43 protein-coding genes are annotated in these 44,705 nt (G+C 59.5%); 23 read left to right on the forward strand and 20 right to left on the reverse strand.

The window, feature by feature from the left end; genetic code table 11:
* Positions 1 to 154: 154 nt before the first annotated feature.
* The 3 genes from ABRP87_RS08165 to ABRP87_RS08175 form a co-directional block, all read right to left on the reverse strand.
* On the reverse strand, positions 155 to 787 hold the full coding sequence (locus ABRP87_RS08165) for an MOSC domain-containing protein (protein WP_349868299.1): 633 nt from the start codon (positions 785 to 787) through the stop codon (positions 155 to 157).
* A 1-nt stretch (position 788) separates the two neighbouring features.
* On the reverse strand, positions 789 to 3,374 hold the full coding sequence (locus ABRP87_RS08170; protein ID WP_349868300.1) for a hypothetical protein: 2,586 nt from the start codon (positions 3,372 to 3,374) through the stop codon (positions 789 to 791).
* A gap of 111 nt (positions 3,375 to 3,485) precedes the next feature.
* Positions 3,486 to 5,069 carry an alkaline phosphatase gene (locus tag ABRP87_RS08175; RefSeq protein ID WP_349868301.1) on the reverse strand — a complete coding sequence of 528 codons (1,584 nt, stop codon included), beginning with the start codon at positions 5,067 to 5,069 and terminating at the stop codon, positions 3,486 to 3,488.
* A 297-nt stretch (positions 5,070 to 5,366) separates the two neighbouring features.
* Here ABRP87_RS08175 and leuS point away from each other — a divergent pair, with 297 nt between their 5' ends.
* The 5 genes from leuS to ABRP87_RS08200 all read left to right on the forward strand — a co-directional run bounded on the left by leuS (position 5,367) and on the right by ABRP87_RS08200 (position 11,214).
* Positions 5,367 to 8,213 (forward strand): leucine--tRNA ligase, encoded by a 2,847-nt coding sequence (leuS, locus tag ABRP87_RS08180; RefSeq protein WP_349868302.1) that lies wholly within the window; start codon positions 5,367 to 5,369, stop codon positions 8,211 to 8,213.
* A 3-nt stretch (positions 8,214 to 8,216) separates the two neighbouring features.
* A complete protein-coding gene (locus ABRP87_RS08185; protein ID WP_349868303.1) occupies positions 8,217 to 8,951 on the forward strand; it encodes a metal-dependent transcriptional regulator in 735 nt (244 codons plus the stop codon).
* A gap of 135 nt (positions 8,952 to 9,086) precedes the next feature.
* Entirely contained in the window at positions 9,087 to 9,560 is a 474-nt protein-coding gene (gene nrdI / locus ABRP87_RS08190; RefSeq protein ID WP_349837874.1) for a class Ib ribonucleoside-diphosphate reductase assembly flavoprotein NrdI, read from the forward strand.
* Positions 9,561 to 9,599: 39 nt separating this feature from the next.
* The gene (nrdF, locus tag ABRP87_RS08195) at positions 9,600 to 10,613 is read left to right on the forward strand and encodes a class 1b ribonucleoside-diphosphate reductase subunit beta (RefSeq protein ID WP_349837875.1); all 1,014 of its coding nucleotides are present in this window, start codon (positions 9,600 to 9,602) and stop codon (positions 10,611 to 10,613) included.
* Positions 10,614 to 10,647: 34 nt separating this feature from the next.
* Positions 10,648 to 11,214 (forward strand): NADPH-dependent FMN reductase, encoded by a 567-nt coding sequence (locus ABRP87_RS08200; RefSeq protein ID WP_349868304.1) that lies wholly within the window; start codon positions 10,648 to 10,650, stop codon positions 11,212 to 11,214.
* Between the two features lie 28 nt (positions 11,215 to 11,242).
* Here ABRP87_RS08200 and ABRP87_RS08205 read toward each other — a convergent pair whose 3' ends face one another.
* Entirely contained in the window at positions 11,243 to 11,881 is a 639-nt protein-coding gene (locus ABRP87_RS08205; RefSeq protein ID WP_349868305.1) for a hypothetical protein, read from the reverse strand.
* A gap of 309 nt (positions 11,882 to 12,190) precedes the next feature.
* On the opposite strand from ABRP87_RS08205, the gene ABRP87_RS08210 reads away from it, so the two are divergent.
* Positions 12,191 to 12,637, forward strand: a complete 447-nt coding sequence (locus ABRP87_RS08210; protein ID WP_349868306.1) for a MarR family winged helix-turn-helix transcriptional regulator — start codon at positions 12,191 to 12,193, stop codon at positions 12,635 to 12,637.
* A gap of 89 nt (positions 12,638 to 12,726) precedes the next feature.
* Here the strand turns inward: ABRP87_RS08210 and ABRP87_RS08215 are convergent, their stop codons facing one another.
* From ABRP87_RS08215 to ABRP87_RS08230, 4 genes are read right to left on the reverse strand one after another with little or no spacing between them, the layout of a single operon-like run.
* Positions 12,727 to 13,701 (reverse strand): MDR family oxidoreductase, encoded by a 975-nt coding sequence (locus ABRP87_RS08215; protein ID WP_349837879.1) that lies wholly within the window; start codon positions 13,699 to 13,701, stop codon positions 12,727 to 12,729.
* Between the two features lie 35 nt (positions 13,702 to 13,736).
* Complete coding sequence (locus ABRP87_RS08220; RefSeq protein ID WP_349868307.1) at positions 13,737 to 14,720, reverse strand: NAD(P)-binding domain-containing protein; 984 nt, start codon at positions 14,718 to 14,720, stop codon at positions 13,737 to 13,739.
* Positions 14,720 to 15,337, reverse strand: coding sequence for a response regulator (locus ABRP87_RS08225; protein ID WP_349852917.1), 618 nt, complete (start codon positions 15,335 to 15,337; stop codon positions 14,720 to 14,722). Before ABRP87_RS08225 ends, ABRP87_RS08220 begins: the two co-directional genes overlap by 1 nt.
* Complete coding sequence (locus tag ABRP87_RS08230) at positions 15,330 to 16,427, reverse strand: sensor histidine kinase (protein WP_349868322.1); 1,098 nt, start codon at positions 16,425 to 16,427, stop codon at positions 15,330 to 15,332. Before ABRP87_RS08230 ends, ABRP87_RS08225 begins: the two co-directional genes overlap by 8 nt.
* 153 nt (positions 16,428 to 16,580) lie before the next feature.
* Between ABRP87_RS08230 and ABRP87_RS08235 the strand changes: the two genes are divergently transcribed.
* Together ABRP87_RS08235 and ABRP87_RS08240 are read left to right on the forward strand one after the other, a co-directional pair.
* Entirely contained in the window at positions 16,581 to 17,564 is a 984-nt protein-coding gene (locus tag ABRP87_RS08235; protein ID WP_349837881.1) for an ABC transporter permease, read from the forward strand.
* 1 nt (position 17,565) lies between these two features.
* A complete protein-coding gene (locus ABRP87_RS08240; RefSeq protein WP_349868308.1) occupies positions 17,566 to 18,201 on the forward strand; it encodes an ABC transporter ATP-binding protein in 636 nt (211 codons plus the stop codon).
* Here the strand turns inward: ABRP87_RS08240 and ABRP87_RS08245 are convergent.
* Both ABRP87_RS08245 and ABRP87_RS08250 read right to left on the reverse strand, forming a co-directional pair.
* The gene (locus tag ABRP87_RS08245; protein ID WP_349868309.1) at positions 18,188 to 19,780 is read right to left on the reverse strand and encodes a bifunctional ADP-dependent NAD(P)H-hydrate dehydratase/NAD(P)H-hydrate epimerase; all 1,593 of its coding nucleotides are present in this window, start codon (positions 19,778 to 19,780) and stop codon (positions 18,188 to 18,190) included. The genes ABRP87_RS08240 and ABRP87_RS08245 overlap by 14 nt on opposite strands.
* Positions 19,781 to 19,797: 17 nt before the next feature.
* Positions 19,798 to 20,613 carry an Fpg/Nei family DNA glycosylase gene (locus tag ABRP87_RS08250; RefSeq protein ID WP_349868310.1) on the reverse strand — a complete coding sequence of 272 codons (816 nt, stop codon included), beginning with the start codon at positions 20,611 to 20,613 and terminating at the stop codon, positions 19,798 to 19,800.
* A 118-nt stretch (positions 20,614 to 20,731) separates the two neighbouring features.
* Between ABRP87_RS08250 and ABRP87_RS08255 the strand changes: the two genes are divergently transcribed.
* Both ABRP87_RS08255 and trhO read left to right on the forward strand, forming a co-directional pair.
* On the forward strand, positions 20,732 to 22,228 hold the full coding sequence (locus ABRP87_RS08255) for a DUF1846 domain-containing protein (RefSeq protein ID WP_023027989.1): 1,497 nt from the start codon (positions 20,732 to 20,734) through the stop codon (positions 22,226 to 22,228).
* Between the two features lie 42 nt (positions 22,229 to 22,270).
* Entirely contained in the window at positions 22,271 to 23,212 is a 942-nt protein-coding gene (trhO, locus tag ABRP87_RS08260) for an oxygen-dependent tRNA uridine(34) hydroxylase TrhO (RefSeq protein ID WP_349868311.1), read from the forward strand.
* A 444-nt stretch (positions 23,213 to 23,656) separates the two neighbouring features.
* On the opposite strand, the gene ABRP87_RS08265 is transcribed toward trhO, so the two are convergent.
* The 5 genes from ABRP87_RS08265 to ABRP87_RS08285 form a co-directional block, all read right to left on the reverse strand.
* Entirely contained in the window at positions 23,657 to 24,040 is a 384-nt protein-coding gene (locus ABRP87_RS08265; RefSeq protein WP_349863303.1) for a hypothetical protein, read from the reverse strand.
* Positions 24,041 to 24,339: 299 nt separating this feature from the next.
* Complete coding sequence (locus ABRP87_RS08270; RefSeq protein ID WP_349868312.1) at positions 24,340 to 24,810, reverse strand: hypothetical protein; 471 nt, start codon at positions 24,808 to 24,810, stop codon at positions 24,340 to 24,342.
* Positions 24,811 to 24,820: 10 nt separating this feature from the next.
* Positions 24,821 to 25,792 (reverse strand): universal stress protein, encoded by a 972-nt coding sequence (locus ABRP87_RS08275; protein WP_349863298.1) that lies wholly within the window; start codon positions 25,790 to 25,792, stop codon positions 24,821 to 24,823.
* Positions 25,793 to 25,886: 94 nt separating this feature from the next.
* Positions 25,887 to 26,381 carry a MarR family winged helix-turn-helix transcriptional regulator gene (locus tag ABRP87_RS08280; RefSeq protein WP_239269609.1) on the reverse strand — a complete coding sequence of 165 codons (495 nt, stop codon included), beginning with the start codon at positions 26,379 to 26,381 and terminating at the stop codon, positions 25,887 to 25,889.
* Between the two features lie 54 nt (positions 26,382 to 26,435).
* Complete coding sequence (locus ABRP87_RS08285) at positions 26,436 to 27,524, reverse strand: inositol-3-phosphate synthase (protein ID WP_349868313.1); 1,089 nt, start codon at positions 27,522 to 27,524, stop codon at positions 26,436 to 26,438.
* A 116-nt stretch (positions 27,525 to 27,640) separates the two neighbouring features.
* Here ABRP87_RS08285 and ABRP87_RS08290 point away from each other — a divergent pair, with 116 nt between their 5' ends.
* From ABRP87_RS08290 to dnaB, 8 genes are all read left to right on the forward strand, one after another.
* Positions 27,641 to 28,015 (forward strand): DUF5318 family protein, encoded by a 375-nt coding sequence (locus tag ABRP87_RS08290; RefSeq protein WP_023024493.1) that lies wholly within the window; start codon positions 27,641 to 27,643, stop codon positions 28,013 to 28,015.
* A 75-nt stretch (positions 28,016 to 28,090) separates the two neighbouring features.
* Complete coding sequence (locus ABRP87_RS08295) at positions 28,091 to 30,349, forward strand: transglycosylase domain-containing protein (RefSeq protein WP_349868314.1); 2,259 nt, start codon at positions 28,091 to 28,093, stop codon at positions 30,347 to 30,349.
* 16 nt (positions 30,350 to 30,365) lie between these two features.
* Positions 30,366 to 31,757, forward strand: coding sequence for a glycosyltransferase family 87 protein (locus tag ABRP87_RS08300; protein ID WP_349868315.1), 1,392 nt, complete (start codon positions 30,366 to 30,368; stop codon positions 31,755 to 31,757).
* Entirely contained in the window at positions 31,754 to 31,942 is a 189-nt protein-coding gene (locus ABRP87_RS08305; RefSeq protein ID WP_349868316.1) for a hypothetical protein, read from the forward strand. Before ABRP87_RS08300 ends, ABRP87_RS08305 begins: the two co-directional genes overlap by 4 nt.
* Before the next feature lie 122 nt (positions 31,943 to 32,064).
* The gene (gene rpsF / locus ABRP87_RS08310) at positions 32,065 to 32,355 is read left to right on the forward strand and encodes a 30S ribosomal protein S6 (RefSeq protein ID WP_023016353.1); all 291 of its coding nucleotides are present in this window, start codon (positions 32,065 to 32,067) and stop codon (positions 32,353 to 32,355) included.
* A 49-nt stretch (positions 32,356 to 32,404) separates the two neighbouring features.
* On the forward strand, positions 32,405 to 32,956 hold the full coding sequence (locus ABRP87_RS08315) for a single-stranded DNA-binding protein (protein WP_349863287.1): 552 nt from the start codon (positions 32,405 to 32,407) through the stop codon (positions 32,954 to 32,956).
* A 48-nt stretch (positions 32,957 to 33,004) separates the two neighbouring features.
* Entirely contained in the window at positions 33,005 to 33,457 is a 453-nt protein-coding gene (rplI, locus tag ABRP87_RS08320; RefSeq protein ID WP_349868317.1) for a 50S ribosomal protein L9, read from the forward strand.
* A 462-nt stretch (positions 33,458 to 33,919) separates the two neighbouring features.
* Positions 33,920 to 35,353 carry a replicative DNA helicase gene (gene dnaB, locus ABRP87_RS08325; RefSeq protein ID WP_349863285.1) on the forward strand — a complete coding sequence of 478 codons (1,434 nt, stop codon included), beginning with the start codon at positions 33,920 to 33,922 and terminating at the stop codon, positions 35,351 to 35,353.
* A 5-nt stretch (positions 35,354 to 35,358) separates the two neighbouring features.
* On the opposite strand, the gene ABRP87_RS08330 is transcribed toward dnaB, so the two are convergent.
* From ABRP87_RS08330 to ABRP87_RS08345, 4 genes are read right to left on the reverse strand one after another with little or no spacing between them, the layout of a single operon-like run.
* Positions 35,359 to 35,823 (reverse strand): VanZ family protein, encoded by a 465-nt coding sequence (locus ABRP87_RS08330; RefSeq protein ID WP_284630582.1) that lies wholly within the window; start codon positions 35,821 to 35,823, stop codon positions 35,359 to 35,361.
* Between the two features lie 28 nt (positions 35,824 to 35,851).
* Entirely contained in the window at positions 35,852 to 37,153 is a 1,302-nt protein-coding gene (locus ABRP87_RS08335; protein WP_349868318.1) for an MFS transporter, read from the reverse strand.
* A 3-nt stretch (positions 37,154 to 37,156) separates the two neighbouring features.
* Positions 37,157 to 39,352, reverse strand: a complete 2,196-nt coding sequence (locus ABRP87_RS08340) for a heavy metal translocating P-type ATPase (protein ID WP_349868319.1) — start codon at positions 39,350 to 39,352, stop codon at positions 37,157 to 37,159.
* A gap of 9 nt (positions 39,353 to 39,361) precedes the next feature.
* Positions 39,362 to 39,562: a heavy-metal-associated domain-containing protein gene (locus ABRP87_RS08345; protein ID WP_023024475.1), complete on the reverse strand. Its 201-nt coding sequence runs from the start codon at positions 39,560 to 39,562 to the stop codon at positions 39,362 to 39,364.
* Between the two features lie 119 nt (positions 39,563 to 39,681).
* Between ABRP87_RS08345 and trxA the strand changes: the two genes are divergently transcribed.
* Both trxA and ABRP87_RS08355 read left to right on the forward strand, forming a co-directional pair.
* Entirely contained in the window at positions 39,682 to 40,053 is a 372-nt protein-coding gene (gene trxA, locus ABRP87_RS08350) for a thioredoxin (RefSeq protein ID WP_023024472.1), read from the forward strand.
* 91 nt (positions 40,054 to 40,144) lie between these two features.
* Complete coding sequence (locus tag ABRP87_RS08355) at positions 40,145 to 40,882, forward strand: PspA/IM30 family protein (protein ID WP_239269619.1); 738 nt, start codon at positions 40,145 to 40,147, stop codon at positions 40,880 to 40,882.
* On the opposite strand, the gene ABRP87_RS08360 is transcribed toward ABRP87_RS08355, so the two are convergent.
* Positions 40,879 to 42,054 carry an NYN domain-containing protein gene (locus ABRP87_RS08360; RefSeq protein ID WP_239269620.1) on the reverse strand — a complete coding sequence of 392 codons (1,176 nt, stop codon included), beginning with the start codon at positions 42,052 to 42,054 and terminating at the stop codon, positions 40,879 to 40,881. The two genes, ABRP87_RS08355 and ABRP87_RS08360, sit on opposite strands and share 4 nt — an antisense overlap.
* Before the next feature lie 208 nt (positions 42,055 to 42,262).
* Here ABRP87_RS08360 and ABRP87_RS08365 point away from each other — a divergent pair, with 208 nt between their 5' ends.
* The 3 genes from ABRP87_RS08365 to ABRP87_RS08375 are packed head-to-tail and all read left to right on the forward strand — an operon-like array spanning position 42,263 to position 44,414.
* A complete protein-coding gene (locus ABRP87_RS08365) occupies positions 42,263 to 42,637 on the forward strand; it encodes a GntR family transcriptional regulator (RefSeq protein WP_239269621.1) in 375 nt (124 codons plus the stop codon).
* Positions 42,634 to 43,437, forward strand: coding sequence for an ATP-binding cassette domain-containing protein (locus ABRP87_RS08370; protein ID WP_349868320.1), 804 nt, complete (start codon positions 42,634 to 42,636; stop codon positions 43,435 to 43,437). Before ABRP87_RS08365 ends, ABRP87_RS08370 begins: the two co-directional genes overlap by 4 nt.
* Positions 43,434 to 44,414, forward strand: a complete 981-nt coding sequence (locus tag ABRP87_RS08375; protein WP_349868321.1) for a hypothetical protein — start codon at positions 43,434 to 43,436, stop codon at positions 44,412 to 44,414. Before ABRP87_RS08370 ends, ABRP87_RS08375 begins: the two co-directional genes overlap by 4 nt.
* Positions 44,415 to 44,705 lie beyond the last annotated feature (291 nt).

Here is a 44,705-nt window from a genome sequence, read left to right on the forward strand (position 1 = left end):
AAGTGAAATAATCCTAATACCAGCACGCCAGACCGGCTAAACATATAACTTCACCAACACATCCTGTCGTTTAGGCCAAGGCGAAGGCGCCCGTCGTCAGCGCCACAGAGGGCACGCAGCCGGCTTAAAGGCGCAATGAATTTTGGCTCCGGGTTTATACCCGGAGCTTTTTTGCGTGCTGGGGCGGCAAGCACTTGGCATCGACCACGCGCCGGGCCAGCGCCCGGTCCCCCATCTTGGCCGCAAACGCCATGCGCATGGTGATATCGTGCTCGGGGGCGGGGCCGCAGGTTATGGCATCCCCCGCAGAAATGCGCCCGGGCGAGATGACGCGGAAGTACACGCCGCAATCACCGCGCGCGGTCCACCGCTTGAGCCAGCCCTTCTCCTGCACCCAGCCGGAAAAGGTAGCGCACGGCTGGCGGGGTATGGAGACCTCGAGCGTGGTCGTACCGATGTGGAGGCGTTGATTGATAAGCAGCGCGGAGAGATCAATACCGCGCGTGGTGAGGTTCTCCCCGAAAGACCCTGAAGCCAGCGTGCGGCTCAGCGAATCCTCCCAATAATCCAGTTCCTCGCGGGCATAGGCATAAACGGCTTTGTCACTTCCACCGTGGTGATCGCTATCGCCGATAGAATCACCGCGCACGCCAGAACCATCGCCGTAATTGGGTCCGGGAGCGGAGATATCGATAAAGGATTGCGGGCGCTTGTCGATGCCCGAAAACTCATGCCTCCCGCTCGGATCCGGCCTGCGCACGGCGACGTTGGTGGAAATAACCTGCATATCAGTCACTGTAGTCGCGGGTAAGTGCCTCCGCAGTGAGAATATCCCGGTAAAACAGCTCCGGGGCCAGCGAAACCGCCTCCGCGAGCTGCGGGAGGGCGTTATCCAGCGCGGAGGCCACGGCTGGATCGGTGAGCTTCCCATTGGCCACCCCGCGCGCGGTGATGGCAAAAACATAGGAAATAAACGGCATCCAGGCAGAGCCGCCAAAATCCGTGTTTCCTTCCCCAAAGGCGTCCAAGGCGAGCAGGGTGTGCAATACCGACTTATCAACGCCCAATTGCTGCAGCGTCACCCGCAATTGCAGCGCGGTTGTGCGCAGATTGGACATGGTCCCCAGACGGGTCAGCGCCAAGTCGTTATCGAAGCACTCGCGCAGCGCGGCGATGCGGTGGGCGTCATCGCACAGCTGCGCGCTGTCAGTAGCGGGCGTTGGGGCCTCGCCGGTGGCGCTCATGAGCAGCATAGGGCGGGTGACATCGTCTACTCCCGTGGTGGCCGTCCGCCACAGCGAGGGGGAGCCGGACTGTTCGACGTGGGCCTGGTTGGCATCGGCAAGCGCGGCGAGCACGGAAGACGGATCCGTGGCCTCTTCCCCATCGCTGCTAAAGGAACGGGTAATCAGGCCCGTGCGCACCAACGCGCGCATTCGCTGGCCGCGCTCGAAATCCACCTGCATGAGCGCATCGAGGCTGGCGCGCGGATCGGCCTCGATGTCCTTGATAACGCCCTCGAAGGTCTCCTTGGCCTTGGGGGCAAGGCGGCGCAGGGCGGCATAGGTCTCCCACGTGCCGGCGGTATTCTCGCTCTCGCCATCGTGGAAGATGATGAGCGAGCTTGCCGGCGGGTACTGCGGGGCGGCGAGATCGCTGGCCGGTTCATCCTCGCGGAAGTCCACGATGAGATCGCCCGCCTCGTGCAATTCCTCCGGCAGCTCGAAGCCCTCCTCCACCGGCTCCAAGGGCAGAGGCTCGCTGGCGGGGTTGCCAAGCGGCCACGCCCACGCCAAAAGCTCCACCTCCTCTTCGTGGGTTTGCTCGGGCATTAAAATGCCGTCTTCGATGGTGGCGCGGGCGACCAGCGGCGCCTTGCGCACCGTGGCGATGGCGGCATAGATCAGATCGCTTGCCGCGGTTGCCTCGTATTCCATCACGCGTCGGTCCATGCTGCGTTTCAGATGCGCCGCGCGCTCCTTATCCGGCAGGCCTTCCAGGTACTCCTCGTAGGACAGCGTGGACCACAGGAGGTAGAGCTCCAGCGAGGACTTCTTGGTCAGCGCGGCCTTAAGGGCGCGATTCGGCACGGAGAGCGTGTTTGTCGCCTCCGTCGAGCCATTGGCGGTAACGAGATCCCGGATCTTCTGGTTCTTATCAATGACCACGAATTTCGCCAGCGGCAGCGGCTCCGGCGAGTGCACCGTAAAAAGCGCATCCGCATCCAGCTGATCCGCCAGGATGACCTGCTTGTCCATATAATCCACGGGCTCGGCCGCGGTGCGCTTCACGCGCGTTCGGATGGTTGCCGGAATGACCTCAAAGGTCAGCTCGTAGCCGGCCTCGCTGCTGATGGTTTCCTCGCGCACCGATTCGTCTTCGCCAAATACGCGTTGGCCCTTTTCCATGTGAATGGGCTTATCGGGAGACGAGGCCAGGGCATAGCTAAACGGCGAGAGGTTACCCAGCGCATCGATGAAGCGGAAGTTGGTGCCGCGGGGCCCCTCGTTCTTGGAGCGCATGTGAAGGGTTTCGGCAAAGTTGAGATAGTGGACATCGACAAGCTCTTCGCCCTTAAACAGGCTAAAGCGATACCGGCCCACCCAGGGGTCCTCGAAGACGTCGCCCGGTAGGACCTCATGGATTCCCTCCGGCAGCTCATCTTCTAAGATTTCTTCCTCTTCCCCGCCGATGGGGACATAGGTCAGCTGCAGGTGCAGTGGGGTATTGACCAAGAGGCGCGGCGATTTCGTGTACACCAGCTCGCCGTCCAGCCCGCGCGCGTTGGGCAGGGACTTGACCGCCATATCCCAGGAAAAATCCGCGCCTTCCGCGACGGTGATGGTGGCCTTGTCCTGGCGCGGCACAGCAATGGAGAAGGAATATTCTGCCGCTAGCTCAAAGATGGACCAGCCTTCCCACGCGCCATGCGGGCGCGGCTGGTTATCCGGGGCAGGTGTTAGCTGCGTGCCGGTCGGTGCGATGAAGGTGTACGCGCCCTGCGGGATGGGCTGCGTGCTATCGACGGGGCGGTGCGCGGAATCGAGCAGCAGGCCGCCATTGGCAATACCCGCAAACTCCAGGGTCTGCTCCGCAAACGTTACGGCAAGGTGGGTAAAGGGCTGTGGCATGGAAACCCACAGGCCAGGTTCCTCACCGGCGACGTAGTAAAACTTGCGGGTGACCTCCGTGCCATCCAATAGCTGCGTGGTCACGGTCCATTGCGGGTCTTCTGGTTCATAGGCCGCGCTCACGGCTGGCAGGTAAAGCTCTAAAGTATCGGTATCCGGCGAGAGGCGAAGATGCGGGACCCCCTGAAAAACCGCCGCGTCTAGAAAAGATGATAGCTGGCTACGAAACTTCTCCTGGCTCATTTACACCAGCCTAGATCATTTTTGAAAAGATGTGGATTCTGCAGGCAGAGACCAAAAAGGCTTTCATCACCGCCGGTGATGAAAGCCTTCGCGCGTGATTAATCGCGTGGATTAGTGGAAGAAGTTACGCCACGCATTCGGGTTGATGGTGATGATGCCCAGCTTTTGCGCCAAGAAGGCAATGGCCCCGATGGCCAGCGAGGCGATACCGGCGCCCGCGATGCCGGCGAGGAGCCCGCTCTTGGAAGAGCCGTTATCGGTATCAGCGTCGTTACCGGGCTGATCGGATGCAGAATCGTCTGCCTGGTCGTTGCCGCCCTGGTCATCGTGCTTTACCCACCATTCATTCAAGGTGAGCTTGGCCAAGGTGGTGTTATCGATGTAGTCACCGCGTACAGGATCGGTGTGGGTGGCCTTCGCACGAAGGGCCTCCGAGCCAGCACCCTTGAAGAAGAATGGGACGACCTGGTTGGTGTGCTGCGTGGAGTACCACTGGTGGCCAGAGGGCAGGGTGTTGTTACCGCCACCGTTCATGGAGTTGAACTTGCCCTCAGAGCGCTCATTGGCACCGGAGAGGTATCCCGTTTCGTGGTCAGCGGTAACCACCAACAGGGTCTCGTCCCAGGAGGAGTTTTCTTCTACCCAGTCGATAGCGGCATCGACGGACTTATTAAAGTCCTGTACCTCTTCGATATCGCGGGCAGATTCGTTGCCGTGGCCGCTCCAGTCGATGGCACCGCCTTCGATCATGACGTGAAAACCCTCGTCATTTTGGCCCAGCGCGTTGAGGGCGCCGGTGGTCATGGTGGGAAGGTCGACGAGATCGTTAAACGGAATGTCATAGGGCACTGTGGACTCGCCGGAGCGCCCCTGCTGCAAAGTAGAGGCCACAGGCGCCAGGCCGAAGTACTTCTCCCCTGCTGCGACATCGCCTTGGGCCAAGGCCTCAAATTGCTCCTTGGTTTCGGCGTAGTTCCAGTCGGACTCGCCGGAAGACAGCTTGTTGTAGACCTCTTCAGATAGGTACTTGTACTTGGCCTCATCCTTCTTCTTATTGTCATCGTCGTAGAACGGGTGGCCGGCACCCATGATGACATCGAGATCAGAATTGAACATCTCATCCGCAATCTCCAGGTAGTTATTGCGGGAAATGTTGTGCGCGGCCCAGGAAGCCGGGGTGGCGTGGCTAAACGGCACGGAGGAGACCACACCGGCGGACTTTCCGGCCTTCTTGGCGCGCTCGGAGGTGTTTTCCTGCTCGTGACCGTAATCGTTCACGCCCAGCTTGCCGTTATCGGTCTTCACGCCGGTGGACATGGCGGTGCCGGCGGCAGAGGAATCGGTGTATCCCTTATCCACGTACTCATGGCTAGCCCACGCCTTTTGTGGGTCATAGGAAGAGTTATTTGGGTAAGTGGTCATGGACAGGCGGTTGAAGTCTTCGAAGCGCTGCACGGATGCGCCGTCGAGTTCTTCTGGGCCTTCGGCGCTAAATGCGCCATCGACCAGGCATTTGGACTGGCCGGTTTCGTAGAGGTTATTAAATGCCACGTGGCCGTAGCCCATGCCATCACCAATCATGTAGATGATGTTCTTTGGGCCCTGGGATTCGGCGGCGGTGGCTGGGGCAATTGCGCCAGCGGTAGCCACGGTTGCGGCTACGGCAGCGGTGCCAATGCGGAGAGAGGTACGCATGAATTGTCCTTTGTGGAAGTGAGAGATGAAGAGATGGTGGCCTTGCGAGCAAGAGAGAAATGACCCAAACATGGTTGGGTGCAAAGCCTTGAATTGAAGATAAAAGCGTGATTTAACCATGAAAGGAACTGGGCGTTAATAGCTCCTAAACACCGCCGGAACATCTCGTGGCGGGCCTTAGTCCTTGCCCCACTCCCCCTTCGTCACCGCCAGAGTGCCAGCCCGGTGCCGGATTAGTGAAGCAAAACCCACCTCTGCCTACCCCGCGCCGGGCTGGGGCTATTACACTGTGTGTTTATGATTAAACCGAGCGATTCCACGTCGTACCGCTACACCCCTGAGCTGGCGAACCAAATCGAAAAGACTTGGCAGCAGTATTGGAAGGACCACGAGACCTTTAACGCGCCCAACCCGGTCGGTTCGCTAGCCACGGGTGCGGGCGAGCTGCCCAAGGAAAAGCTCAACGTGCAGGACATGTTCCCCTACCCTTCCGGTGCGGGCCTGCACGTGGGGCACCCGTTTGGTTATATCGCCACCGATACTTATGCCCGCTATAACCGCATGCTGGGCAAGAACGTGCTGCACACCATGGGCTATGATGCCTTCGGTTTGCCGGCCGAGCAGTACGCCATCCAGACCGGTACGCACCCGCGGACCACCACGATGGCCAATATCGACAATATGCGCCGCCAGCTGGGAATGCTGGGCTTGGGCCACGATCCGCGCCGCTCGGTGGAATCCACGGATCCAGAGTTCTTTAAGTGGACCCAGTGGATCTTCCTGCAGATTTATAACTCCTGGTTCGATGAAGAGCAGCAAAAGGCCCGCCCCATTGCTGAGCTCATCAAGGAATTGGAGGCCAATAAGCGCACCACCAAGGACGGGCGCTACTACGAGGACTTGTCCGCGCAGGAGAAGGCCCAGGCCGTCGATGAGTTCCGCCTGGTCTACCTGTCCAACTCCACGGTGAACTGGTGCCCGGGCTTGGGCACCGTCTTGGCCAACGAGGAGGTCACCGCGGAGGGCAAGTCTGAGCGCGGCAACTTCCCGGTATTCCGCAAGAACCTGTCCCAGTGGATGATGCGCATTACCGCGTATTCGGATCGCCTGCTCGATGATCTGGAGCTGCTGGATTGGCCGGAGAAGGTCAAGTCCATGCAGCGCAACTGGATCGGTCGCTCTCGCGGTGCGGAGGTAACCTTCCCCGCGGAAGGCTACGGCATCGACGTGTTTACCACGCGCCCAGATACGCTCTTTGGCGCGGAATACGTGGTCTTGGCACCGGAACATGAGCTTGTCGATGCCCTCTTGTCCCCCATTCCTTACGACGATGACGTGGATGAGCGCTGGACCTACGGCAACGATGACCCGAAGGAAGCTGTCGAGTCCTACCGCGCGGATATCGCAGCGAAGTCGGACCTGGAGCGCCAGGAAAACAAGGAAAAGACCGGCGTATTCCTGGGCACCTATGCCACCAACCCGGTCTCCGGCAAGCGCATCCCGATCTTCATCGCGGACTACGTACTGACCGGTTACGGTACCGGCGCCATCATGGCCGTTCCCGCGCACGATACGCGTGACTATGAGTTTGCCCAAGCCTTTGGCCTGCCGATTACGGAGGTCGTCTCCGGCGGCAATATCGAGGAAGAAGCCTGGACCGAGGACGGCGCGTTGGTAAACTCCGCCAACGATAAGGGCTTGGACCTCAATGGCCTGAATAAGGCGGAGGCCATCGCCGAGGCCATCGAATGGCTGGAAAAGGACGGCTCCGGCCGCGGCAAGATTCAGTACAAGCTGCGCGACTGGCTCTTCGCCCGCCAGCGCTACTGGGGCGAGCCCTTCCCCATCGTTTACGACAAGGACGGTATGGCTCATCCGCTGCCAGAGTCGATGCTGCCGGTTGAGCTGCCCGAGGTGGAAGACTACAAGCCGGCCTCCTTCGACCCAGAAGACAAGGACTCGGAGCCGCAGCCACCGCTGGCCAAGGTCCGCGACTGGGTAGAGGTAGAGCTGGACTTGGGCGATGGCCCGCAGACCTACTACCGCGATACCAACGTTATGCCCCAATGGGCGGGTTCTTCCTGGTACCAGCTGCGCTATATCGATCCCCGCAATAGTGAGGCATTCTGCGATATCGAAAACGAGCGCTACTGGACCGGCCCGCGCCCAGATGAGCACGGCGAGAACGATCCGGGTGGTGTGGATCTGTACGTCGGCGGCGTCGAGCACGCCGTGCTGCACCTGCTCTACGCCCGCTTCTGGCACAAGGTGCTCTTTGACCTGGGCTTTGTCAGCTCGCAGGAGCCGTATCGCCGCCTGTACAACCAGGGCTACATTCAGGCCTACGCCTATACCGATTCCCGCGGCGTGTATGTCCCTGCCGCGGAGGTAGAGGAAAAGGACGGCAAGTTTTACTACAACGGCGAAGAGGTTAACCAGGAGTACGGCAAGATGGGCAAGTCCCTGAAAAACGCCGTGGCCCCGGACGATATTTGCCGCGACTTTGGCGCCGATACCCTGCGCGTGTACGAGATGTCCATGGGCCCGCTGGATACCTCCCGCCCGTGGGCGACCAAGGACGTCGTCGGTTCGCAGCGCTTCCTGCAGCGCTTGTGGCGCCTAGCCATCAATGAGGACACCGGTGAGTTGGCAACTACCGATGCCGAGCTCACCCAGGATGATCTGAAGCAGCTGCACCGCACCATCGCGGGCGTGCGCGATGATTATGAGAACCTGCGCCTCAACACGGTCGTGGCCAAGCTCATCGAGTACGTCAACTACCTGACCAAGACCTACCGCACCGAAGCGCCGCGCGCGGCTGTAGAGCCCATTGCCCAGCTGGTCTCCCCCATCGCCCCGCACATTGCAGAGGAACTGTGGCAGCGCTTTGGCCACGATGAGACCATCACCTACGAGCCACTCCCCTCCTTTGAGGAGAAATACCTGGTAGATGATGAGATCCAGGTGCCAGTGCAGATCAACGGCAAGGTTAAGTCCCGCATCAACGTCGCGGCCGATGCTGACCAAGACGCCGTATTCGAGGCTGCTTTTGCCGATGCCAAGGTGGCCGACCTTACCTCCGGCAAGAACGTGGTGAAGAAGATCTACGTTCCCGGCCGGATGGTGAACCTGGTGGTTAAGTAACCAATGAGCGTGGACGTCTCGGGCCTCTCGCCGTCCAATCAGGACTACCTCAAGGCCCTGTTTAAGTTGGGCGAATGGCACGACGAGCCCGTGACGGTGAAGATGCTCGCCCAGCACATAGGCGTTAGGCTCTCCAGCGCGTCGGATGCGGTGCGGCGGCTAGAGAAAAAGGGCCTCGTCACCCATACGCCTTATGGTGCCATCGGGCTGAGCACCGAGGGGCGTGCCTTTGCCCTTGCCATGGTGCGGCGGCACCGCCTCATCGAGACCTTCCTGGTGGAATCCCTGCATTACCGCTGGGACCAGGTCCACGCGGAGGCTGAGCAATTAGAGCACTGCGTCTCTGACTTCTTTTTGGAGCGCATAGACGCTGAACTGGGGTTCCCGCACCGCGATCCGCATGGAGACCCTATTCCTAGCGCCACGGGTGACTACCCCGCAGACTACGCCGCGACCCCCGCGTCCGAGCCAGGAGATCTGCGCAAACTCAGCGATTTAGAGCCCGGTGAGGCCGGCGTAGTCGATCGGATCAGTGATGCAGATGCCGATCTGCTGCGCTTTTTTAGCGAGAATAACCTGATCATCGGCGCTGTCGTGAGCGTGCGGGATAGCCAACCTTATTCCGGCGGGATGGCACTGCGCGTAGAGGGCAGCCAGAACGAGAATGCCCAGAACGAATATTCCGCGGCGTTTTCTTTGAGCTCGCACGCAGCCCGCGCCGTGTGGGTGCGCATGTAATTTTCCTGCCCCTTCCCTTCTGAAGGGAAGGGTATTTACGCATGTCAATGGTGGTTAGTTGCGGCGTAGTTAAAAGTACGTTAGATCTGTAGTTGAAGCAGAAAGTGCGCCTCGGCGCAGCCACTAAGGAGCGAGATGACTACAGCCTCGACGCCAGCGTGCGGTACTAAGACCGCCGCTAATCTTGTGTATTTTTCCTCGGTCAGTGAAAATACCCGCCGATTCGTCCACAAACTGGGCTTTCCGGCGGCACGCATTCCATTGCGGCCGAAGCGCGAAGGAATGCTCTATGTCACCGAGCCCTTTGTGCTCATCGTCCCGACCTACGGTGGCGGCAATATCAAGGCGGCGATTCCGGTGCAGGTGCGCCAATTCCTCAACGTTCCGGAAAATCGCGCGCTCCTGCGCGGCGTCATCACCTCTGGAAATACCAATTTTGGTGAGGCGTATTGCTGCGCCGGGCCACAGATAGCCCGAAAGTGCGGGGTGCCTGAGCTCTACCGCTTTGAGCTGCTCGGCACCGACCGCGATGTTGCCCGCGTACGGGAAGGGTTGCAGGACTTCTTTGCGCACCACCTCTACCCCACCGCCCACGCGTCCATTGCCTGACGGCTAGGGCCGCGAAGACAAAGAAAAGAGAAAATACCGATGAAATATCAAGAGCTCATTGAGCGATCCCAAACCCCGCCGCATTTTCGTCACGATGCCTCCACGCCGCTGCGCCCAGTGAACTGGAATCGCATCTGGGATGACAAGGACTTGGAGGTATGGAACCGTCTGACCTCGAATTTCTGGCTGCCGGAGAAGGTCCCGCTTTCCAATGACCGCAATGACTGGTCGCGCATGGACCCAGCCGAACGCGACCTCACCATCCGGGTCTTTACCGGGTTGACGCTACTGGATACCGTGCAGGCTACCGTTGGCGAAATTAGCCAGATTCAAGATGCTCGGACGGAACATGAGGAGGCCGTTTATACCAATATCGCCTTCATGCAGGCGGTGCACGCGCGGAGCTATTCGTCCATCTTTTCCACCCTGGCCAGCACCGAAGAGATCGAAAAATCCTATGCGTGGGCCGTGGATAACCCAGTATTGCAGCAGCGCGCTACCAGTGTGATGGTGCATTACTACGGCGACGACCCACTAAAGCGCAAGGTTGCCTCTACCCTCTTATCCTCGTTGCTGCTGTACGCGGGCTTCTATCTTCCACTGCACTTTAGCGTGCACGGGAAGCTGACCAATACCGCTGACATGATCAGGCTCATCCTGCGGGATAAGGCGGTCCACGGCTACTACTCCGGATACAAGTTCCAGCGAGGACTAGACCACGCCACGGAAGCTCGCCGCGAAGAAATGCGGGAATTTACCTTTGACCTGGTGCGCAAGCTCTATGGCCTGGAGATGCGCTATTCCGGCGAGCTCTATGAACCATACGGGCTTATGGATGATGTTGCTACGTTCGTGCGTTATAACGCCAATAAAGCCCTGATGAATCTGGGCTATCCCAACCTCTTCCCGTACGAGGAATGCCAGGTCAACCCGAAGATCCTTGCGGCACTCACGCCAGGATCGGATGAAAACCACGACTTCTTTTCGGGGTCGGGCTCCTCTTATATCATCGGCAAAGCCGTAGAGACCTCCGATGCCGACTGGGATTTCTAAAACCAACAAGTCTCCACACGAAAGGACACACATCATGAAACTTCTTGTACTCGTCGGCAGCCTACGGCGGGAAAGCATCGCGAAGAAGATCGCCAACCATGCCATGGAACTGGTCCCTGAGCACGTAGAGTGCCAGCGCTATGACCTGCGCACACTCCCGCTTTATGATTTCGACTACGACGATCCTGGCGTGGAGGATAAACCCACGCCGGAAGAGTACACCGATTTCCGTAAAGCAATTAAGGAAGCGCATGCCATTTTGTTCGTGACCAGCGAGAATAACCGGACCATCCCGGCGTGTTTAAAAAATGCCATCGATATTGGGTCCAAGCCCAATTCCGATGTCGCCTGGAAAAATAAGCCAGCTGGCATCATCAGCCACTCCGTTGGCCGCATGGGTGGTTATTCTTCCCACAAGAATGTGCGCCTAGCCCTGTCCTACTTCGATATGCCGATGCCCGGTCAGCCCGAGGTATTCTTGGGCAATTCTCCCCAGCTCATCGGCGAGGATGGAAAGATCGAGCCAACCAGCACGATTGATTTCGTGCGGGACTACCTCGAGCGTCTTTTAGCGCTGGTACCTGCAGCTCCGCAACACTAGGAGCTACCTCTTCCTAGCAGCGAGGCGGTTAATCCCAGTATTCCGTGGCGCATAGCGAGATGCCGTGCGCCCGGATTCCCTGGCCTGCTTCAATTGGAGCATCAACAATGAGCGGGAGCCCGTCGATTTCGCATACCCAGAACTCCCCTCCCCCAAACTCATTGGTCTTTTTCTCGACATTGTTCACGGTGCCCGCTACCTCGACCTGCGGATTGAGAAGGCTGGGCTTGTAGTTTTGATAAAACCGTTCCGTGGCTGGGGATCGCAGCGAAAACTCCGCCGGTTCCGTTAATTCATAGTCCAGCGCAACGACTGCGGGCCGCACTCGGCCGCGCAGTTTTTCGCCGCCCACGGGGTTTCCGGTGGGAAGCGTGAAGGGGGCATCGCTAAGCACCGCCCATCGGAGATCTTCCATTTCTAAGATGCCAATAAAAGGCATGGCGCGATATAGCGTTGCCTCCGCGTCTTCTCCACCCCGGAACGACGGCAAAACGGTCCACTCTCCCTCGTACTCCATCGCCGTGACGGCGATGCCGGAGGGATCCGCGTAGTAGATCACTTGATCAAAAGCAGGTGCATCCCATAAGGTCCGCTTTGCGGGTAGTTCCGCGATGAGTTCCTCGGTGTCCAGGAAATCGAAGCCGCAGGTACTAAAAAGTTTATCCATGCCCGCCATCATAGACAGCCGGCTGCCTGACCGGAGTTGCAGGCGACCAAAAAACGCCGCTGGGTAATTCGCAATACCTAATAATGGATAATATCCAGTACACTATTGAACCCATAAATAGGTTATGAAAAGCGAAGTATATGCGATTAACTTAGCGAAAGTATAGTCTGCATGGATTATTGGTAAACCTGATCCAGTACATCTAAAAACGATAGGGGTTGATGGATCAACCCTGTTCATTAATCCACAGTTGAGTAATCAACTGCGCAGTATATAATGCTATTTAAGTCAAAGCTTAAGGGAGATACTGTGCGCCCAGAAGAAAGTGCAGCGTGGGCGGACTTCGTAGCGATGCAGCGGGCGCTGCACAAGGAGTTAACTCACGAGTTGCAGGTAGCCGCGAATGTAAGTGAGGCCGACTATGCGGTGCTGGCCGTCCTGCAGCGCCGCCGTGGGCAGAGCACCCGGCCGCATGAGTTGGCCGCGGAACTTGGGTGGGAGAAATCGCGCCTGCACCGACAACTGGTCCGGATGGAGGGGCGCAAGTTGGTGACGAGGCGGCACGCGGAGGAGTTAGGACCCCGCGCTATTGCCGTCACAGTGACGAAAGTCGGCGAGGAAGCATTCGCCACAGCACTGGAGAGCCATACCGCGAAGGTGGACGATAAGGTGGTCTCCGTCCTGACCGAAGAGGAGCTGCGGCAGCTGGGGGCCATCTCGAGGAAGATAACGCGGCACTTGGCGGGCGAAACCTAGAATTCAAGTAGGCCAGACGGCACAGGAAAGGCACCCCGCCAGGAGTGACGGGGTGCCTGCCTAGTTGTAGGCCCTAAAGGACGAAGGCCTTAGGAAATCTTCAGCACCGTGCGGCCGTGGTGGTTGCCGTTGATGAGCGATTGCGCTTCCTTTACCGCATCTTCCAGGGGAAGGGTATTGGTCAAGGACTCCAGGATGGACAGGTCCAGGGTGCGGGCGAGGAGCTGCCAAGCATTCTGGCGGTAGTGCAGCGGGGCATCGACGGAGTTCACGCCGGCCAAGTGCACGTTGCGCAGGATGAAGGGCATGACGGTGGCGGGCAGGTCGGGGCCGCTGGCCATACCGGTGGCGGCAACGGTGCCGCCCCACTTGGTACGGGCCAAGACATTGGCTAGTTCCTGGGAGCCGGAGGTGTCCACGGCGCCAGCGTAGATGGCCTTTTGTAGGGGCTTGCCCGGCTCGGTGAATTCGGCGCGGTCAATGATCTCATGTGCGCCGAGCTCGTAGAGGTAGTTGGCGTAATCGTCGGGGCGGCCGGTCATGGCGTGGACCTCGTAGCCGGCATTGCGCAGAAGGTTGACGGCAATGGAGCCGACGCCGCCGGTGGCACCGGTGACGAGAACGGGGCCCTCGGGAAGCCCGCGCAGCGAGTTAACGCACAGCGCCGCGGTGTAGCCGGCGGTACCGACGGCAGCTGCCTGCTCCGCGGTGAAATCTGCAGGTAGGGCAACGGTGGCGCGGGAATTGACGCGCTGCTTCGGGGTGTAGCCGCCGTGGCGGAATTCGCCAAGGCCGTCGCCAAAGGAGGCAACGAGGGTACCCACCGGCAGGCGCTGCACATTGGAATCGGATACGGTGCCGACCACATCAATGCCGGGCACCAGTGGGTTGGTGCGGACGACGCCGGGATCACCGGTGATCGCCATCGCGTCCTTGTAGTTCAGCGAGGAATAAGAGACGTCAACGGTCAGGTCGCCCTCGCCGAGGAATTCTCCATCCTCAAAGGAGGTAGTGACAGATTTGTCTTCGTTACGGGTAACAAGTAGCGTGCTCATGCTCACCATGGTACGTGAATTGTGATGCAAGCATTTTTGGGCGGCTAACGAGCGGGGGAGCAGAGCTTGGCGATGTCCGCAGCGGTCTGCTTGGCAAAAGGGCTCACCCCGGTAATCGTTGCGGAACCGGGGCCCGTCCACGTTCCGTAGCCGACGAGGAAGAGGCCCTCGACGGTGGGGGTGCGGCCATCGAGAAGCGTGCGGAAAGGCCCCAGCGCCGGGCGGAACCCGGTGCACCAGATGAGGTGATCTGCCTTCACCTCATCGAGGCTGGAGAACATGGGGGAGGACTTAAGCAGTCCCTCATCGCGGGCGCGTTTGACGGGAGGAACGACGACGATATCGCCCAAGTTGGTATCCGCGCCGGGATCGGGCTCACCGCGCATCATGGCATTAAGGCGGGCGCGGTTGCGCTGGAAAAGCACGCGGCCGTCAACGTCATCGGGCATCCACCGCGGCGTCTTCGCCGTAAACCAGGTGGTATCTACGCCAGAGAGCACGAGCTCTGCGGCAATCTGGGCCCCGGAATTGCCCGCCCCAACAACGGCGACGGACTCGCCACGGAAGGGATCGGGCCCAGGGTAGACCGCCGAGTGCCATTGCCGCCCGGCAAAGGAACCGGGGTAATAGGGGATAAACGGCGAGGACCACGTGCCGGTAGCCGCCACCACGGTGCGCGCGGTGAGGCGCTCGTCACCGGTGGTGACATGAAAGCGCTCGCCGTCGTGGGTGACCTCCTGGACCCGCACCGGCCGGCGTACGGGCAGGTCATAGCGCTGCTCGTAGCGGGTGAAGTAATCGATGACGTGGCTGGCGGGCGGAAATCCGTCGTGGTGGGGCATCGGCAAGCCGGGCAAGTTGGAAGACGCGCTATTGCTAAAGAGCGTGAGCGACGGCCACGCGTGGCGCCAGGCCGCGCCAGGGGAGGGCTCGGCATCAAGGATCTGGAAGTCGAGTCCCCTCTTGCGCAGGTAATAGCTGGTGGCCAGGCCGGCTTGCCCGCCGCCGATAACGATGCAATCGAGCATTAAATGAGCTTTCTTTCGCGGGCTACGGTCACCGCGGCCGTGCGGGTGTCCACGCCCAGCTTCTGATAGATGTGAATGAGGTGCGTCTTCACCGTGGCCTCAGAGATAAAGAGCTGATTGGCCAGCTCTTTATTGGAGGAGCCGGTCGCAAGGGCGCGGAGGATTTCCAGCTCGCGGGTGGAGAGGGACTGCTCCGGTTGGCCCACGCGCTGGGCCAAGAGGTTGACCACCTCTGGGGCGAGGGTGCGCCGGCGCGCGGCGGTATTAAGCACCGCTTCGTGCAACTCATCCTCGGGCGAATCCTTGAGAAGGTAGCCCATCGCGCCGGCCTCGACCGCGGCCAGGATATCGGCTTGGGTGTCGTAGGTGGTGAGGATGAGCACGGGTGGGCCGCCGGCCTCGGCCAGCTTCTTGGTGGCGGTGATGCCATCGACGCCCGGCATCTGGATATCGCAGACCACGACGTCGACCTCGGGGGCGTCATCGGCAAAGAGCTTGTCCACGTCCGCGCCGTTATCGCCTTCCATGACCACGCGGACATCGGCAAAGGTATTAAGAATCGCGCGCAGCCCGGCGCGGACGACGGGGTGGTCATCGATAAGCATGACGTTAACCATGGGGCTGCTCCTTGAGGGGGATTCTAATGGCAAGGGCGGTGCCGTCGCCGGATTCGAGGCTCAGGGAGCCACCGACGCTCTCCACGCGCTGGGACAATCCTTGCAAGCCAAAGCCGCTATCGCCGCCGTTGCGCGGGGGCTCAACTACACCGTGTCCATTATCCACGACGTCCAGGGTGACTGCATCCTCAAAAAGGCCCAGGGTGACCACCGCACGGGAGGCATGCGCGTGCTTGATCACGTTATTAAGGCCCTCCTGCGCGGCGCGCACGACCACCTGCTTGACATTGCCGGGCACGCTCCCGGTGCCGGAAACGACGAGGTCGAAGGTGGTGTCCTCACCAAGGGCCTCCGTGCGCTGGCGCATCTGGGACAGGATGGAATCCAGCTGGGTCTCCAGGCGCTCATCGGGCCCGGCGAGCTCGCGCACGAAGCGGCGCGCCTCGGCCAGGTTCTCGCCTGCGGTGTCCTCGATGACGGCGAGCTGCTCGTTCTTGGTCTCTAGGTCATCGGTATTCCGGGCGGCGCGCGAAAGCAGCAGGATGGAGCTCAACCCTTGGGCCACGGTGTCATGGATATCCCGGGACAGGCGCTCGCGCTCTTCCAAGCGCCCGGCCTGGTGCTCGCTGGCGGCCAGCTCGGCCTGGGTTTCTTGCAGCTGCTTGGCGATGTCCCTGTGGTGCGCCGCCTCCGCCTGCAACCGGCGCTGGATATAAAACACGCCCGCGGCAAAGGTCGTGCCGATAAGCGGCCCGATGGCCGCGGCGATGGACCAGCCATCCGGATGCAGCCACGCGGGAATGAAGGCGGCCGCCGCCCACAGCACCGTGATGGAGATAAGCCCGGGCCACTTGGGCAAGGCGCGCAGGAAGACGAAGATGAGCGGGAACTCGAGCCACATGAAATCTTGCGCGTGGACCATCAGCCCCAACCAGAGCAGGCACAGCCCGGTGAGCCAGAGCCAGGTGGGAAGCCAGCGCGCGGCCGCGTACACCGCGGCTAGGGCGATGGCCAAAAGGATGGCGCGGGCGTCCAAGCGGTCATCGATATAGGCGCGGGCCACGCCGAAAAGCAGCAGGAACGCGAACATGGCGTATAAGCCCCAGAGCCATAATTTCTGTCCGGAAAACACAATTTCCTACAGTATCTGCCGGAGGGTGGATGAGGGATCAACCAGTTGGTTGACTGGAGGTTCAACTAGGCCGCCGATTACTTCTGACCTGCGCAAAGGGACTATAGAAGTATGTTCTTAGCTATTCGTGAAATCACCGCAGCGCGCGGCCGCTTCGGGCTCATCGGCGGCACCGTGGCGCTTATCACCCTGCTTTTGGTTATGCTCTCCGGCCTGACGGAGGGCCTGTCCAAACAAAATACCTCGGCGCTTGAGGCCGTGGCGCAGGATCACCCCTATGTCAGCTTTTCTACCGAAGAGCCCGCGTATAACGAGTCCGAGATCCATGAGAAGGATCTTTCCGGCGATGCGATTGCCTTGGGCACCGCGCAAACTAAATTGGAGGGCGAGGGCGCGGTAGGCGTGATGGGCTTGCCGGCCGGTACGACCATCCCTAATTCCAACGCCACCATCTCCAAAGATGGCGCCGTCCTGTCTGACACGATTGATGCCTCCGACACCGTGAATATCGGTGGGGTAGACCTTTCCGTAGAGGGCACCGTTGCCGAAACGCAGTTTTCCCACTCGCCGGTGGTATGGGTATCTACCCAGACTTGGCAGAAGGTGAGCCACGCACCAGACGGTGTGGTCGGCACGGTTGCCCTGCACTCCGAAGAGGTCCCCGGCTCGGTCGAGATGTCTGATTCCTTCTCCGGCCTGCCCGCTTATCAGTCCGAGCGCGGTTCGCTGCTGACTATGCAGGGCTTCCTCTATGGCATCTCCGCCCTGGTCACCGTGGCCTTCCTGACGGTGTGGACCCTGCAGCGCACCCGTGATCTCTCCATCCTGCGCGCCCTGGGCGCCTCGGTGCGCTATCTGCTGCGCGACGCCCTGGCCCAAGCCGCGCTGATTTTGGCGGCCGGCACCATCCTCGGCGCGTTCGTCGGCTGGCTGCTCGGCCTGCTGGCCTCCGGCACCGTCCCCTTCGACGTATCCGTGCGCACCATCATCGTTCCCGCGGTCGGCATCTGGATCTTGGGCATGGCCGGTGCCCTGGTTTCCACCCGCCGCGTAGCCAAAGCCAACCCCCTCGATGCATTGGGAGGAAATGCCTAAAATGTCCACCATCCTTGATATTCGCAACGCCACCGTCACCTTCCAGGACGGCACGACGACGACCACCGCGCTTGATAATGCCACCTTTAGCGCCGACTCCGATACCCTCACCGCGATCGTGGGCGAGTCCGGTTCCGGTAAGTCCACGCTGCTCTCCGTCGGCGCCGGGCTCATCACTCCGGACTCCGGCACCGTCGAGGTCAACGGCACGAACTCCATCATCTTCCAGCAGTCCAACCTGTTGTCCTCGCCCAAGGTGCGCGATCAGCTGCTCATCATGGATCACATGGCCGGGCGCAAGCTGCGCAAAAATCGCGCCGCTGAGCTGCTAGAATTCGTCGGCCTTAAGGGAATGGGCAATCGCCGCATCGGCCAGCTTTCCGGCGGCCAGGCCCAGCGCGTCAATATCGCGCGCGCCTTGATGGATGAGCCGAACCTGCTGCTTGCCGATGAACCCACCTCCGCCCTCGACTCCCACCTTTCCCAGGAAATCATCCGCCTGCTGCGCGATATTACCCAGGAGATGCACACCGCCACAGTGCTCGTGACACACGATCGCTCCCTGCTCACCTACGCCGACCACGTGGTCGAGGTCAAAGACGGCCGCGTGAGCAAGCAGGACGTTAACGATGCATAACGAGCAAGCGCGCGATGGATTGCGGCATCGCCGCAGCGATCTGGGAAGCGGAACAAATGCCGAAACCATCGGGGGTATGCGCCGCGATGGAGGCCGCGTGCTGGTGTAGGGCGGCGGCGTGGAGGATCTCCATAATGATGTACTCCGCATCGGCCTTTTCGTGCTCTACCTGCGCGATGGTGGCGCCGAGGATGCCGGATAAAACGTCGCCGGAGCCGGCGGTGGCCGCATAAGAGTGGCCGGCATTCATCCCATAGATGGCCTGGCCGGGCGCGGTTACCGTGGTGATTCGGCCCTTGTGCAGGATAAAACAGTCCAAGTCCTCGGCCAGCTCGCGCTGGCGCGGCCCCACACCCTCGCTGAGATCGAGATCGCGGCTAAGGGTGGCCTCGTAGAGGCGTCGGAACTCGCCGGCGTGCGGGGTAAGAATGATGCGTGGGTGGGAGCGGACGCGATCGCGCAGCTCAGCGCTCTGGGCGAGCAGCGTCAGGGCATCGGCATCCAGGATGGTAGGCAGCTCCCGATCTAAGACGACGCGGAGCTCGCGGTGCGCCGCCTCATCGGTGCCGCGGCCAGGGCCAACCACCCACGCCTGGGCATGCACCTTATCCTCGGCGCTCGGGTGGGGAACCACCTCGGGCAGGTGGGGGACCACGGCATCATTATCTATCACCCGCACCATGGACGGCGTGGCGCGCACCGCGCCGGTAGCCGCTAGGATGCCCGCGCCGGGATAGGCGCTGCTGCCAGCGCAAATGGCGGTGACCCCGCCGGTGTATTTCGTGCTCGAAGCCTGGGGAGTGGGGTCCACGATGGGCCCCGTGCATCCCACGGGCTTGGGGGCGGTGACGTGGCCCAAGTGGGCATCAGCAAGCACGGGCTCCGCAGGCCACTGGAAGGGGAGATCGATGGTGGGCTCGTTGGCAATGTATCCCGCAGGCTCAGCCGTGGCCGTTAGTTCCTCCGCAAAGGAGCGCGGCGCGTTGGGCAGCTGCAGATCGCAGAGCACCACCGTGCCGCATTCCGGGGCGAAGATATGGCCGGCGCGCGCCCAACCGAAGCTCACGGTAATCGTGGCCTCGACGGCATTGTCCGCGGCCACGCCCGTATCGGCGTTGATGCCAGAGGGGATATCCACTGAAAGCACCGGGATATCGTGCTGCTTGGCCGCGCGGTACGCGGCAAGGCCCGCACCGCTAAGCCCGCGGGTGGAGTTGAGGCCGGCGACGGCATCAATGAGTAGGCCGGTAGCCTCCGCGTGCGGTTGATCTGTAATGGTCCCGCCGGCAGCGGTAAAGGCCTGCAGCGCTGGGTCGTGCGCGGCATCGGCGACGAGGATCGCGTCAACGCCATAGCCCTCCTCGGCGAGGAAAGCGCCTGCATAAAGGCCATCGCCACCATTGCCGCCAGGTCCGGCGAGGATGGTGATGCGGCGAGGCGCAGGGGTCGTCAGCATGGATTTCGCCGTGGCGGCAACGCCCCTGGCGGCCAAGCGCATGAGTTCATCATCGTGGCTCTGCTGCGCGAGGAGCGCGGATTCGGCGGAACGAACGGCGGATACACTATAGGCAGGTCGCATGCCCGCCACTATAGGCCTTAAGCAGCGGATTGGCAGGTAGGGCACCAGAAGAGGTTTCGGCCCTCCATTACTTGTTCCGCAATCGGCGTGCCGCAGACATAGCAGGGCAGGCCGGCGCGCCGGTAGACGTAGACTTCGCCGCCGTGATCATCCTTGCGCGGCTCACGCCCCATGGCCTCGGGGGAGTGCTCGGCGCGCACGGTATCGATGCGGCCGTGCTCTACGCCGTAGTTCATGAGCTCTACCAGGTCTTTCCAGATGGCGAAGAATGTTTCACGGGAAACATCCTTGCCTGGGGTGAAGGGGGAGAGGCCGGCGCGGAAGAGGGCCTCCGCGCGGTAGATATTGCCCACTCCGGCATACAGGTGCTGGTCCATCATGAGGGAGCCTATGCTGCGGCGGGATTTGTGCACCTTGGTCCACAGCGCTTCGGGGTCGGCATCGGCGCGGAGCGGATCCTGGCCCACCTTGGTCAGCCGTGCCTGGTAGTCCTCCTCCGTGAGCAGCAGGCAAAATTGGGGCCCGCGCAGCTGCGCGGCCTGCACCCCATTGTCTATGCGTATGCGGATCTGCCCGCGGGTGTCCTCGCGGGGTTCGAAGCTGAGCTTGCCGATGAGCCCCAGGTGAATATAGAGGATATGTGCCGGGTTGGCGGCGGTGAAGTGCACGAAGAGGTGCTTGCCAAAGGCCTCTGCGTGGTCGATTTCTGTACCGTCCAGGATGGCCGCCTCGGTGGCAAACCGGCCTTGCAGGCTGGTCACGCTGAGCGGCATCCCGCGATAGTCAGCGTTGAGTGTGAGGGCTAGGCGGTGGATCACGTGACCTTCTGGCATAGCTTCAGTGTAGTGAAATCGTTGGTCGCCCCCAACTAGGGCGCGTGGCGCCGGGGGATGAAAAAGAGTAAACTCGAAGCGCGGATTGATTTTATTTCTATTGAAGGGTCGATAAATCATGACGCATAAAATCGGTTTTGACCGAGAAAAATACATTGAGCTGCAGTCAAAGCACATCCAGGCCCGCCGCGAAGAAATCGGCGGAAAGCTCTATCTGGAAATGGGCGGCAAGCTTTTCGATGATATGCACGCCTCCCGCGTGCTGCCGGGCTTTACCCCGGATAACAAGATCGCCATGCTGGAGCGCATCAAAGAGGAAATCGAAATCCTCCCGTGCATCAACGCCAAAGACATTGCCCGCCACAAGGTACGCGCTGATTTAGACATCCTGTATGAAGATGACCTCCTGCGCTTGGTGGACGTATTCCGCAGCCGCGGCTTCTTGGTTGAAAACATCGTCATGACCCAGGTGGAAGACGGAAATGCGCAGGCAGAAGCGTTCATCGAAAAGCTCGAGCGCCTCGGCCTTAAGGTAGCCCGCCACCGCGTTATCCCTGGTTATCCCACGAATACGGATCTCATTGTCTCTGAGGATGGCCTTGGCAAGAACGAGTTCGCGGAAACCTCCCGGGACTTGGTCGTAGTCACCGCCCCAGGCCCTGGTTCCGGCAAGCTTGCCACCGCACTATCGCAGGTCTACCACGAGCACCAGCGCGGCAATAACGCTGGTTACGCCAAGTTTGAGACCTTCCCCATCTGGAACCTGCCCCTCGAGCACCCGGTTAACCTGGCCTATGAAGCAGCCACGGTGGATCTCAATGATTCCAATATTATTGACCACTTCCACTTGAGTGCCCACGGCGAATCCACGGTGAACTACAACCGCGACGTTGAGGCCTTCCCGCTGCTGCGGACCCTGCTGGAAAAGCTCACCGGCACCACGCCGTACGAATCGCCCACGGACATGGGCGTGAATATGGCCGGCTACTGCATTACCGATGATGCGGTCTGCCGCGCCGCTGCCCAACAGGAAATCATCCGCCGCTACTTCAAGGCCAAGGTGGAAGAAGCCCGCGCCGGGCTGGGGGATGAGCAGTCTGAGCGCGCCGCCGTCGTCATGGCGAAGGCCGGCATTAAGGTCGATGACCGCCCGGTGGTGGGCCCGGCCCGCAAGCGCGCGGAGGAAACCGATGGACCCGCCTCCGCGATGCAGCTTCACGATGGCACCATCATCACCGGCCGCACCTCGCCGCTGCTGGGCTGCTCCGCGGCGATGCTGCTCAACGCCCTCAAGTACTTGGCCGGCATCGATGACGATACCCACCTGCTCTCGCCGGAATCGATAGAGCCAATCCAAACGCTGAAGACGAAGCACCTGGGCTCTTCCAACCCCCGCCTGCACACCGATGAGGTGCTCATCGCGCTATCCGTATCCGCCGCGAAGGACGAGGATGCCCGCAAGGCGCTGGAACAGATCAAGGAACTCGCCGGCTGCGACGTCCACACCACCACCATCCTGGGCTCGGTGGATGAGGGAATCTTCCGTAACCTCGGCGTGCTCGTGACCTCGGATCCGGTCTTCGCCCGCAAGAAGGCGCTCTACCAAAAGCGCTAAGGAATTGGGGATCTTGCCGGTAGCGCGCCTAAGATTATGGGCGTGACTATCGGCAAAGTTCTCCTGTATTACTGCTTTACCCCCATCGAGGATCCCACCGCCGTCATGCTGTGGCAGCGCACCCTGTGCGAGTCCTTGGGCTTGAAGGGGCGCATCCTGATTTCGGAACACGGCATCAATGGCACCGTCGGTGGCGACATGGATGCCTGCAAGCGCTACGTGCGCCAAACCCGTGAATACCCGGGCTTTAAGCGCATGCAGTTCAAGTGGTCCGATGGCGGCGCCGAGGACTTCCCGCGGCTATCGGTCAAGGTGCGCGATGAAATCGTGGCCTTTGGCGCGCCGGGCGAGCTGAAGGTGGATGAAAATGGTGTCGTCGGCGGCGGCACGCACCTCAAGCCGGAAGAGGTCAACAAGCTGGTAGAAGAGCGCGGCGATGAAGTCGTATTCTTCGATGGCCGCAATGCTATGGAAGCAGAGATTGGCAAGTTCAAAAATGCCGTCGTGCCGGATGTGCGCACCACCCATGACTTCATCGAGGAACTGGAATCCGGCAAATATGACTGGATGAAGGACAAGCCTGTTGTCTCCTATTGCACCGGCGGCATCCGGTGCGAGGTCCTTTCCTCCCTGATGAAAAATCGCGGCTTCAACGAGATCTACCAAATCGACGGCGGCATCGTGCGCTACGGCGAGAAGTACGGCAATGATGGGCTGTGGGAAGGCTCCATGTACGTCTTTGACAAACGCATGCACCAGGAGTTTGGCCAAGGACTAGAGGACCCAGGCTTTATCCAATTGGGCCACTGCGTGCACTGCGACAAGGGTACTAATACCTTCCACAACTGCATTAATGAGGATACGTGCCGCCAACAGGTGCTCATCTGTGATGACTGCATCCAGCATGTGGAAACCCAGCATTGTGGGCGACCGGATTGCGCCGAGGTAGCTGCGAATCTCGTCGATCAAAATTCGAAGTCTTGATTATGGATTGTTAGAAGTTGCCGAAAAAGGCCCAGCCTACTGGATTGACGTGGTCTACAACCGTCGACGCAGGCACTGAAGCACTCGGGATGGTCAGCCTCGTCTACTTCAAGAATGACATCACCCAAACCAGACACGAACCCGTAAGTATCTGAGTACTGCGGTGTCAGCTTCCATCCTTACATCGGGGTCCGTTGTCGCTTCAGCACAAGAATCAACACCTTCTCGTACTCCCGTGCGATCTGTTGATTCAGTTCAGAAACTTCCTAACGCGACCTCTATTGATTAGGTTCAGATTGAGTCAGGACAGGGTTCCGCTGAGGCTGACGAGCAGGGAAAATTAAACTTGCCATCAAGGCGGGTCTCGAAGAACTTAAGCGGATCAACAAGGATTGGTATGACGAGGTCATTTCAAAGAGTAAAGAAGGAAAGGCTGCTGCGGGCTCAGACGTTTCGATATCTTGCGAAATCTATTCCCATTCCTACAGGTATCAGCAGGAGCGGGGTAAATTTCACCAGTTGACCGGTATTCTCAATGTTGGCGTGGTCAAGGTATATATGGAGGCCAATAAAGCCAGCTACAGCCAGAATCATTCCTAGGAGGGTGAATAGGTAAAACTGTCGTTGAGAACTATCTGGATAGAGCGTATGGGCGTATTCTCTGGCCGGGCCAAACTCATCTTCGGCTCGGACACCCTTCTCATGGATTACCTCTTTGACGGATGACAGGGCTTGGTCGAGCTCTAGCCCATTGATGTTGAGTAGGCGTAACTCTCTGGCGAGATTATCCAAGTATCTTGCATTTGCATCCTTAGACGTTGTATTCATTTAACCTTCTTCCATGGGTTTGACAGTTTTGGAGCTCTTCTAGTCCATTTCTGAATAGAAGCTCACCTTCGCCACTGATGTAATACTCCTTTTTGGCAGCTCCAGAACTGGGAAATACCCATTTGGATGAGACGGCTCCTAACTTTGCTAGCCGGTCGCGAACTTCGTACCCGTGATGCGCGCCTTATTGTGCACCGGCACGAGGCTTACCACGGGTTACAGATACACCATACTAGCGGACGCAACCGCGCGCCTGGTTACCTCCGCGATAAGGTGGGTGCGATATTCTATGCGGAAGCCTAGTTCACCAGAAAAAGCTGAATATCGCTGATGGCCCAAATCATGAAGTTGAAGGCCACCACCCAAAAGATCGCCATCCAGCTGCGCCAGCGCAGGTAGCGGCGCAGCTTGCGCACCATAATGATCGCGCAGCCAATCATGCCCAGCAGTGGGATGATCATGGTGGAGATGGCAAAGAAGTTTCTTTGGCCCTCGGTACATAGCCAGCTTGCGGTGCCGTCCTCGCACAGGGGGCCGCCGGTAAGGCGCGAAAAGAGCGCGACGCCGAAGCCATATAGCGCGGAGATGATCAGCACGGACACCATGTACCAGACGGCTTGGCGTGTGGAGCGCCGGTTGGCGGCGGCTACCTCGACGGGATCGGGCTCGTCTGCCAAATCATCGAAGCTTTGCGGCTCGGGCCGGCGCAGGTTGGCATAATCGGCGTCGGTCGTCAGGTCGGTTTCGGGGTGCTCTGGGCGCGAGCTCATACATCAAAGCTTAGTCGGTCGCGGGGTGAATGAGTACCGGTACGCGAATATGAGGGAGCAACTCGGTTGCGTTAGAACCCAAAAAGACCCGCGCGATGGGGCCTTGTGGGGTAGAGGCCATCAACATTAGATCGCCCTTTTTCCACTTGAGTGAATCAACGGCACCGGACCACCCGGCCCCGGAACCGATCTCAGAGGAGACCTCGAGCTCCGGGTAAGCATCTTGGATGCGGTCGCGAGCCCGGTCGAGCATTGCTAACGAATCCTCGTGCCACTCGGCGGTGAGCTTTAGCGCAATATCGCTTTTATCCTTCGACGGGGAATTCAGCAGGTCATTCGCTGAGAAAGCCAAGATGCGCAGGGGTAGATCCCAGCGATCCGCCAGCGCGGCTGCACCCAATAATTCCCTATCCGCACGGTCACCGCGCTCCGTAATGACAAAATTAAAGCGGGTCACGCCGTGTTTCGATAATTTGGCCTTGCGCGGGATAAGCCCTAAAGATTGTGGCGAGTAGTGCAGGAGGGTATCCGCAGTTGAACTGGGGAAAAAGCGGCCCTTGGGCGCGGCCTGGTTGGGGCCTAAAAGTATGAGATCGGCCTGAAAATCCTGGGCCATCTCGGTAAGAAGCTGGGGGCGGGAAGGGCCATCGACAAGCACGGAGGGCGTATCGTCCCAGTACTTTTCCGGGATACCTGCCTCCGTCAGGGCCGCAGCCGTGGCTGATGCGCACGCTTGCTTTTGCTCTTTAAACCACTTCTTGTATTTCCCGCCTAGCTTGGACAAGGACGTCGTGGTCCACGGTTGGAAAACCGTGGAAATAACGCGCACCTCTATCACCGCGGTGCGCGATAGCCATGCGGCGAAGTCGAGGGGTTCCGTACCGGAAGAGGAAGGACTCCACGAAATGAGGATGCGCAACGGCTCTTTGGCCGAGCCTTTATGCAGGGTCGGCAGCAGCGGTTGGTTAGATTTTTTGCCCATAGAATGAATAAGTATGCGAAAGCTTAATGAGTACTAAAGCTCATTATCGTCTGTTGCGACCGCAAAACTAAAATTGCATGTGGCCGTAAGCTCGCTACTCGCTATCCATGGTGGGGCGGTAGACATCCGCAAGCTTGGAAATGACCGCGCCCATCTCGCGCGCGGTGGCCAAGTCCTCGGGCTCGAGCCACCGCATAATCTCCGCAAGGGCCGCGGCGCGTTGCCCGGAAACAATGGCCAATTCGGACTCGCCCAGTTGGGTGAGCGCGACCAGCACGCCGCGGCGATCTTCTTCATCGCGGTGGCGTTCCACGAACCCGCGGCGTTCTAGTTGATAGAGCGCGTTGGACGCGGTGGGCATGCGGATAAGCTCCGCCTGGGCGATGGTGGATACGCGGGAAGGCCCGCGCAAGCGCAACTGGTTCATGATGGAGACCTGCGAGGTAGTCAGCGATGAACCCTCTGCAGTGCGCTGGAAAATAAGAATTAACTTATTGAGCGCCGGTTGGATGTCCCGCGCTACCTCTACCGCGTCCTCGTAGTTGGACGGGGACTTCGTTGGGTCCGTCTCATCATGGTGTTGCGTCATAGAACTAAATTCTATCGTGCCCTACCGTCTGGCGGTAGTATCGCGACGAAAAAATTAGCTTCCCTTAATAAAATCTTCCAGCTCATTGCGCGCGACATCGTCGCCCTTCTGCACTGGAGGGGACTTCATCAGGTAGGAGGAAGCGGAAAGTACCGGTCCGGCAACCTTGCGGTCCAAGGCGATCTTGGCGGCACGGACGGCATCGATAATGATGCCTGCGGAGTTAGGGGAGTCCCAGACCTCGAGCTTGTACTCCAGGTTCAGCGGGACCTCGCCGAATGCGGAACCCTCCAAGCGGACATAGGCCCACTTGCGGTCATCCAGCCACTCCACGTAGTCCGAGGGGCCAATGTGGACGTTGCGGTCTGCGCGCTTGCCAGCAATAGGGGAATTGTGCACGTTGGAGGTCACGGACTGGGTCTTGGAAATCTTCTTAGATTCCAGGCGCTCGCGCTCCAGCATGTTCTTGAAGTCCATGTTGCCGCCCACGTTGAGCTGCATCGTGCGGTCCAAGCGCACGCCGCGGTCTTCAAAAAGCTTCGCCATAACGCGGTGGGTAATGGTGGCGCCAACCTGGGACTTGATGTCATCGCCCACGATGGGCAGGCCGGCGTCTTCAAACTTCTTGGCCCACTCTGGGTCAGAAGCAATGAAGACCGGCAGGGCGTTTACGAATGCGCAACCAGCTTCGATAGCGGCCTGGGCGTAGAACTTATCCGCCTCTTCGGAACCAACCGGCAGATAAGAAACAACAACCTCGGCACCGGCCTCGCGGAGGGCAGCTGCGACATCGGCAGGAGCTTCATCCGATTCCGTGATGGATTCCTGGTAGTAACGGCCCAGGCCATCCATGGTGGGGCCGCGCTGAACGGTGACCCCGAGGTCTGGGACGTCTGCGATGGTGATGGTGCAGTTGCGGGAGCTGCGGGTAGCCTCCGCAAGATCCTTGCCCACCTTGTCTCCATCGACGTCGAAGGCCGCGACGAACTCAATATCGCCGACGTGGTAAGGCCCGAACTGGGTGTGCATCAGGCCAGGAATATTTTCCTCTGCTGCGGCGTTGCGATAAAACTCCACGCCCTGAATAAGGGATGTGGCGCAGTTGCCGACGCCGACGATGGCGACCTTTACTTTGTCAGACACACTATGCTCCTTTATAAATTCGTTGCTGTGTGGTGCCTGCGCAACGTTAGGCCAGAAATTATGCCTGGTGGTAGCACGACGGCATATGGATCGATCAAGAAGAGGAAATTAAGATAATGCGGGTGAATTCCGTTGCCTTTAAGCACGAGCTTTCCCACGAATGGGAGCGCACCCAACACGTCCGCGAATACCGCGCCGGGCACTTGGGGCGCGATGAGGTGTGTGACGCGGACTTCCTCCTCCGGGCCGCCGCCGAGCACCACGGGCGCACCATGGATAAGCCTTGCCCGGTCTGCGGGGAGAACCTGCGCCTAACCCGGTGGGTGTACGGCGAGAGCCTGGGTCGGCGCGCCGGGAGCGCCCGCAGCGAGAAAGAAATAGCGGAATTTGTCGGCGAAGGCCTGGAATTTACCGTGCACGAGGTGGAGGTCTGCCGGCACTGCCGCTGGAATCATTTGTTGCGTTCTGCAACGGCTTTTAACGCGTGTTAGTTTTCGACGCACCGCCTTAGGCAGTAAGCTGCAATTATTTAGATTGTTACCAGGGATGAATGAGGACACGAATCAGTGACCGAGAAGGAATCTACTGGCGAGTCCACTAAGGTGGACCGCCGTAAAGAAGGCGAAGAACCCAAAAAGCGCCGCATCTGGCCGTGGGTCGTTGTGGCTCTCCTAGTGGTTTTTGTGGCACTGCCTGCAGGCCTTTTTGCGTATGCCTATTCGCAATACACCGTTCCGGAGCCCAAAGAGCTGGCCAATAACCAGGTCTCTACCATCTATGCCTCCGATAACGACACCCAGTTGGCGCGTTTGGTTCCGCCGGAAGGCAACCGCACGCACGTGACCTTGGATGAGGTCCCCGTCTTTGTGCAGGACTCCGTGCTCGCCGCAGAGGACCGCGACTTCTGGGATAACTCCGGCTTTTCCTTCACCGGTTTGGGCCGCGCGGTGCTGGGTAAGGTCACCGGCAATGACACCGCCGGTGGTGGTTCCACGATTACCCAGCAGTACGTGAAAAACACCCTGGTGGGCAACGAATACTCCTACGTGCGCAAGGCGCGCGAGCTCATCTACTCCATCAAGATGACCAACGAGTGGGAAAAAGAGGACATCCTCAACGCCTACCTGAATACGGTCTACTTCGGCCGCAATGCCTACGGCATCCAGGCTGCATCCAACGCCTACTTTGATAAGGACGCCAAGGACCTCACCCCTGAGGAAGGCGCCATGCTCGCCGGTCTTATCCAGTCGCCTTCTGGCCTGGACCCGCGCGTGAACCAGGAAGGTTCCGAAAACCGGTGGAACTACGTTCTTGACGGCCTCGTGGACATGGGCGATCTCAGCAAGGAAGAGCGCGATGGAATGGTCTTCCCGGAGACCCGCGACCCCTCTGAGTATTCGGCATATACGGAAGCCCCGGGTGCTAATGGCCACATTAAGGACCAGGTCATCCGCGAGCTTGAAGAGGTAGGAATTACGGAAAATCAGGTCTCTACCGGCGGCCTGCGCATTACCACCACCATTGATATGAACGTGCAAAACAATACGGTGCAGGCAGTCGATGACCAGCTGGCGCCGCTGCAAGGAGACGCCCGCGCAGCTTCCGTGACCATCGACCCGAAGACGGGTGCGGTGCGCGGTTACTTTGGCGGGCATGATTCCAACGGTTGGGACTACGCCAATTCGCCGCTACAGACCGGCTCGACCTTCAAGATTATGGCGCTTGCCGCTGCACTGCAGCAGGGCATTAGCTTGGATACCAACTACTCCTCGGCGCCGTACCAGCTGCCGGGCTCCGATCTGGTCACCAACGTGGGCGGCGGCTGTGGCGTATGCGACCTGCGCGAGGCCACCAAGCAGTCCCTGAACACGTCTTACTTGCGCCTGCAGAGCGATCTGAAGAACGGTACCCAGGACACCGCGGATATGGCCCACGCCTTGGGCGTTGCTCGCTCGCTGCCGGGTATCGAAGAGACGCTGACCGAAAACGGCAAGCAGCCTTTCGAAGGCGTGGTCTTGGGCCAGTACCAGTCCCGTCCGCTGGACATGGCAACCGCGATGTCTACCCTTGCGAACCAGGGCGTCTGGCACAACCCGCACTTTGTGCAGCGCGTAGAAAATGCCGCCGGTGAAGTTCTGTATGAACACCCAGACGATGAGGGCGAGCGCCGCGTTTCTGCCAATGTGGCCAATAACGTCCTTGAGGCCATGGGGCCGGTGGCGGCATGGTCCAACGGCTCGCTGGCGGGCGGACGTGCTTCGGCATCCAAGACCGGTACGACCCAGCTGGGTGATTCGGGAACTAATAAGGATGCGTGGATGGTCGGCGCCACCCCGCAGCTTGCCTCCGCCGTGTGGGTCGGTACGGCCGATAACACCTCTGCCATTTTCGATCAGTATGGCGGCATCATGTACGGTGCGGGCGCACCGACGAAGATCTGGAAGTCCGTGTTGGATAACTCCTTGGCGGACCAGGAATTCCAGCAATTCCCCTCTGCTTACCCCGTACGCTTCGGCACGGTTTCTGCCGGCGGTGGCGCTCCGGCCTACAACCCAGGTGGTAGCGCCGGCGGGCAAAGTACCCAGAACTACACTGGTCCAGCGCAAAATGGCGCTCCTGAAGAAGAGACCAGCCCAGCACCTGCGGAAAGCCCGGAAGCGGGTCGCGATGCCCCATCGCAGCAGCCGGAGACCCAGGGAGGCAATAATGGTAACGGTGGCAACCGGGGCAACGGCGGCGGCAATAATGAGCCGGCCCCACCCGAAGCTCCGTCTTTAGATGACATCCTTGACCGCGAAGGCGGCCTGGCTGACCTCTTAGGCTAAGCAAGGAGCGGTACGCGTGAGCCAAGATCAGCGCTTGTCCGCAGCAGACGAACCGATGGCGCGGGGCGTCATCGAGTTCCTGGGCGGGCCGAGGGGACGCTTTGCCCGGGGTAGCCGCGCGCAGTGGTGGACCCCGTTGCGCGCGTTGATCGCGGTAGCCTGGGTTTTCTTAGCCGGCGGGTTCTTAACCAAGGCAAATTGCGCTGCTGGTACTCGCGGCGAAGACGGCACCATCAACCTGGATTGGTCCGCCAACCGCCAGTACACCTCTTTTTGCTATAACGACATCGTCCCGCTGTATGAAGGCCGCGGTTTAGATCAACCGGGCTTTCCCTACGCCTTTTCCTGGCAGGAAGATGGCCTGACCCGCTACATGGAATACCCGGTATTGGCGGGCATGTTCCAGGGCCTGATGGGCTGGATTGCGCGCCATACCTATGGGCTCGTGGAGTGGGCCGGGGTGCCCGCCGCTGGTTGGTACTTTGGGCTAACCGCCATGGTCATGGCCTGCATCTGGGTCGGCGTCATCTACATGGTCTACCTTTTGGTGGGAAATCGCACGTGGGACACCATCCTGGTGGCCGCCAGCCCGTTGATTATCATCCATGCCTTTAGCAATTGGGATATACCTGCCATCGCCTTTGCCGTCGGCGCGCTGCTGGCCATTAGCCGCCACCGCCCCTGGCTCGCCGGCATCCTCATCGGCCTTGGAACCGCATTCAAATTATGGCCGGTATTCCTGCTTGGTGCGTTTTTCGTCCTTGCCTGGCGCAATCGCCGCTGGGACGCTTTTGCCAAGGTCGCCGTCGCTACGGCCGCCGCGTGGCTCGTGGTCAACCTTCCCGTCGCCTTGAAATACCCGGCGGCTTGGGCGGAATTTTTCCGCTTGAACCAGGAGCGCGGCGCGGAATGGACCACCCTGTATGCACTGATTAGCCGGAATTCGGGCATTTCTTTCAGCCAGGACTTTTTGAATACCTTCTCCCTCGTGGCATTCATCTTCTTGTGCGTCTGTATTGCCTTGGCCGGCTGGCGCAGCCCGCTTACCCCGCGGGTGGCGGAGTTGGTATTCCTCATCGTTGCGGCTTTCCTGCTGGTCAATAAGGTATGGTCCCCGCAGTATTCGCTCTGGCTGCTGGTCCCAGCGGCCTTGGCCGTGCCGCGTTGGCGGTTGGTTTTGGGCTGGGCGCTTGCCGATGCCCTCGTATGGCCCCTACTTATGTGGCACATGCTCGGCATTGATAATAAGGGCATTCCCCACGAGCTTTTGGACATGGCGATCCTCGTGCGCGATGGATTCATTATCGCCATGGCGGTGATTGTTCTGCGGCAAATGTGGAATAACACGGAAGATAAAGTGCGTGCTGCGCATACGGGCCGCGACCCATTGGCGGGAGTATTTCAATGATTGTGACCTTAATCGGCATGGTGTCGATCTTGTTGGGCTTTATCTGCGTCATGGCTGCCTTTTGGCTGTTTCATAACCGGGAAGATAGGCGCGGGCCCATCATCTTGGGCGTCCTCGCCATTGTTTTTCTCACCATCATCCCTGCGACGTGTGCTATCTTTTTTGCCGCCACCACGACGGGATAGATTTCTTTTCGCCGGTCATATGCGGTACTGTGGTGGGGTTGCTTGACGCAACGTACCCTCCTGCTGCATCCGCAAAGGTGATGCAGCCGAAAACGACTAGACCATAGGAGGTGATGAGGTCCGTGCGTCACTACGAAGTCATGATCATTCTGGATCCTAATCAGGATGAGCGCACCGTAACCCCGTCCCTAGATAAGTACCTCGACATCGTCCGCAAGGACGGCGGCAAGGTTGAGAACCTCGATGTATGGGGCAAGCGTCGCCTTGCATACCCCATCGAGAAGAAGGAAGAGGGCATTTACGCCGTCGTTAACCTGGAGTGCGAGCACCCTTCGGTTTCCGAGCTCGACCGCCGCCTGAACCTGAACGACACCATCCTGCGTACCAAGGTTCTGCGCACCGACAGCAAATAGCGGATACTGGGATCAGGCACAATCCACGTAACCGATAAGGAGTAAAGACATGGCACAGGGAGATACCAATATTACGGTGGTGGGCAACATGGTTGCTGACCCCGAGCTTCGCTTCACCCCAGCGGGTGCGGCGGTAGCTAACTTCCGCGTCGCCTCCACGCCTCGTCGCTATAATTCGCAGACGAACCAGTGGGAAGACGGCGAAGCTATGTTCCTGACCTGCAACGTATGGCGCCAGGCGGCGGAGAACGTCGCCGAGACCCTGAGCAAGGGCATGCGCATCATCGTTACCGGCCGCTTGAAGCAGCGTTCCTTCCAGACCCGCGAGGGTGAAAACCGCACTGTATTTGAGATCGACGTCGATGAGGTCGGTCCGTCGCTCCGCTACGCCACCGCACAGGTAAACCGCAATCCCCGTGAGGGCGGCGGCAACTATGGCGGCGGCCAGCAGCAGCGCTCGAATAACAATAATCAGGGCGGCTTTGGAGGACAACAACAGCAGCAGTCGCAGCAGCAGAACCAGGCTCCTGCAGAGGATCCGTGGAACTCCGCACCGCCCGCTGGCGGCTTCGGAGGCGCTGATTCTGAACCCCCGTTCTAAGTCTGTCACCCGCAACTATTCAACTAACTCAATTGAAAGGCAGGGATCATGAAGCTGATCCTCACCGCTGCCGTTGAGAACCTCGGCGCCGCTGGCGAAATTGTTGAGGTTAAGGACGGCTACGGACGTAATTACCTGCTTCCCCGCGGCTTGGCTATCGTGGCTTCCCGCGGCGCTGAGAAGCAGATTGAGGGCATCAAGCGCGCCCAGGAAGCTCGCGAAATTCGCGACCTGGACCACGCACGCGAGGTCCGCAACCAGCTTGAGCAGCTGACGAACGTTGAGGTCAAGGTTAAGACCTCCACTTCCGGCAAGCTCTTCGGTTCCGTTACCGCAGAAGACATTGTCAAGGCCGTCTCCAAGGCCGGTGGCCCTAACTTGGATAAGCGTATCGTTGATATGTCCAAGGGCCTGGTCAAGAAGACCGGCAACTACCAGGTCGAGCTGAAGCTGCACGCTGACGTGCTCGGCAAGGTGAACTTCTCGGTCGTCGCTGCCTAAGCAGCGCTCGACGGTCCACAGACCCAAAGACAACAGCACGGCTTAAGGCCCCAAGAATTCTCTATGTGAGGTGGAGAATTCCTGGGGCCTTTTGCCTACCCAACTGGCCTGTGGATAACTGTGAAAATCTGTGGATGAATGTGGAATTCAGGGTTCGGGGACACCACGATTTTGTCACGACTTTACCGCTGGTCACGGCCTATTTTCCGCTACGCTGTGGGAATTTTCACACTAGCAAATAACGGCTCTGACCAGCGGTTATTATCGCTGCAGGTCAGGGCGGTGTTGAGTTATCCACACCCGTGACCTCGGTAAATGAAATGCAAGGATCGGCCTACCAGGTAATTCCACAAGCCCCTGTGGATAACTGTGGAAGTTATGCCCAGGCGGGTAGTGTCCAGGCCCTCGTCTACACTTGGACAACGTTACGCTAGGTCGCTTCACGGACACCAAGGGGAACACATGACCAACGCAAGTTTTGATGATGAACAGCTTCCACCGGAACCACCTGCGCCGGATAACGCCGTAGCGCGCCGGCCGCGGTACCGACAGGATCAACCGCAGCGTTATGAAGAGTATCGCCAGCCGCCATCGGACCGGGAAGCCGAGCAAGGCGTATTGGGTGCAATGCTGCTCAGCCCCAATACGGTCATGGAAGTTATTGAAGAGCTCGAACCCGATGACTTTTATTATCCGGCTCACGCGCTAATTTATGGCGCGATGCTGGACCTTTATGCAGCGGGCCAAGACATTGACCCGCTTATCCTTTCCTCGCGGTTGGATAGGTTCAATAACCTTGAGCGCGTTGGCGGAGCGCCCTACTTGCACACGCTTTTGGCTACGGTTCCCACCGCTGCCAACGCCCGCTATTACGCGGAGATCGTGGCGGAAAAGGCCGTCCTGCGCCGGCTAGTGGATGCCGGTACGCGCGTGGTCCAACTGGGCTTTTCGGGCACGGAGGATGCTGAGATCGAATCGGTGATCGACCGGGCCCAGCAGGAAGTTTTTGCCATCGCCCAGCGCAAAACCGCCGAGGACTACCGCGTGCTGGGGGATCTGATTGACCCGACCATTGATGAGTTGGCGGCGCTGCAGCAGGCTGGCGGCGTTGAATTGGGTGTGCCCACAGGATTTATTGATCTGGATAAGCTCACCAATGGTTTGCACGCAGGCCAGATGATCATCGTGGCGGCGCGACCCGGTGTGGGTAAGTCCACGCTAGCGATGGACTTCATTCGCTCGTGCTCGCTGCAGCATGGCAAGTCCTCGGTCATCTTTTCCCTGGAAATGTCCGCCTCAGAGATCGTGATGCGCCTGCTCTCCGCGGAATCCGAGGTCAAGCTCACCGATATGCGCAGTGGCGGGGTGTCCACGGAAGACTGGGCGAAGATCGATGACACGCTTAACCGCATTCAAGATGCGCCGCTTTTCATCGATGATTCCCCAAACCTGACGATGATGGAGATCCGCTCCAAGGCCCGCAGGCTCAAGCAGCAACATGGCCTCGACCTCATCGTTTTGGACTACCTGCAGCTGATGTCCTCGGGCAAAAAGGTAGAGTCACGTCAGCAAGAGGTGTCGGAATTTTCGCGCCAGCTCAAGCTCTTGGCCAAGGAACTTGAGGTGCCGGTGATTGCCATTTCGCAGCTGAACCGTGGACCTGAAGCCCGAAACGATAAGAAGCCGCAATTGGCTGACCTGCGTGAGTCCGGTTCCTTGGAGCAGGACGCCGATATGGTGATGCTGCTTTACCGCCCAGACTCGCAGGACCGAGATAACGAGCGCGCCGGTGAAGCGGATATTATCTTGGCCAAGCACCGCGGCGGGCCCATTGACACCGTGCAAGTGGCCCACCAGCTGCACTACTCCAAGTTCGTCAACATGGCGCACGGATAAAAGGATTAAAGGTCCACGACGGCGGCGGGGTCTCCTAATCGGGGACCTAGAATCACCAACACGATAAAGACCGCGGCCGCGGCCAGAGAGAGCCACCGCCAAACCGGGAAGAAGCGTTGGCCGCACCAGTAGGCGATCGCTGCACCGATGAGCGCGCCGAGGGTATTAAACAGCAGATCGTCGATATCCGTGCGGCCCAGCGCGAAGGCATATTGGGCCGTCTCTAGCGTTAAGCTCAGCGCGAACCCCCAGGCCGTGGATACTTTTACGGAACGGCAAAGGGTAAATACTAGGAGCCCGAAGGGGATGAAGAAGGCGGTATTACCGGCGTATTCAAAAAGCGGGGCGAACCAACTATTACCGGAGAATTCATCGAGGGGAACTAAATGGAGCTCGCGGACGCGTTGATTTTCGGGTTTCCATAGGTAACCGATCTGGAAGAAGGCCTTCAGGGTGGTCAGTGCCACCATGACGCTTATCCAGGCGCTTAGGGCTAATTTATCGAGCAAGGGCCTCACCCTTCAGCTCAGGCAAAGTAAATGCCGCTACGGCGGCGATGGCGAATGCGGCCGCAAATAACACAAAGAGGAATCCAGCACCGGTCGCCGCGATCAATGGCGGCACAATAAGCGGTGCCACGATGGAGGCTATGCGGCCAAAACCCGCCGCGGCGCCCGTACCGCGACCGCGCAGCGCGGTGGGGTAGAGCTCCGGACCAATGGCATACAGGGCACCCCAGGCGCCGAGGTTGAAGAAGGACAACAGGCACCCGGCGATGATGATGAATACCTCGGAGCTTGCGGTTCCATAGAGCCCGGCGGAGACGGCGGAGCCGACCAAGAACACGGCGAGGGTGATTCGCCGGCCCCAGACCTCAATGAGCCAGGCGGCGGTGGCATAGCCCGGCAACTGCGCCAGGGTAATGATGAGGGTGAAGCTGAATGAGTTTACGAGCGAGAAACCATCGGCAACCAGCAGGGACGGAATCCAGATGAAGGCGCCGTAATAGGAGAAGTTGACGCAAAACCAAATGGTCCACAGCGCCGCCGTGCGCCGGCGCAGGCCCGGCCCCCAAATGGAGGTCTCGGTGGAGGCGGTGGGTTCTGGGTGGGCATCGTCAAGCCGCTGGCCCGCGGCGGCCTCTTCGAAGGACGCCACAATCTCTTCGGCCTCCTCGTGGCGGCCCTTGGACTCGAGGAAGCGCACCGATTCCGGCAAGCCCAGGCGCACGTAGACCGAATAAGCGGCGGGGATGAGACCCACGGCAAAACCCCAGCGCCAGCCGTTTTCGCCGGCGCCCACGATGAAGGTGCCGATGAGCGCGGCGAGGATCCAGCCGAGCGCCCAGAAGGCCTCGAGGAGGACCACCATGCGCCCGCAGATGCGGCGCGGCGAGAACTCGGAGATGAGCGTGGAGGCGACCGGCAGCTCCGCGCCCAAGCCCAGCCCGACGATGAAGCGGAAGATGATAAGCATGGTCAGCCCACCGGCCAGGGCGGAAGCGCCGGTGGCCAGGCCATAGACCAAGAGGGTGAGGGAGAAGATGTGGCGGCGGCCGTATTTATCCGCAAGGAGCCCGCCGAATGTCGCGCCCAGAGCCATGCCGAGGAAGCCAACAGAGGCGAGCCAGGAGGTTTGGGTGCTGCTCAAATCCCAATGCACGGCCAGGGCGGCCATGATGAAGGAAATGAGCCCGACATCCATAGCATCGAGCGCCCACCCTAGGCCGGAGCCCAAGAGTAGGCGCTTGTGTTTGCTGGTGACCGGAAGCCGGTCTAATCGTTCATTGCGGCTGAGCATGCGCTAATCATAGCGCTGGCTAGAAAATTTCCGGAGACGCAGGGAATTAGAGACGACGAATACGGAACTCAATGCCATGGCAATGCCGGCAAATAGCGGGTTGAGCAGGCCAAAGGCCGCCACGGGGATGAGAATAATATTGTAGGCAAAGGCCCAGAACAGGTTGCCCTTAATGATCTGCAGCGTGCGGCGGGATAGGCGAATGGCATCGGCGGCAGACCGCAGGTCCCCATTCATCAAGGTGATATCGGAGGCCTCGATGGCAACGTCGGTACCGGCGCCCATCGCCAAGCCAAGGTCCGCTTGGGCCAAGGCCGCGGCATCGTTGACGCCGTCACCAACCATCGCCACATTGTGCCCCTCGGACTGCAGCTTCTTGATGACGTCGACCTTTTCCTCCGGAATCACGCCAGCCGTGACCTCGGTGATGCCAACTTCCTCTGCCACGCGCTTGGCCGCGCCCTCATTATCGCCGGTCAGCAGGTGCGGGGTCAGGCCCAGCTTCTTCATCTGCTGGACGGCCTCGGCGGAGGTGGGCTTGACGGTGTCCCGGACCTCAATGAGCCCAGCGAGGTCATCGTCTAGGTACACCGCCACCGGGGTAGCGCCCGCGGTCTCTGCCTCGCGGAAGGCCTCAGCGTATTGGCCTAGGTCTCCACGCGGCTTGCCGACGCCCACGCGCACCCCATCCACCGTTGCTTCCACGCCAGCGGTGCTGGTGGAAAAATCGGTGCCGGGCTCCACGTCGCGCTCACGGGCAATAGCCTGGGCGATGGGGTGCTCGGAGTTCCGTTCGACGGCGGCGGCGTAATCGAGGACATCGCCATGCACGGCCGTAACGGACATTTCCCCGGCGGTCACCGTGCCGGTCTTATCCATCACGATGGTATCGACCTGCTTGGTGGACTCGAGGATCTCCGGGCCCTTGATGAGCAAGCCCAGCTGCGCACCGCGCCCCGTGCCGACCAAGATGGCGGTTGGGGTGGCAAGGCCCAGCGCGCAAGGGCAGGCGATGATCAGCACGGAGACGGCGGCGATAAACGCCGGCGCCACGCCGCCAAAGATGAGGTGTACCAGCAGCGTGAGGACGGAAATCCCGATAACTACCGGAACGAAGACCTGCGCGATGCGGTCCACTAGGCGCTGCACGGGCGCCTTGGAGGCCTGTGCGTTGGTAACCAAGGTGGCCATTTGGGAAAGGACCGTGTCCTCGCCCACCTGGGTGGCCTTGACCTCCAACTTGCCGGAAGCGTTAATGGTGGCGCCGGTAACGGTATCGCCCACGCCCACCTCTTCCGGGACGGATTCACCGGTGATCATGGAGGCATCCACGGCGGAATTGCCGGAGACGACCTCACCATCGGTGGCAACCTTTTCGCCCGGGCGCACAACGAAGACATCGCCCACCTGCAATTGGGAGATGGGGATGCGCTTTTCCTTGCCATCCCGCAGCACGGAGGCTTCCTTCGCACCCATGGACAGCAGGGTGCGCAGCGCCTCGGACGATTGTCCCTTGGCCTTGACCTCGAACCAGCGGCCGAGGAGCAGGAAGGTAATGACCATTCCCACGGACTCAAAGTAGATATGGTCCATCTCGGCCGAGCTGGAGGACCACGACATGCTCATGGTCATGCCGGGCTCGCCGGCGTTGCCAAAGAATAGCGCGTACAGGGACCACAGGTATGCGGCCGAAGTGCCCATGGAAATTAAGGTATCCATGGTGAACGAGCCGTGCTTCAGGTTGGTCCACGTAGCGGAGTGGAAGGGGGCGCCACCAAAGATGAAGACGACGGTGGCCAGCATGGCGCAGGCCCACTGCCAGTTCTGGAACTGCAGGGCAGGCACCATGGAGACGACCATGATGGGAGCAGACAATACCGCGGAGATGATGGTGCGCCGCAGCAGGCTCTGCTGTTCTTCAGCGCGGGCATCATCAACCGGCGTGCCTTCTGCGTCTGCGTCCCCGCCCTGGTCGGCGTCATCACTGCCAGACATATCGAAGGCGCTGTATCCTGCACCTTCCACGACTTTGATCAGATCCGCGGCCGTGGACGTTTCTGGATCGAACTCAATAGAGGCGGATTCGGTGGCAAAGTTAACGCTCGCCTCCACGCCGTCTACCTTGTTGAGCTTGCGTTCTACCCGGGAAGAGCAGGACGTGCAAGTCATGCCCGAGACCCCGAGATCAACGTGTGACATAGTATTCGCCTACTTAAGGGTGTATCCGGCTTCGGCTACGGCAGCTGCTACTTGCTCATCGGTGAAATCGCTACCGGAAACAGACACAGCGCCAGTGGTGTGGTCTGCAGAAACTTCCTCAACACCGGCGATTTCGCCTACCTCTTCGCGGATGGACATTTCGCAGTGTCCGCAGCTCATTCCTTCTACGGTGTAGTTCTTCGTTGCCATGACTATCATCCTTTCTCGATTGCTTATGTCTCCATGTTATACCCCCTCGGGGTATCTAGCAAGGAAGAGATTTAGGTACGGTGGGGAATAAACCACAATGTAAAGGAGTTACAACGAGTATGGCTACTATCGACGTCACTGAAGAGAACTTTGAACAGACCGTAACCGGCGAAGGCATTACGCTTGTCGATGCCTGGGCGGACTGGTGTGGCCCATGTAAGCGCTTTGCCCCTGTCTACGAGAAGGCATCCGAGGAGCACACCGATGCTACCTTTGCCAAGCTGGACACCGAGGCAAACCAGGGCCTTGCTTCCGCGCTGCAGATTCAGTCCATTCCTACCCTGATGATCTTTCGCGATGGCATCCTCGTATTCCGCGAGGCCGGCGCACTGCCGCCCGCAGCGTTGGAGGATCTGCTCAAGCAGGTTAAGGACCTTGATATGGCTGACGTTCGCCGCCAGGTTGAAGAGCAGAACGCACAGCAGGCATAGAATCTGAATTTTCAGAGCTTCCACGGCGCTTTCTGGTGAGTATCGCTAAACTCGCTAGAAAGCGTCTTTTTTATGACCAAAGGAGATAGTGATGGCTAACCCCTTCAGCAAGGGCTGGAAGTACGTGATGAGTTCTCTCGATCAAAAGATTGATGAGAACGCCGATCCAAAGGTCCAAATCCAGCAGGCGGTCAAGGCCGCCAAGGAACAGCACCAGGAAATCTCGGATCATGCGGCAGAGATCATCGGGCACAAGTCTCAGTTGGAAATGCAGATGAACCGCCTGGTGAAGTCCCAGCAGGATTACCAATCTCAGACCGAGCGCGCACTGGAGCTTGCGGATTCCGCCGAGGACCCGCAGAAGGCGAACGAGTACAACCAAGCCGCTGAGGTAGTGGCCTCTCAGCTCGTTGCGGTGGAACAGGAACTGGAAGACGTCAAGCAGCAGTACGCGGCGGCGGAGCAGGCGGCTGAACAGGCCAAGAACCAGCAAAAACAATCCGAGGCTCGCCTGAAGGAGCAGTTGGCCCAGGTGAGCCAGCTAGAAGCGCAGGCGGATCAGGCTGCTATGCAGGAGAAGAACGCGGAAGCGCTCGATTCCATGAACGAGCTCAAGCCCGATGATTCCGTGCCGAGCCTGGATTCCGTCCGCTCCAAGATCGAAAAGCGCTACGCCGATGCCCTTGGTGCACAAGAATTGCAGCAGGCAACCGGCGGCGACCGCATGAGTGAGATTCAAGCGGCCGGCAACGACATGAAGGCCAGCGCGCGGCTGGATGCGCTGCGCGCCGATATGGCCAAGAAGAAGGAAATCGAATCCGGGGATTAATTCTCGCGGCGGATATTAATAAGCACGCCGCGAATCCCTGAGTGGAACCCATCGCGCAAGTTCACGCGCTGGGTTTCCGTCAGCGTGTATTCATGCAGGGTTTCGCAGGCGAACTGTAGCAGCGGGCGGTCGATCTCCGGTGGCAATCCGCCGCCAGACAGTAAGTGGGCTTGGTCGCGCTGCTCTGAGTTGGCGGCATTATCAAACCACCACGATGCGTATTGCTGGCCTACATCGAATGGGGACTGGAACCCAGCAGAGCTCCAGACCTCTTCTGGCAGCGGGACGTACTTCGAGCGCAGCTTGCGCCGCGGTGCCATCATTGACGGTTTCGGCGCAGGCTTTGGTGCTGCTTGATCGGTAGCCTCGGCCTCTTCGGCAGGGCCCTTCTCCGCTTCTGCAGAGGGCTTTTCCTGCTCTTGTGGGGCTGGGGTTGCGGCCTGCTGTGCGCTTTGGGGCGGCGCAGGCTTTGGGGCGGGCGCCGGCGTGGGCTTTTCCGGGGTGCCGAATGCGGTTTCCACCTCGGAGGGCTCCTCGCACTCGTCGCAGTGCTCGGTGCCTGGAAGCTCCTCTTCTGCTCCCTCTGCCTTCTGCGCCGTATCGCGCACCACCGGGGGAAGCGGGCCTTCGAGGACCTGTAGCTCCATGGAATCCGCGAAGTCCTCGCGCGGATCCAAGATGGTGGTGGAATCACACGTATGGCGCAGCGCTGCGGACATGGAATCCCAGCCAAAGCCGTACAGGTGCACGCGGATGCCATTGTCCACGGCGGTCTGCGCGCCGGGGATCATGTCAGCATCGCCGCTGACCAGAACGAAATCGGTGAACTGGTTCTTCATAGCGGCCATGACCATATCGGCCACGAGCCGAGTGTCGACGCCTTTTTGGGTGCGTCGCTCACCCCATTCAATGAGTTGCCCTGTGCGCAATTGCACGCCCTCGCAGGTGCGAAGGGCGCGTTGGTAGCGGTGTGGACCGGTATCCGGGATTCCGTCGTACCAGTATTGGCGCTGAATCGGGTTGCCTAATTGCTCCTCGATCATCCCGCCCATGGTGCTGACCACCTCGGGCAGATCGATTTCTAGCTGCGCGCGAGCCCCCGTTTCCCAGGAGTTATAAAAGCTCGCGAGCAGGTATGAGGTATCGACAAAGACAAGTGTGCGTTCAAGCATGGCTCCTAAGTTCCGTTCTAATTGTTCTAAATAAAATTCTTTGTTACCTCCAGTGTGCCTTATTCACCCCGAAACGTCGATCACAATTCGCTAATTCCCAGCATATTGGCCGCAAATGAAAAGATTTCGGTGACCATTGCGGCGTCGGCAAGCGTGTTATATGGTTAGTTACACAACTAACTAAGTAACTAACGAGCCGAAGGTGATGATGGATAACTCCACGCAGCCGCTCTTTCGGCAGATTGCGTCCTTGGTGGAAGACACCATTGTGGACGGCACTCTGGCGGAGGGCGATAAGGCGCCTTCCACCAATGAGTTGGCGGATTTCCACAACATCAACCCCGCAACCGCGCGAAAGGGGATCACCCTCTTGGTGGACTTAGGGGTGCTGGAAAAGCGCCGGGGCATCGGCATGTTTGTGGCCGAGGGTGCTTCGCGTGCCATCCGCGAGCGCAGGCGAGGCGACTTTGCCGCGGAGTATATGGCCCCGCTTGTCGATGAAGCAGTGTGCCTGGGCTACAACCGCGCCCAGCTCCATGACCTTTTCGATCGGGTTGCAGAAAGCAGAGGAATGTACTCATGATTACTACCCGCGATTTCACCTTTTCCGCAGGCCTTACCCATGGCTTGGTCGGCCGCAACGGAATTGGCAAGACCACCTTATTGCGAAAAATCGCCGGCCAAATTCAATCCGGCCGCATCACGGTCTTTGACCGCCAGCCCTTTGATAACCAATCCGTGCTCAACCGGGTAATCCTCATGGGCATCGACAATCCGCTGCCGGATTCGTGGGGTAGCAAGAAACTCGGTGCCGTCGGCCAGGCCCGATGGCCCAACTGGAATGCGGAGCGATACGACGACCTCATCGCGCGCTTTGACATCCCAAATAAGGCGTATTCCGCGCTCTCCCGCGGGCAGAAATCGGCGTTGGGATTTGTTTTCGCCGTTGCCTCTGGCTGCGAAATAATGCTTTTGGACGAGCCTTATCTGGGCCTCGACCTGCCGCGGCGCGAACTCTTTTACCAGGTCCTCCGGGAAGAACACGGTCGCACCATCGTGGTATCCACCCATCACCTCAACGAGATAGAGGGCTTACTGGACACCATTTCCCTCATGGGGGAGCACCCCATTAGCGGCCCCGTAGACGAATTTGTCGATTCTTTCCTGGAAATCAGCGGGCCCGAAGAAGTGATCTCCGCGGCCATTTCCGCACTGGACCTGCCGGTATTGGAGCGCGCTTCAACCAGCCTGGGAGACCAGGTGCTTGTCGATGCCCGCACTACCTCGCCCGATCCCGTCTTCCGCTATGCCAACGAACATCACCTCCGGGTAACAGAGGTATCACTTGAAAAGGCTGTCCGATCATTGGAGGAGCAGTCATGAAACTTCTATGGCACACAACGGAATGGGTTTGGGTTACAGTCCTATTCTTCATCGCGCTTTACCCCGTACTTTTTGGCGAAAAGTGGGGAACTGTCACCTTGCTCTTGCCCCTTGTGCCCATCCTGACGTATCAACCCAGTTTTGATAAGTACCAAGTACTTGGCTTGAGCTCACAGATATGGAATGAACACCGCCGGATTATCGTCACGGTTTTTGCTGTTGTAGCCATGGCAGGAACGGCTGCACGGCAGGGCTGGTGGGCGTTGGCCGTTTATGCGGCGGCATTGGCATGGGCACTGTGGCGCAAACCAACCCCAACCAGGACGGGGTACTCGACGACCCCTTTGGGAATTGCATCCAAGCTTGGGCGTTTCCCGCCGACGCTCGACGCACAGGCTGTATACCGCCGCCAGGTCCGAATGCGGCTGATGGTCGTCGTATTTTTATCCATCAACGTTGTGCTTTCGCTAATGAGCACGCTGTGGGAACCGATGGAATTCATCGCTTTCATTGCTTGGGTGCTCTTCTCCTTTTTCCTCAGCCAAACCATGGGCATATTGCGGGATACGCTCAGGGACTATGTCACGCTCGGCGGCACGCGCCGCCGCTGGGCGACCATGACTGCAGCGACTGGGCTCATCTTCGTCCTTGGTTGTGCCGCCGTGGGCTTAGCCCTTTCCTTCTGGGGGAACACAATCGAGGTCGCCGCCGGCATCACCGCAATCGCGGCCGTCACCGTACCTGGTCTTACGTACCTCGAGTTCCTAGAGAAGAGGACTCTTGGAGTTTTTGTGGCGTACCTCCTCGGTATCGCACCGCTGGTTTGGCTTTTCGTCCAAGGCTATGTCTCGGCCGCGGTGGGGATGTTTATAAGCCTCGGCATCTACGCCGTATGGGCCGCAACCCTGCCGATATACGCAAGCCGCATAAGCAGCCTGTGGGAGAAAGGCCTTGCGGGCTGGTTTGGCATGAAATAGAAGTGTCTGAAATCCGTGCTGACCAGCAAGTTTGTGAAACTTTAAAGCGGTGTGTAACTTAATACGAGTCAGCGCGACCGACAGCGCCCCACAGAGACAAGACATTGTCTCTGGCTGCAGCGGCGATAGGAAAACAGGCCCTGACAAAAACAATTTTTTACTCGCAACGAGTTCCATGCTTTTGAGTATGTAGCTGTTGTGTGGTGACGATGTCTGAGAACTCAATAGTGTGCCAATGTACTTATTTTTTATTTTTGTGTGCATGGTTGTGTGTTGATTGGTCTGTTGGCC

Origin of the sequence: Corynebacterium sp. KPL2830 (assembly GCF_040225635.1) — a bacterium.
Classification (GTDB): Bacteria; Actinomycetota; Actinomycetes; order Mycobacteriales; family Mycobacteriaceae; genus Corynebacterium.

What these genes read in the sequence shown, in the direction of transcription:
- ABRP87_RS08165 (WP_349868299.1), bottom strand. Translation starts at nt 787, where the DNA reads ATGCAGGTTATTTCCACCAACGTCGCCGTGCGCAGGCCGGATCCGAGC.
- ABRP87_RS08170 (WP_349868300.1), bottom strand. Translation starts at nt 3,374, where the DNA reads ATGAGCCAGGAGAAGTTTCGTAGCCAGCTATCATCTTTTCTAGACGCG.
- ABRP87_RS08175 (WP_349868301.1), bottom strand. Translation starts at nt 5,069, where the DNA reads ATGCGTACCTCTCTCCGCATTGGCACCGCTGCCGTAGCCGCAACCGTG.
- leuS (WP_349868302.1), top strand. Translation starts at nt 5,367, where the DNA reads ATGATTAAACCGAGCGATTCCACGTCGTACCGCTACACCCCTGAGCTG.
- ABRP87_RS08185 (WP_349868303.1), top strand. Translation starts at nt 8,217, where the DNA reads ATGAGCGTGGACGTCTCGGGCCTCTCGCCGTCCAATCAGGACTACCTC.
- nrdI (WP_349837874.1), top strand. Translation starts at nt 9,087, where the DNA reads ATGACTACAGCCTCGACGCCAGCGTGCGGTACTAAGACCGCCGCTAAT.
- nrdF (WP_349837875.1), top strand. Translation starts at nt 9,600, where the DNA reads ATGAAATATCAAGAGCTCATTGAGCGATCCCAAACCCCGCCGCATTTT.
- ABRP87_RS08200 (WP_349868304.1), top strand. Translation starts at nt 10,648, where the DNA reads ATGAAACTTCTTGTACTCGTCGGCAGCCTACGGCGGGAAAGCATCGCG.
- ABRP87_RS08205 (WP_349868305.1), bottom strand. Translation starts at nt 11,881, where the DNA reads ATGGATAAACTTTTTAGTACCTGCGGCTTCGATTTCCTGGACACCGAG.
- ABRP87_RS08215 (WP_349837879.1), bottom strand. Translation starts at nt 13,701, where the DNA reads ATGGTGAGCATGAGCACGCTACTTGTTACCCGTAACGAAGACAAATCT.
- ABRP87_RS08220 (WP_349868307.1), bottom strand. Translation starts at nt 14,720, where the DNA reads ATGCTCGATTGCATCGTTATCGGCGGCGGGCAAGCCGGCCTGGCCACC.
- ABRP87_RS08225 (WP_349852917.1), bottom strand. Translation starts at nt 15,337, where the DNA reads ATGGTTAACGTCATGCTTATCGATGACCACCCCGTCGTCCGCGCCGGG.
- ABRP87_RS08230 (WP_349868322.1), bottom strand. Translation starts at nt 16,427, where the DNA reads ATGTTCGCGTTCCTGCTGCTTTTCGGCGTGGCCCGCGCCTATATCGAT.
- ABRP87_RS08235 (WP_349837881.1), top strand. Translation starts at nt 16,581, where the DNA reads ATGTTCTTAGCTATTCGTGAAATCACCGCAGCGCGCGGCCGCTTCGGG.
- ABRP87_RS08240 (WP_349868308.1), top strand. Translation starts at nt 17,566, where the DNA reads ATGTCCACCATCCTTGATATTCGCAACGCCACCGTCACCTTCCAGGAC.
- ABRP87_RS08245 (WP_349868309.1), bottom strand. Translation starts at nt 19,780, where the DNA reads ATGCGACCTGCCTATAGTGTATCCGCCGTTCGTTCCGCCGAATCCGCG.
- ABRP87_RS08250 (WP_349868310.1), bottom strand. Translation starts at nt 20,613, where the DNA reads ATGCCAGAAGGTCACGTGATCCACCGCCTAGCCCTCACACTCAACGCT.
- ABRP87_RS08255 (WP_023027989.1), top strand. Translation starts at nt 20,732, where the DNA reads ATGACGCATAAAATCGGTTTTGACCGAGAAAAATACATTGAGCTGCAG.
- ABRP87_RS08265 (WP_349863303.1), bottom strand. Translation starts at nt 24,040, where the DNA reads ATGAATACAACGTCTAAGGATGCAAATGCAAGATACTTGGATAATCTC.
- ABRP87_RS08270 (WP_349868312.1), bottom strand. Translation starts at nt 24,810, where the DNA reads ATGAGCTCGCGCCCAGAGCACCCCGAAACCGACCTGACGACCGACGCC.
- ABRP87_RS08275 (WP_349863298.1), bottom strand. Translation starts at nt 25,792, where the DNA reads ATGGGCAAAAAATCTAACCAACCGCTGCTGCCGACCCTGCATAAAGGC.
- ABRP87_RS08280 (WP_239269609.1), bottom strand. Translation starts at nt 26,381, where the DNA reads ATGACGCAACACCATGATGAGACGGACCCAACGAAGTCCCCGTCCAAC.
- ABRP87_RS08290 (WP_023024493.1), top strand. Translation starts at nt 27,641, where the DNA reads ATGCGGGTGAATTCCGTTGCCTTTAAGCACGAGCTTTCCCACGAATGG.
- ABRP87_RS08305 (WP_349868316.1), top strand. Translation starts at nt 31,754, where the DNA reads ATGATTGTGACCTTAATCGGCATGGTGTCGATCTTGTTGGGCTTTATC.
- ABRP87_RS08315 (WP_349863287.1), top strand. Translation starts at nt 32,405, where the DNA reads ATGGCACAGGGAGATACCAATATTACGGTGGTGGGCAACATGGTTGCT.
- rplI (WP_349868317.1), top strand. Translation starts at nt 33,005, where the DNA reads ATGAAGCTGATCCTCACCGCTGCCGTTGAGAACCTCGGCGCCGCTGGC.
- dnaB (WP_349863285.1), top strand. Translation starts at nt 33,920, where the DNA reads ATGACCAACGCAAGTTTTGATGATGAACAGCTTCCACCGGAACCACCT.
- ABRP87_RS08330 (WP_284630582.1), bottom strand. Translation starts at nt 35,823, where the DNA reads ATGGTGGCACTGACCACCCTGAAGGCCTTCTTCCAGATCGGTTACCTA.
- ABRP87_RS08335 (WP_349868318.1), bottom strand. Translation starts at nt 37,153, where the DNA reads ATGCTCAGCCGCAATGAACGATTAGACCGGCTTCCGGTCACCAGCAAA.
- ABRP87_RS08340 (WP_349868319.1), bottom strand. Translation starts at nt 39,352, where the DNA reads ATGTCACACGTTGATCTCGGGGTCTCGGGCATGACTTGCACGTCCTGC.
- ABRP87_RS08345 (WP_023024475.1), bottom strand. Translation starts at nt 39,562, where the DNA reads ATGGCAACGAAGAACTACACCGTAGAAGGAATGAGCTGCGGACACTGC.
- trxA (WP_023024472.1), top strand. Translation starts at nt 39,682, where the DNA reads ATGGCTACTATCGACGTCACTGAAGAGAACTTTGAACAGACCGTAACC.
- ABRP87_RS08355 (WP_239269619.1), top strand. Translation starts at nt 40,145, where the DNA reads ATGGCTAACCCCTTCAGCAAGGGCTGGAAGTACGTGATGAGTTCTCTC.
- ABRP87_RS08360 (WP_239269620.1), bottom strand. Translation starts at nt 42,054, where the DNA reads ATGCTTGAACGCACACTTGTCTTTGTCGATACCTCATACCTGCTCGCG.
- ABRP87_RS08365 (WP_239269621.1), top strand. Translation starts at nt 42,263, where the DNA reads ATGGATAACTCCACGCAGCCGCTCTTTCGGCAGATTGCGTCCTTGGTG.
- ABRP87_RS08370 (WP_349868320.1), top strand. Translation starts at nt 42,634, where the DNA reads ATGATTACTACCCGCGATTTCACCTTTTCCGCAGGCCTTACCCATGGC.
- ABRP87_RS08375 (WP_349868321.1), top strand. Translation starts at nt 43,434, where the DNA reads ATGAAACTTCTATGGCACACAACGGAATGGGTTTGGGTTACAGTCCTA.